Source organism: Streptomyces sp. bgisy027 (assembly GCF_057710365.1).
In genome coordinates this window covers 1-54,877 of the sequence record NZ_JBYIVZ010000065.1, presented here as the reverse complement: position 1 = coordinate 54,877, position 54,877 = coordinate 1, and the positions used below count along the sequence as shown (strand labels likewise).

Sequence of the window (54,877 nt, the reverse complement as noted above, 5' to 3'; positions counted from 1 at the left end):
GCCCCGGGCACGCTCCACATGCGCGCGGCCCACGTCCTCAAGTGCGGTGACTGTGCGACGAGTTGACGGTGGGCTTCGGCCGCGGACTGGAACAGGGCGTCGACCAGTTCCTCGGCGACGGCCGCACGCCGCCAGGCCAGCACGTACCGGCACCACAGCGGCGTCCCGGCGAGCGGCCTGACGACCACGTGCGGCAGGGGCCGCATCGTCGGCTGCACCACGGCCACGCCGAGCCCGTCGGCGATCATCCCCTGCAACTGCTGCTGGTCGCCGAGGAATTCGTGCACGGTCGCGGGTGTGAACCCGGCCGCCGCGCAGGCCGTGTAGAAGACACCCGGCCATCCGGCGCCGTCGTCCGGCGTCAGGAACCAGGCCTCGTCGGCGAGGTCGGCGAGCGCGACCTGGGTGCGCTGGGCGAGCCGATGCCGGGACGGCAGGGCCACGAACGTCGGCTCGGTGACGATGCCGCGATGGGCCACCGCGTCGGAGTGCTCCAGCTCCCGGCCGGGGTAGTCGGCGGCGATGGCCGCGTCCACCACACCGTCCTCCAGCAGCTCGACGATCCGCGACGAGGCGTAGACGCTGCTCACCGCGAGGGAGACGTCGGGCAGCCGGGAGCGCAGGCCCGAGACCATGCCGGCCAGCATCGGCGAATTGGTCGCGGCCACCCGCAGGGGCCGGCGCCCGGAGGCGGTGCCCGCGGCCGGACGGCGCCCGATCGCGTCCGCGCGGGCCAGGACGTCGCGCGCCTGGGCGACGACCTCGAAGCCGTACGGGGTCAACCGCACGCCCGTCGAGCCGCGTTCGAAGATCGACTCACCGAAGTACCGCTCGATGCGCCGGAGTTGGGTGCTCATCGCGGGCTGTGAATAGCCGAGCTCGGCCGCGGCCCGGCCGACGCTCCCCGCGTCGGCGATGGCACACAGCACACGCAGATGCCGTAGCTCCAGCTCCACCCGTTCACTCCTCTTTCAGGTCGATCAGGACACGATCGGAACAAAAGGGGTGAATTCCAGCAATAGCACACACTCCCGTGGCACACAGACCCCCTTTGAAGGCTCACCGGAACCTGCGGTTAGCATATGAGCGCCACCTAGCTCGAAAGATAGGCCCGTGACTGTCAACGACGACTCGTTCACCAACTGGAAGAACCGCGAGGAAATCGCGGAATCGATGATCCCGATCATTGGGAAGCTGCACCGGGAGCGGGACGTGACCGTCCTCCTCCACAGCCGCTCCTTGGTGAACAAGTCGGTGGTCAGCATCCTGAAGACCCACCGGTTCGCCCGGCAGATCGCGGGTGAGGAGCTCTCGGTCACCGAGACGCTGCCCTTCCTCAAGGCCCTCACCGAGCTGGACCTCGGCCCCTCGCAGATCGACATCGGCATGCTGGCCGCCACCTACAAGGCCGACGACCGCGGTCTGACGGTGGAGGCGTTCACCGCCGAGGCCGTCGCGGGGGCCACCGGGGCCAACAAGATCGAGCACGGCGAGGGCCGGGACGTGGTCCTGTACGGCTTCGGCCGCATCGGCCGCCTCGTGGCCCGTCTGCTGATCGAGAAGTCCGGCTCGGGCAACGGTCTGCGGCTGCGGGCCATCGTCGTGCGCGGCGGCGGCGATCAGGACATCGTCAAGCGTGCCTCGCTGCTGCGCCGTGACTCCATCCACGGCCAGTTCCAGGGCACGATCACGGTCGACGAGGCCAACAGCACGATCAACGCCAACGGCAACGCGATCAAGGTGATCTACGCCAACGACCCCAGCGAGGTCGACTACACGGCGTACGGCATCAAGAACGCCATCCTCATCGACAACACGGGCAAGTGGCGCGACCGTGAGGGCCTGTCGGGCCACCTGCGCCCCGGCATCGACAAGGTCGTGCTGACCGCGCCGGGCAAGGGCGACGTCCCCAACATCGTGCACGGCGTCAACCACGACACTCTCAAGCCGGACGAGCAGATCCTGTCCTGCGCCTCCTGCACCACCAACGCCATAGTCCCGCCGCTGAAGGCGATGGAGGACGAGTTCGGTGTGGAGCGCGGTCACGTGGAGACCGTCCACTCCTTCACCAACGACCAGAACCTGCTGGACAACTACCACAAGTCCGAGCGCCGTGGCCGCAGCGCGCCGCTGAACATGGTCATCACCGAGACCGGCGCCGCCTCGGCCGTCGCCAAGGCGCTGCCCGACCTCAAGGCCCGGATCACCGGCAGCTCGATCCGTGTCCCGGTCCCGGACGTCTCGATCGCGATCCTCAACCTCCAGCTGAAGCGCGAGACGGACCGCGAGGAGGTCCTCGACTACCTGCGCGATGTGTCGCTGACCTCGCCGCTGCGCCGCCAGATCGACTTCATCACGGCGCCCGACGCGGTCTCCAGCGACTTCATCGGCTCCCGCCACGCCTCCATCGTGGACGCCGGCGCGCTGAAGGTGGAGGGCGACAACGCGATCCTCTACCTCTGGTACGACAACGAGTTCGGCTACTCCTGCCAGGTGATCCGGGTCGTCCAGCACGTCTCCGGGGTCGAGTACCCGACCTACCCGGCACCGGCTGTCTGACGCCTTGCGTCTGCCCGGTACCGCGCTCGCGGTGCCGGGCAGACGCAACTCCCGAGCCCACGTTCCGGCGACGCCGCAAGGGGGCGCGGGGAACCGCGCGATCAGCCACGACGGCGCCGCGGACGAGAACCAACCCGACTCGGCGCTCCCAGCGAAGCGCTCAGTGGCCCCGGAACGCCTCCTCCAGCCACCACGCACCCTGATCGGCGACCACCTTGGCGTCGATCAGCAGCGGAGCGCTCCGCGGCCCGGCGACCCAGTCCGCCACGGCCTTGAGGTCGGCCCGCGTCCGCACCGTCACCGCCTCGAAGCCGTAGCCCCGCCCCACGGCGGCGATGTCCGTCGGCGCGAAGCGCACGGTGTCGAGCGGGTGCCCGTCGGGCCCGAAGTGGTGCACCTCGGCGCCGTAGGCCTCGTCGTCGTACACCACGACCACCATGGGCAGCCCGAGCCGCCGCACGGTGTCGAGTTCGACGGCGCTCATCAAGGCGCCGCCGTCCCCGAGCGCGGCCACCGGCAGCCGGTCCGGCCGGGCCAGCGCGGCCCCGATGGTGGTCGCCAGGCCCAGCCCGATCGACTGGAAGGCCTGGGTGAAGCAGAAGCCCTTCTCGTCCGGTACCGACAGGTACATCGTCGGATAGCCCATGAAGTTGCCCGAGTCGACGCCGACCACCCGCTCGGCGGGCAGGATCTCGTCGAGCGCGATGCCGAGCGTCCTCGGGTCGATCCGCTCGCGTGTGCCGGTGTCCTCGTACGGGACGTCGTGCCAGCGCAGTCGGGCCGCGAGGGCCGCCGCGGTCTGCGGGGTCCGGTAGCCCTCGCGCGCTTCGCCGCCCGTCCCGGACAGGCGGCGCGCGGTGAGGCGGACGTCGCCGGTGACGCCGAGCCGGACCGGGCGGTGGGCACCGAGCGCCGACGGGTCGTCGTCGACCTGGACGACGGTGGCGTCCGCGCCGATGAGACGGCCGTGCCGCATGGTCCACATGTTCAGCGCGCAGCCCCAGCCGACGATGAGGTCCGCGCCCTGGATCAGTTCGACGGCGAGCGGTGAGGCAAAGCCTCCGGAGACGTCCAGGGACCAGGGGTCGCCGTGGAAGAGCCCGCGGGCCACGGCCGAGGTCGCGAGCAGCGCGCCGTACCGCTCGGCGAGCGCCGCCAGTGCCTCCCGGGCGCCCGGCTCCCGAGCGCCGCGTCCCGCCACGAACACCGGGCGCCGGGACCGCCCCAGCAGCTCGGCGAAGGCCGCCACCTCGGCCGCGTCCGGCTCCACGGCGGGCCTCGGCGCGGGTGGCACCGCCTGCGCCAGGGCGCTCTCGGGGACCTCCAAGGCGTGCACCGGGAGGGGGAGGTTGAGCAGCACGGTACGCCGCTCCCGCACCGCCAGCCGGACCGCCGCGCACGTCTGCCCGACGGCTTCCCCGGCCGACGTCACCCGGACCGCGGCGGCGCCCACCGCATGGGCCAACGCCTCCTGGTCGACGTAGAAGTTGGACCGGGGCTCGGTCACCTCGGCCGCCAGCACGATCAAGGGTGTGCGGCTCTTCGCCGCCTCCGCGATGCCGGTCATCGCGTTCGTCAGGCCGGGTCCCTGATGGACGCTGACCACCGCGGCCTCGCCGCTGGTCCGGGCGTAGGAATCCGCCATCGTGGTCGCGCCGCCCTCATGGCGTGCGGCGACGAACCGCGCGCCCGCGGCGATCATCGCGTTGGTGACATGGAAGTTGCCCGATCCGACGACCCCGAAGACCTGGTGGACGCCGGCCGCGCACAGTGCCCGGCCGACCGCTTCCGAGACCTTCATCCGCGCTCCACCAGGGCCAGAACGCGCGCGGGGGCACCGGAGCCGGTGACGATCGGCAGGGGGCCCGCGACGACGACGGCGCCGGTCGGGGGCAGCGCGGCCAGGTTCTGCAACTGCGTCAGGCCGTACTTGTCGCTGCCCATGAGAGAGGAGTGGCAGGGAAAGGCGGGGTCGAAGGAGTGCGCGGCGCCTGCGTCCGTGCCCACCGTCTCGACGCCCAGGCCGAGCACAGGTGACTCCTCGGCGACCCAGCGGGCGCACCGCGGCGACAGACCCGGGGTGTGCGGGCCGTTCTCGTCGGCGTTGAGGAACGCCTCCTGGGAGTGCGAGCGGGCGTCCCAGCCGGTGCGCAGCAGCAGCCAACCGCCCTCCGGCAAGGGGCCGTTCTCGGCCTCCCAGGCCTTCACGTGGTCGATCTCGACCAGGAAGTCGGGGTTCTCGGCGGCCTCGGCGGTGAAGTCCAGCACGGCCGCGGGCGCGATCAGACTGCGCGCCGGCACGGAGGCGACATCGGCGAGGTCCTTGCCGGTGACCCAGTGGTTCGGGGCGTCGAAGTGGGTGCCGGTGTGCTCGCCGCTGCGGAAGTTGTTCCAGTACCAGGCGGGGCCTCGGTCGTCGTACCGGCTGATCTCCTCCAGCTCGAAAACGGCGGTCTGGCCGAACTGGGGCGGCAGTTGGATCACCGGTGTCGACGACGACAAGGGTGACGTCAGATCGACGACTTCGATCGATCCACCGCGCAGTCCGGACACCAGCGCGGCAAGGACGGACGGCTCGGGCACGGCGCCTCCTCGAACGGACGGTGTTCGCACCGACAGCATCTCAGTACGGACCCGGCGACGGCAGCTTCCTGCTGCACCGCCGGGACCGGCGGCAGCACCCCCCGGATCGTCAAGGACAGGGGCAACGAGTCATACCGGCCCCGAAGGCCACGAACCCGAAACCGGGCTCTGCGAAGGAAGGCAATGGGCGGCTCGGTCCCGTGCGGCTGGGGCCGACCGCGCTCGGTGTGGTGCCGGCGGCCGTGGCGACCGGTGCCGTCGGCCCGGTCGACCTCGTGGCGCCGCTCGCCCCGCGGATCGCGCATCGGCTCACCCGTACCGCGCAGATCCCGCTGCTGTCGTCGGCCCTGACCGGCGCCACGATCGTGATCGTCGCGGACCTGCCGGCCCGCCGACCGCTCGCGCCGGTCGAGCTGCCCGTGGGCGTGCTCACCGCCGCCGTCGGGGCGCCGTATCCGATGTGGCTGATCGCTGGCACTCGCCGGGGTCGGGAGGGAACCTGAAGGGGCAGAATCGCGTTCTTGTCTGGTAACGGGGTGGCAGGTCGGCCTGCCGACGGGAACGAAGGTGACACGATGAGTGACAAGGCCCGGAAGCTGTTCGAGGCGCTCGACCTCGACCACAACGGGACCCTGACGCGCGCTGAGGTGATCATCGCCCTGCGGACGAAGGGGCCGTCGCTGGCCGCGTCGGGAGATCTGCCGATCTGGGGCCTGGGGGACGAGGACGCCTCCTCCGCACTGTTCGACGCCGCCGACCAGAACGGGGACGAGATGCTGACCCTGGAGGAGTTCGCGGCGGTGGTGGACCGCCGCTTCGGCTGGAGCTGAGCCGGAGCTCGGGAAGCACGGTGGTCACCGGCCCGCCGCTTCGTCGACCCGCTCGGCGACCCACGTCAGGAAGGTCCGGACGTCGGTGACGGGCAGTGCGGTCGCGGCGGTGCGGGGGCGCTCGTAGCTGCGCAGCGCGGCGGTGATGAGGGGTCGGAAGCGTTCCTCGGACGCGGCGACGGCCCGGGCCGCCCGGCGCTTTGCCTGCCAGCGGCCGGTGCGGCAGAAGCTCACCGAGCGGCAGCCGTTGAGTACCCGGTTGTCCGCGAGATGTCCCTCGGCGGCAGCGTGCTCGCGGACCGATGCGCGCAGGGCCGTCAGCAGGTCGGCGCGTGCGGGCTCGGCGATCACCTCGCCCGGCGGGCGGCCGTGCAGCGGCAGCCCCGACCGATGGGCGACGGAGCGGTCGATGACGTACCAGAACGCTGGTGACTCGGCAGGGTCGAAGCTGACCCGGCTCGGCAGCAGCGGCCCGGTGTTCAGGTCCATCAGATAGCCGCCCTCGCCGGACGGACGGGCCGCGAACTCCTCGTCGTAGACCACGAGTTCCAGCCCCGCGGCGGGACAGGGCAGCGCGGGGTGCGTGAGCGCGGCGGCGAGGTCGGACAGCGTCGGCCCGGGGAGGGGCGCGTCCACGACGACCGTCACGTCGGTGTCGCTGCGCCCGTGCCGGTAGTCACCGAGCGCGACGGAGCCGACCGCTACGACGCTCACCAGATGAGGGCCGCACACCGCGTGCGCGCGGCGGACGACCTCCTGGAGGTAGGGACGGAGTGCGGCGGGGACGGAGTGCGGTTCCGCGGGAGTCCGGGTCATACGGTCAGTGTCCGTGCCCGACACCCGACCCGGTGGGCCCGGCCACGCCCCGCGCAGACGCGCCCCCTGCGCGGGGCATGGCCGGCTCTCGGCTCAGGCCAGCTCGACCAGCAGGTCGCCGCCCTCGACCTGCTGGATGCGGTTGATGGCGAGCCTGGCCACCGTCCCGGCCTTCGCGGCGGTGATCGAGGCCTCCATCTTCATCGCCTCGATGGTGGCCACGGTCTCACCGGCCGCCACCTCGTCGCCCTCGGCCACCGTCAGGGTCACCACGCCGGCGAACGGCGCCGCCACATGCCCCGTGTTGCTGCGGTCCGCCTTCTCCGTCACCGGGACGTCCGAGGCGGCGGCCCGGTCACGGACCTGGATCGGCCGCAGCTGGCCGTTCAGGGTGGACATCACGGTGCGCATGCCGCGCTCGTCAGCGTCGCCGACGGCCTGCAGCTCGATCAGCAGCCGCACCCCGCGCTCGAGGTCGACGGCGTACTCACTGCCCGGGCGCAGCCCGTAGAAGAAGTCCTTGCTGTCCAGCACGCTGGTGTCGCCGAAGGTGTCCCGGTGCGTCTCGAACTCACGCGTCGGCGCGGGGAACAGCAGCCGGTTCAGGGTGCCACGCCGGTCCTTCGCCAGCCCCTCTCGGTCGTCGGTGCTCAGTTCCTGCACGGGCTTGGCCTCGGCCCGGCCCCGCAGCGCCTTGGTGCGGAACGGCTCGGGCCAGCCGCCGGGCGGGGTGCCCAGCTCGCCGCGCAGAAAGCCGATGACGGAGTCGGGGATGTCGAACCTGTCGGGGTCCTGCTCGAAGTCCTGCGGGGACACGCCGGCGCCCACCAGGTGCAGCGCCAGGTCGCCCACCACCTTCGACGAGGGCGTGACCTTCACCAGCCGGCCCAGCATGCGGTCGGCGGCGGCGTACATCGCCTCGATCTCCTCGAACCGGTCGCCAAGGCCCAGGGCGACCGCCTGGGTGCGCAGGTTGGAGAGCTGCCCGCCGGGGATCTCGTGGTGGTAGACCCGGCCGGTCGGCGACGCCAGGCCCGCCTCGAAGGGGGCGTAGACCTTGCGGACGCTCTCCCAGTACGGCTCCAGGTCGCCGACGGCCTGGAGGTCCAGGCCGGTGGGGCGCTCGGAGTGGTCGGTGGCGGCGACGATCGCCGACAGCGACGGCTGCGAGGTGGTGCCCGCCATGGACGCCACGGCCCCGTCCACCGCGTCCGCGCCGGCCTGGATCGCGGCCAGGTAGGTGGCGAGCTGGCCGCCGGCGGTGTCGTGGGTGTGCACGTGGACCGGCAGGTCGAACTCCCGGCGCAGCGCCGACACCAGCTTCGCCGCGGCCGGTGCCCGCAGCAGGCCCGCCATGTCCTTCACGGCGATGACATGGGCGCCGGCATCGACGATCTGCTCGGCCAGGCGCAGGTAGTAGTCCAGGGTGTACAGGCGTTCCGCCGGGTCGGACAGGTCGGAGGTGTAGCACAGGGCGACCTCCGCGACGCCGGTGCCGGTCTCCCGTACCGCCTCGATCGCGGGCCGCATCTGGTCGACGTCGTTGAGGGCGTCGAAGATGCGGAAGATGTCGATGCCGGTGGCGGCCGCCTCCTGCACGAAGGCGTCGGTCACCTCGGTGGGGTACGGCGTGTAGCCGACGGTGTTGCGGCCGCGCAGCAGCATCTGCAGGCAGATGTTCGGCGCCGCCTCCCGCAGGGCCGCGAGGCGCTCCCACGGGTCCTCGGCGAGGAAGCGCAGGGCGACGTCGTAGGTCGCGCCGCCCCAGCACTCCAGGGACAGCAGCTGGGGCAGGGTGCGCGCCACGACGGGGGCGACGGCGAGCATGTCCTTGGTGCGCACCCGGGTGGCGAGCAGCGACTGGTGGGCGTCGCGGAAGGTGGTGTCGGTGACGCCGATGGTCGGCGAGGCGCGCAGCCAGCTCGCGAAGCCCTCCGGGCCGAGTTCGGCGAGCTTCTGCCGGGTCCCGGCGGGCGGCTCGCCGGCGGGCAGCGCGGGCACCTTGGTCAACGGGTCGAGCAGATCGGGCCGCTCGCCGTGCGGCCTGTTGACGGTGACGTCGGCCAGGTACGTCAGCAGCTTGGTGCCGCGGTCGGCGGAGTGACGGGCGGTCAGCAGGTGCGGGCGCTGCTCGATGAACGACGTGGTGACCCGGCCGGCCTGGAAGTCGGGGTCGTCGAGAACCGCTTGCAGGAAGGGGATGTTGGTGGCCACACCGCGGATGCGGAACTCGGCGACGGCGCGCCGGGCGCGGCCCACCGCGGCGGCGAAGTCCCTTCCCCGGCAGGTGAGTTTGACCAGCATGGAGTCGAAGTGCGCGCTGATCTCGGTGCCGGCGTGGGTGGTTCCGCCGTCGAGGCGGATACCCGAGCCGCCCGGCGAGCGGTAGGCGCTGATCCGGCCGGTGTCCGGGCGGAAGCCGTTGGCCGGGTCCTCGGTGGTGATACGGCACTGGAGGGCCGCGCCGCGCAGCCTGACGGTCTCCTGGGCGAGACCGAGGTCGGCCAGTGTCTCGCCGGCGGCGATGCGCAACTGCGACTGCACCAGGTCGACGTCGGTGACCTCCTCGGTCACCGTGTGCTCGACCTGGATGCGCGGGTTCATCTCGATGAAGACGTGGTTGCCGTCGCGGTCGAGCAGGAACTCCACGGTGCCGGCGTTGCGGTAGCCGATCTGCCGGGCGAAGCGCACGGCGTCGGCGCAGATCCTGTCGCGCAGTTCCGGGTCGAGGTTCGGCGCGGGCGCCAGCTCGATCACCTTCTGGTGGCGGCGCTGCACCGAGCAGTCCCGCTCGAAGAGGTGGATGACGTCGCCCTGCCCGTCGGCGAGGATCTGCACCTCGATGTGGCGGGGCTCGACGACGGCCTTCTCCAGGAACACCGTGGCGTCGCCGAACGCGGACGCCGCCTCGCGGGACGCCGCCTCGATGGACTCGCGCAGCTGCGCGGGTTCCTCGACGCGGCGCATACCGCGGCCGCCGCCGCCCGCGACGGCCTTGACGAACACGGGGAAGCCGATGGCGTCGGCGGCGGCGACGAGCTCGTCCACGTCGTTGGACGGCGCCGACGATCCGAGCACGGGCACGCCGGCCTCGCGCGCGGCGGCCACCGCGCGGGCCTTGTTGCCGGTCAGCTCCAGGATGTCCGCGCTCGGTCCGACGAACGTGATGCCCGCTTCTTCGCAGGCCCGCGCCAGATCGGGGTTCTCGGAGAGGAATCCGTAGCCCGGATAGACGGCGTCCGCTCCCGCCCGGCGAGCCGCACGGACGATCTCCTCCACGGACAGGTAGGCCCGCACCGGATGTCCGGGCCGGCCGATCTCGTACGCCTCGTCGGCCTTCAGCCGGTGCAGGGAGTTGCGGTCCTCGTGCGGGAAGACGGCGACGGTGCGCGCGCCCAGCTCGTAGCCTGCGCGGAAAGCGCGAATCGCGATCTCACCGCGGTTGGCGACCAGCACCTTGCGGAACATTCTTGATCCCTTCAGCCTGCCGGAGACGGACACCCATGGTGTCGGCGGCTCCCCCATTACGCCATGTGAGCCGGGCCACTCACCGGTCGGCGGCCGCCCGGTCATCGTCCCCACGGGTACCCAGGTGACCGGACGGGCCTACGCTGTCTGTGAGCCTTCTGTGCGGTCGAGGGTGGTGTGAGCGAGGTGCCCTCATGGTCGGCGCGATACACCGCGATCCGCGTCCGCGTGACGCGGTCGACGAACTGCCGGCGCGGCTGATGTCCGCGGCGGGGCACGCGGGCGTGTTCGAGGACCTTCTCCCGCTGGCGCTCTGGGTGGTCGACGGGGACGGGCGCCTTGCGCAGTGGTCGCTCGCCGCTCAGGACCTGCTCGGTCACACACCGGAGCAGATGGTGGGCCAGGACGCCAAGCGGGTGCTGGTGCCCGAGGTGAACCACGAGCTGGCCGACCGGCTGGGCCGGGCGGTGCAGACGGGCGCCGCCGTCGTCGCGCGGCTGCCGGTCCGGCACAGCGACGGATCTCTCGTCGACATGGAGCTGTGGCACTGCCCGATCGCGGACGCCCAGGGGCGCACCGGCGTGCTGGCCATCGCCGCGGAGACGTCGGCGGTGGAGCGGATGCGGGACGCGCTGGCGGCCCTGGAAGGACTGTTCACCCAGTCCCCGATCGGCCTGGCCATGCTCGGCCCCGATCTGCGGTTCCTGCGGGTCAACGAGGCACTGGCCCGGATCAACGGCGTCCCGGTGGCCGAGCACGTCGGCAGACGCGTGACCGAGATCGCCGCGGGCACCGAGCCGCTGGAGTCGGTGATGCGGCGGGTCCTCGACCGGGGTGAGGCGGTGGTGGACTACCGGTACACCAGCGCGTCGGCGGACCCGGAACGGCAGCGGACGTGGTCCTGCTCCTACGCCCCCCTGCTCGGGGGTGCCGGGCAGCGGGTGGGCGTGATCGCCTCGCTGATCGACGTCACGCGGGAGCAGCGGGCGCATCTGGAGGCCGAGCGGGCGCGGCGGCGGCTGGCGCTGCTGGCGGAGGCGGGCACGCAGATGGGTTCCACGCTGGATCTGACGCAGACGGCGCAGGAGGTGGTCCGGGTCCTGGTGCCCCGGCTCGCGGACTCCGCCGACGTCCAGCTGCTGGAGGAGGCGGTGGCCCCGGACGAGACCGCCGCGTCGGCACACGGCGTGGTCCGGCGGGCCGCGGCGTCCTTCACGGATCCGGCCGCGCCGGCCGATCACCTCGCGGTCGGCAGGACGCTCCAGGTTCCGCCCGGGTCGGTGTACGAGCGGGTCATCAGCGAGGGCCGGCCGATGAACCTGTACCTGTCCGACATCGGCCCGCTGATCCCCGGCCCCGACGCCGACCCGCTGCGCGAGTACCTGCGTGCCCGGGTGCGGGCGGCCCGGCTGATCCCGATGGTTGCCCGGGGCACGGTGCTCGGCGCCGTGGTGGTGACCCGTACCCGGGGCCACGAGCCCTTCGACGACCAGGACACCCTGCTGATCGACGAGCTGGTGGCACGGGCGGCGCTGAACATCGACAACGCGCGCATGTACAGCCGGGAGCGGGATGCGGCGCTCACCCTCCAGCGCAGCCTGATGAACCCGTCCCTGCCCGCCGTCGGCGGACTGGAGCTCACCGCCCGCTATCTGCCGGCCGGCGACCACGAGGTGGGCGGAGACTGGTTCGACGTGATCGCCCTGCCGGACGGCCGGACGGCGCTGGTGATCGGGGACGTGATGGGGCACGGCATCCACGCGGCGGCGGTCATGGGCCAGCTGCGCACCGCCGTGCGGACCCTGGCGCGCCGCAGCACGCCGCCCGACCAGGTGCTGCGCTCCCTGGACGCCACCGTGGCCGACCTGGGCGACAACGAGATGGCCACCTGCCTGTACGCCGTGCACGACCCGGCCGACGGCAGCTGTGTGATCGCCAGAGCGGGCCATCCCCCGCCCGTGGTCGCCGACGCCCGAGGGGCGGTCGCGTTCCTGGACGGACCGGCGGGTCCGCCGCTGGGCGTGGGCGGGCAGGACGGCGAGGTGCAGGAGGTGGTCCTCGCGCCGCACAGCCTTCTGGTGATCTACACCGACGGTCTGATCGAGGCCCGCGGCACCGACCTCGACCAGGGCATGCTCCGCCTGGCGCGCGAGCTGCGGCATCCGGAGCATCCGCTGGAACGGGTCTGCGACGACCTGCTGGCCCATCTGATGCCCGAGGTGGCGGACGACGACGTGGCGGTCCTCATCGCCCGGGCGCTGCCCCGATGAGCTGGGCCGCAGGCCGGTCGTGGGTGTCCCTGGCGGGGGCGCCCCGGACGCGACGACGAAGCGCGTGATGTCCGTTCGGCCGATACTGGGAGTGAGCCGCTACGAATCCGAGCACGCGCGAGGCCAGGACCGGCCGGGGCGCCGCACCGCGAGCCCCGGGAACGGCGCGAGATGGGTGGGCGATGCACGACACATCCCCGACGTCGCTCAGTGAGAGCCCGGAGGATCCGTTCTCGGTGCACCGATCCGCGTCGGCGGTGCTGGACGACCACGGACGCGTCGTCGCGTGGAGCGACCAGGCCACCGCACTCCTCGGGTACGACGCCGACGAGGTGCTGGGCCGTCCCGTGCGCGAGGTCCTGGTCGCCGACGGGGACGAGGCCGTGATCGCCCGGGCGACCGCCGCGTGCCGGCGCGAGCGCGGCTGGTTCGGGCTGCTGCCGGTGCGCAACCGTGCGGGTCACCGCGTGTTCGTGGGGTTCAGGGCCCGGCGGGTGCGGCGGCTGGACGCCGCCGACGAGTGGCTTCTGGTCGGCTCGCTCGCCGAGGACGTCGCCCAGTGGGAGATCGACCGGTCGGTGCTGGACGGCTTGTTCCGCCGGTCGCCGGTGGGGGTCGTGGTGCTCGGCCCGGACCTGCGCGTACTGCGGGTGAACCGGGCGATCGCGCGGTTCGGCGGGCTGCCGCCGAAGGCGTACCGCGGGCGGCGGGCCGGAGAGTTCCTGTTCGGCCCCGACGCGGACCAGGCCGAGGCCAAGCTGCGGTCGGTCCTGGAGACGGGTCAGCCGGTGATCTTCGCCGAGCAGCACGCGCGGCTGCTGCACGACCCCCACCGGGAGCTGGTGATCTCCATCTCGGCGTTCCGGATGCAGGACCCGTCCGGGCGGGTGCTGGGCGTCACCGAGATCGTGGAGGACGTCACCGAACGCCATCGGGCGCGGCGGCGGCTTGCGTTGCTCAACGAGGCCGGCACCCGGATCGGCAGGACCCTGGACGTCGCCACGACCGCGCGTGAGCTGGCCGAGGCCGCGGTTCCCGAGCTCGCCGACGCCGTCTCGGTGGACCTGCTGGAACCGGTGTCCCGGGGTGAGGAGCCGGCCCCGGACTCGATAGGCCCGCTGCGCAGGATGGCGGCCCGCAGCATCCAGCCCGAGGCGACGGCGGTGATGTATCCGGAGGGCCATCTGTTCTTCTTCCCGGAGCGGACCGCGCCGACGAAGTGCCTGGCCGAGCGGCGTCCGGTGCTGCTGCCCGTCCTTGAGGGCAACTCCGGGTGGTTCGCCGCCGAGCCGGAGCGGGCCGCGCGGGCGCTGGCGATGGGGGTCCACTCCCTGATGGTGGTGCCGCTGGCCGCGCGCGGCGTGATCCTGGGGCTGGTCTGTCTGTGGCGCTCCAAGCAGCCGGAGCCGTTCGAGGAGGACGATCTGACCCTGGCGGTGGAGTTCGCCGCCCGGGCCGCGGTCTGCATCGACAACGCCCGCCGCTACACCCAGCAGCACAACGCCGCCGAGGCCCTCCAGCGCAGCCTGCTGCCGGGCGAGGTGCCCGCGCACCCGGCGCTGGAGACGGCCCACCGCTATCTGCCCGCGCAGGCCTCCACGGGGGTCGGCGGTGACTGGTTCGACGTCATCCCGCTGTCGGGGCTGCGGGTCGCGCTGGTGGTCGGCGACGTGGTGGGCCACGGCATGCACGCCTCGGCGACGATGGGCCGGCTGCGCGCCGCCGTGCGGACCCTCGCGCACCTCGACCTGGCCCCGGACGAGGTCCTGGCCCGGCTGGACGACCTGGTGGACCAGCTGGCCACCGAGCAGCGGCAGGCCGAGGACACCCCGCAGATCATGGGCGCGACCTGCGTGTACGCGATCTACGACCCGGTCTCCCGGCACTGCGCGGTGGCCCGTGCGGGCCATCCGCCGCCGACGGTGCTGGGGCCCGACGGCAGGTTGTGTGCCCTCGACGTCCCCGCCGGACTGCCGCTCGGCCTCGGCGGGCTGCCGTACGAGACGGCCGAGCTCGAACTGGCGGAGGGCAGCCTGATCGCCCTGTACAGCGACGGCCTGCTGCTGGCCGGTGACCGCGACATCGACCAGGGACTGACGCTGCTGCACGACACGCTGACCGGTCCGGCGCGGTCGCTGGAGCACACGTGCAAGGCGGTGGAGGACGCGATGCTGCCGGACCGGCCCGCCGACGACGTCACGCTGCTCCTCGGCCGGACGCGGGTGCTGGCGGCCGAGGACGTGGCCACCTGGGAGCTGCCCGCCGAGCCGACGGCGGCCGGCCGGGCCCGGGCGCTGGTGACGGAGCGGCTGACGGAGTGGGGCCTGGAGGAGCTGGCCTTCACCACCGAGCTGATCGTCAGCGAGCTGGTCACCAACGCCTACCGGTACGCCGGCGGGCCGGTGGTGCTGCGGCTGATCCGCAACGGCCATCTCATCTGCGAGGTCTCCGACTCCAGCAGCACCTCGCCGCATCTGCGCCAGGCCCGCAGCACCGACGAGGGCGGCCGCGGTCTGTTCCTGGTGGCCCAGCTCTCCGAGCGCTGGGGTACCCGCTACGGGCGCAACAGCAAGACCATCTGGACCGAGCAGCTCCTGTCGCCGGAGCCGGCCGGTCCCGGCATCTGAGGCGTCACGCCCCGTTCGGGCGGGCGCGGTGGTGGTGCAGACGGCCCGAGAGCCGGTGGTACGCGGCGCCGAGCACCGCCGCCTGGAACAGGGCTCCGACGACGACACCGGCCCACGGCAGCACGCCCGGCAGCATCAGGAACAGCCAGGACGTCGGCCCGGTGACGACGAAGGCCCATATCCCGGCGAGGCTCGCGTCCTGGTGCTCGACGAACAGGGCGTCCACGCCCGTCCAGACCAGGACGGCGACCACCAGCCCGAGATAGGCCAGCGCCGCCGGATTGAACAGGTGGTGGCGCGTCACCTGGACGAAGGAGCGCTGAGAACCGGCCATGTCGAACTCCCTGAGGTCGTGATCGGTTCCCCACGATGCCCCGAGCCGTCCCCTCGCGGCCTGAGTAGCCGTACTCACCTCGGCCGCGCACACGTACCCAACTCGGCCGGGAGAACCCCGGCCGGGCGTCAGTCCGTCGGTACGGCGGCCGGCAGGCCGAGCGCGCCGGCCACGTGGCGCCAGATGGCGGCGAGCGCCGAGTCGAGGGTGACCGTCGGGTCGCGCAGCATCAGCCGGATGCCGTAGCCGTCGCTCAGGGACAGCACCAGGGTGCTGAGGTCGTCGACGTCGGCCGGGCTGAACTCGCCGGAGTCGATGCCGCGCCGTATCGCGTCGGACACCCAGCCGTGCAGCTGGGCGTACAGGTCGACGGCGAAGACCCGGGTGGTCTCGTCGCGCAGGGCCCGCACCCACAGTTCCTGCCACAGCCGCCAGTCCTGGTGGAGTTCGGGGTCGGTGGGCAGCAGGTTGCGCACGATGCGGGCCAGGATGACCGCCGCCGGCGCAGTCCCCGCGTCACGGTCGACGTCGAGGGCGGTGCTGGCGAAGGAGTGCGTCATCGCCTCGGTGAACAGCTTCTCGCGGGTGTCGAAGTGGTAGTGCAGCAGCGCTGTCGACACACCGGCCCGCTCGGCGACCATGCGCATGCGGATCTTCTCGAAGCCGATGTCGGCGATGACCTCGCACGCCGCGGTCAGGATGCGCTCGCGTGTGTCTGCCGTGCGCACCTTGGTGGCCACCGTGCGGCTCCCCTCGTTCGGTCGTCCTTCGCCATGACCATCTTCCCTCACGGCCGCCCCGCGGGTACCGGCGCCGCACGCCCAGGTTGTCCGTCGTACACGTGGAAGCCGCGCCCGGACTTGCGCCCCAGCAGGCCCGCCTCCACCATCCGCGACAGCAGCGGGGGCGGCGAGTACTGGGGCTCACGGAACTCGGCGTACAGGGACTCGGCGATGGCCCGGGTGGTGTCGAGGCCGATGAGGTCGGTCAGGGCCAGCGGGCCGAGCGGGTGCGCGCAGCCCAGGACCATGCCGCGGTCGACGTCCTCGACGGTCGCGCTGCCCGACTCCACCATGCGGATGGCGGCCAGGAGATAGGGCACGAGCAGCGCGTTGACGACGAACCCGGCCTTGTCGCGGGTGCGGACGACCTCCTTGCCGAGCGTGCCGGTCACGAACTCCTCGGCCCGCTGGGCGGTTGCGGACGAGGTGAGCAGCGACGGAACGAGTTCGACGAGCCGCAGGACGGGCACGGGGTTGAAGAAGTGCACGCCGACGACACGGTCCGGGCGGGACGTGGCGGCGGCGAGCCTGATGACCGGGATGGACGAGGTGTTGGTCGCGAGGATGGTGCGGTCGTCGGTGGCGACGGAGTCGAGGCGGGTGAACACGTCGGCCTTGAGGCGTTCGTCCTCGGCGACCGCCTCGATCACCAGGTCGTGTTCGTGCAGGGCCTCGATCTCGTCGACGACGGTGATCAGGTCCGCGGCCCTGTCGCGTCGCGCGGCGTCGATCCTGCCGTTCGCGGCGGCCCGGTCGAGCGAGCGCAGGACGCGGAGGCGGCCCGTGCGGGCGGCCTCCGCGTCGCGCTCCACGACCGTGACCGGCACGTCGGCCCGTGCGCACACCTCGGCGATGCCCGCGCCCATCAGACCGCAGCCCACCACCCCCACGCGCCGGATGTCGGTCATGTCTCTCCCTTTCTCGTCCGTTGCGGCACGCGTCACGCGACCGGCAGGTCCAGGACCCCCGACCCGCGCTTGATGAGCTCATTGGCGACGATCAGCCGCTGGATCTCGGAGGTGCCCTCCCAGATCCGGTCCACGCGCAGCTCGCGGTAGAGCCGTTCGACGGCGTACGCGCGGTCGTAGCCCCGGCCGCCGTGGATCTGCAGGCACCGGTCGACCACCCGGCCGGACGCCTCGCTCGCCGAGAGCTTGGCGATGGCCGCCTTGGCGTGCAGCGTCTTGCGCTCCCCGGCCGGGGAGTGGTCGATCTCCCAGGCGACCTGGTGGGTGTAGGCACGGTTGACGGCGATGTCCACGGCGCAGTCCGCGAGCATGCCCTGGATCAGCTGGTACGAGGAGATCGGCGCCCCGAACTGCTCCCGCTCCACGGCCCAGTCCCGGGACAGCTCCAGCGCCCGCTCGGCGGCGCCGATGGTGCGGGCGGCGATCATCAGGCGCTCCTCGGTGAACCAGGAGCGGGTGATGTCGTAGCCCTCGCCGATGGCGCCGAGCACGGCGTCCTCGCCCACCTGCACATCGGTGAAGGTGAACTCGGGGTGCTCGTAGACGAAGGTGTGCATGAAGCGCGGGACGCGCGTCATCTCGATGCCGGGGGTGTCCTTGTCGACGAGGAAGAGGGTGGGTGCGCGCTCCGGGCCGGCCGCGGCGAGCACGATCATGAAGTCGGCGTGGTCGCCGACGGTGACGAACCACTTCTCGCCGTTGAGCACCCAGCCCGCGTCGTTCCTGGTGGCGGTGGTGGCGAGGTTCTGCGGGTCGGAACCCGCGGCGCGCTCGGTGACGGCGTAGCAGTCGCGCCGCTCCCCCTTGATCACCGGGACGAGGAAGCGCTCGCGCTGCTCCGGGGTGCAGAACCGCAGCGCGTTCGCGGGACGCCACACCATGTCCCACAGGGCGCCGGTGAGCCGGCCCAACTCCTCCTGCACGGTCACCTGTTCGGCGATGGTGAGGCCGGCGCCGCCCCATTCGGCGGGCATGTTGACGGCCTGGAGTCCGGCATCCAGCACGGCGTCACGGATCTTGGCGTGCGCGTCGGCGGGCAGGCCGTTCTCCTCCTCGCACTGGTTCTCGTAGCCGGCGATGAAGTCGGTGAGGGCACGGGCCCCGGCCTTGAGCCGGGCCTGGCGCGGGGTGAGACGGAAGTCCATGGAAGTCCTCGCTGTGCGGTGTCGGGGAGACGGGTTTCAGTGGGTGGGCAGGGCCAGGGCGCGGGTGCCGCGCTTGATGAGCTCGTTGGCGATGATCAGCCGCTGGATCTCGGAGGTGCCCTCCCAGATCCGGTCGACGCGCAGCTCGCGGTACATGCGCTCGACGGGGTAGGCGCGGTCGTAACCGCGGCCGCCGAAGATCTGCAGGCAGCGGTCGGCGACCCGGCCTGCGGCCTCGCTGGCGGCGAGCTTGGCGGTGGCTGCCTTGGCATGCAGGGTCTTGCGGTCGGTGCCGGGCTGGTCGGCCTCCCAGGCGACCTGGTGGGTGTAGGCACGGTTGACGGCGATGTCCACGGCGCAGTCCGCGAGCATGCCCTGGATCAGCTGGTACGAGGAGATCGGCGCCCCGAACTGCTCCCGCTCCACGGCCCGGTCCCGGGCGAGCTGGAGGGCGCGCTCGGCGGCGCCGACGGTGCGGGCGGCGATCATCAGGCGTTCGTCGGTGAACCATTCCTTGGTCAGCTCGTAGCCGTTGCCGACGCCGCCGAGCACGTCCTCGTCGGCGACGAAGACGTCGGTGAAGGTGAACTCGGGGTGCCCGTTGACGGCGGAGTGCATGAAGCGCGGCACGCGGGTCATCTCGACGCCGGGCGCGGCCTTGTCGACGAAGAACAGCGTGGGCAGCTTCTCGGGACCGGCGTCCGCCTGCACCAGCAGGAAGTCGGCGATGTCGCCGCAGGTGACGAACCACTTCTCGCCGTCGAGCAGCCAGCCGCCCTCGGTGCGGGTGGCCGTGGAGGTGCCGGAGGACGGGTCGGAGCCGGCGCCCGGCTCGGTGACGGCGAAGGCGTCGAACCGCTCGGCGCGGATCACCGGCAGCAGGTACTTCTCGCGCTGCCGCTCGTCGCCGTGGGCGAGGACGTTGGCGGGCCGCCAGGGGATGTCCCACAGGCAGTTGGTGACCTTGCCGAACTCCTCCTCGACGATGACCTGGTCGAGCAGGCTCAGGCCCGCCCCGCCCCACTCGGCGGGCATGTTGATGGCGTAGACCCCGGCGTCCATCGCGGCACGGGTCAGTTCGGTGACGAGTTCCTGCGGCAGGGGTCCGCCGGCCCGCTCGGACTGGTCCTCGTACCGCATCAGCAGCCGGGCGTACTCGGCGGCGCGACGCTTGAGGTCGGCCTGCTCGGGGGTGTAGCGCATGTCCATGGGGACCTCTTCCGGGGTCGGTCGGGCGGGTGCGGCTCGGTCAGGCGAGTACGGCGCGGGAGTCGAGGGCGAGGACTCCGTCGGGCCGTACGAGAAGGGGGTTGACCTCGATCTCGGCGATCTCGGGGTGGGCGGCGGCGAACGCGGTGAGGGTCTCCACGGCCCGGGCGGCCGCCTCGACGTCGACGGCCGGCCGGCCGCGGACCCCGTCGAGCAGGGCGGCGGTGCGCAGCCCGCGCAGCAGGTGCAGGGCGCGGTCGGCGGGGACGGGGGCGAGGGTGAAGGCGATGTCGTGCAGTGCCTCCGCGAGCACTCCGCCGAGGCCCACCATGGCGACCGGGCCGAAGCGCGGATCGCGGTTGACGCCGACGATCAGCTCGATGGCGTCGGTGAGGTCGGCCATGGCCTCCACGGAGTAGGAGGGGGCGCCGAGCCGGGCGTGCATCTCCCGGAAGGCGGCGAGCAGTTCGTCCGGGCCGGCGAGGCCGAGAGCCACTCCCCCGGCGTCGGACTTGTGCAGCAGATGCAGGGCCTTGAGGACGTACGGCCCGCTGAACTCCCCTGCTGTGGCGAGCAGTTCGGACTCGTCGTGGATCTCGCGTGCGGCGGGGAAGGCGAGTCCGGCCGCTTCGAGGGCTCTGCGGGTCTCCAGGTAGCCGGTCTCCCGCAGCGGGGTCGCGGGGCTGGGCAGGGGTGTCACGCCGGTGTGCGGTGCGCGGGGCGCGGCGGCGGCGAGTGCGCGGGCGGCGTCCTCGGTGGCGCCGAAGACCGGCACACCGGCGGCGGCGAGGGTTCGGCAGCTGGGCGAGTCGGGGTACATCGACTGCACGACCAGGGGTTCGGCGATGGCACGGTGCCGGGCGGCGATGAGGCGAGCGGCGGCCTGTTCCCCTTCCGCGAGCGCCCTGCCGCCTCCGCCGAGTCCGCCCTCGGCGGAGGCGTAGCCTCCGAAGTAGCCGGTCATCAGCACGGCGTCGGCCTCCTCGGCGGCCAGCAGCGCTGCAATGGTCTCCGCGTAGGAGCCGGGGTCCTGCTCACCCATTCCTGCGAGGTCCACCGGGTTGGCGACGGCCGACTGCTCCCACAGCGCTTCACGCAGCAGCTCCCGCGTCGGCTCGCGCAGTTCGGGCACGGTCAGCCCGGCCGCCTCGACGGCGTCGGCGGCGATGACGCCGTGCCCTCCGCCGTCGGTGAGTACGGCGACACGGCGGCCCGCGGCCCGGCGTCCGCCGTTCAACGCGGCGAGGACGACGGTGAGTTCGCGCGGGCTGGCGACCAGTTCCACGCCGGCGTCCCGGCAGGCGGCGGCCACCACGTCGGCCGAGGTGGTCAGCGCCCCGGTGTGCGACTGGGCGCTGCGCGCGGAGGCGTCCCCGCGGCCGGCGGTGAGCAGCACCACGGGTTTCCCGGCGCCGGCGGCCGCCTCGGCGAAGGCACGTCCGTCGCCGAAGTCCTCGGCGTACACCGCGATGGCCCGGGTGCCCTCGTGCCGGGCGCAGTCGGCGAGCAGGTCGACGAGGGTGACGTCGGCCTGGTTGCCGAGCGAGACGAAGCGGGAGAAGCCCAGGCCGTGCGGGCGGAAGCGGAGCTGGAGTTCGAGGGCGAGGTTGCCGCTCTGGCTCAGCAGCGCGACGCCGCCGGGTGTGAAGGTGTCGGAGGCCAGGAACAGGTCGGTGGTGTTGTCGGCCAGGCCCAGGCAGTTGGGCCCGACCATCACCGCTCCGGCGGCGCGCACCCGTTCGGCGACGGCTTCCTGTCTGGCGCGTCCGGCGTCGCCGGTCTCGGCGAAGCCCGCGGTGATCGCGACGATCGCCCGGGCCCCGCACCGCAGGGCCTCGTCGACGGCGTCCTCGAACCCGGCGGCGGGCACGGAGACCACCGCCAGGTCGACGGGTTCGCCGACCGCGCTCAGGCTGGGCGCGGCGGTGCGGCCGAGGACGGTGCCGCCGCGCCGGTTGACGAGGTGGACGGGCCGGCGGCCGCCCGCGCGGATGGCCTGGGCGGCGATGGCGTGGCCGTACTTGGCCGGGTCGTCGCTGGCTCCGACGACGGCGACCGATACGGGGTCGAAGAGGGCCGAGAGGTCGCGTCCCATGTCACTTCACCAGCCGCAGCGCGGAGTTGGGGCAGGCGGCGACGGCGGCCTCGGCGGCTTCCCGGTCGCCCGGCGGCACCTCGGTCACCCGCGGCTTCGCGTAGCCCCATTCGTCGAGGTCGATCAGCTCGGGTGCGGGTTCCTGGCACAGGCCGTAGCCCTGGCAGCGGGTGGAGTCCAGCAGCAGTTTCATGGTGCGGTCCTTTCGGCGCGGCTCGGCGCGGTGAGGTCCGGGGGTGGGGAGGAGCCCGGGGGGTGGGGAGGAGCCCGGGGAATGGGGATACGGCTCAGGGCACCGGCACGGTGAAGCGGCGCCCGTCCTCGGGTGCCGTGCTCGCGCAGTCGGGGCAGGCGGAGCGGGCGTGGGCGTCGACCACGTCGGGGAAGTGGGCGAGGAGGGTGGCGACGACGCGGGCGGCGGCGTCCAGCAGTCCGCAGGCCCCGCGGCCGGGCAGCTGCTGTGACCAGCGGTGGAGCTGGGCGATCAGGTCGAGGTCCGCCTCGCCGCAGGCGACGGCCTGGAGGGCCTTGGTCATCGCCCCGGTGCCGGAGAGGCACACCCCGCACTGCCGGGCGCTCTGGGCACCGAGGTAGGCGGCGGCCTCGACGGCCACCGCGACCGGGCAGTCGTTCGGGTGCAGGAAGTGCAGCGCACCGCAGCCGAGGGCTGCGCCGGCCGCTTTCAGGCTGTCGTGGTCGAGCGCCAAGCCGTACCAGCCCCCGCCGTGCAGCCCGCCGAACATTCCGCCCAGCAGGACCGCCCGGGCCCTGCCGTGCCCGCACACGGTGGCGAGGAACCCGACGTTCGTACCGGCCGGCACTTCCGCGAGAGCGGCACCGCCGACACCACCGGAGAGGGTCACCAGATGGCTCGCCGCGACGGCGTCCGCCTCGTCGGGGCGCGAGTGCATCAGGGCGACACGGGCCAGCGTCTCCACGTTGGCGACCAGGGTGGGCGCCCCGCCGACTCCGCTCTCGAACGGGCGCGGGGGTTTGGCCGTGGGCAGCGCCGGGCCACCGTCGATGCACCGTACGACGGCGCTCTCCTCCCCCGCGACGTAGGTGTGCTCCGTCCGCACGACGTCGATGCGCAGTTCGGGGGAGCTTTCGGCGAGCGCCCCGCGCACGGCCCGCTCCGCGGCGGCGTCCGAGAGGTACACGAAGCCGCGCTCGGCGCCGGTGACGGCCGCGGCCAGCCGCAGTCCGTCGAGCACGGCATGCGGACGGTGCCGCAGCAGCCAGCGGTCCTTCACGGATCCCGGCTCGCCCTCCTCGCCGTTGGCGACGACGACGCGCGGGCCCGGTGAGTCGCGGACGGTACGGAGTTTGACGGCGGCGGGGAAACCGGCCCCGCCCCGGCCGCGCAGCCCCGCGGCGGCGATCCGGCCGAGCAGCCGGTCGGGCGCGACCAGCGGTGCGTAGCCCCCGGCGGCGAGGTATCCGTCGATGCCCTCGCCGGCGGTGCGGGGCGGCGCCACGAGGAGGCCGGCCCGTCCTTCGGGAAGGAGGGAGAACACGCCGGTCATTTGGTGCTCCAGGGCTCGCAGGGGCCGACGAGTGCGGGTGCGGGGCGTTCCCTCAGCCGTGCCAGCGCCCGTTCCAGTTCGCGTCGCTGGAGGGCGGTGCGGTCGTAGCCGGCTCCGGGCAGGCCGATCAGCATGCAGTGGTGGTCGAGGACGACCTCGCCGGCGAGCAGGGCCGCTCTCGGGTCGGTGGTCCGGGATCCGGCCGCCCGGACGACCAGGTCGGTGACCTCGCGCAGATAGCGCAGCCAGCCGCGCTGGGTGCCGCGCAGCACCAGTCGCTCGACGCGGTGCCGTTCGGCGGTGACGAGGGCCGACGGCGGGCGGCGGGCGGCCGGGGACCGCAGGGCGGCCACCGCTGCGGGCAGCTCCTGTTCGGGCTCCGGCGTGAGGCCGAGCCAGACGAGACTGCGGCGAACGCTCATGCGTGCCTCCGGGTTCGCTCCGTCTCCGGGTGGTCCGGGGACAGGGGTGGCGCGGCCATGACGTGGGACGGGGATGCTCCGCTGCCTGACGCGCCGGCGGGGGGCTGTGGTGGGTGTCCGGATCCGGACCTCCGACGTGGCGCGGACCTGCGGCCCGCGGGCTTGCGGAGGGCGCCTGGGCAACCGTCCGCGGGTGAGGTCCATCCGTCTGCACCGAGACTAACTAACTAATTAGTCAGCTCACAAGTCTTGACTTGCCATCGCCCGGGTCCCACTCTGACTAACCAATCAGTCAGCCGGATCTCGGCAGGTCCGGAAGTCGTACCTGCCCCCTGCCCCGGCTCATCCCTCACCGCCCATCGCCGCCGCAGCGGCGCGGAGGAGGACCCCATGAACCCCTCGACGACCCGGGCGGCGGAGCCGGTCTCCCCAGCCCCGCCGCAGCCGCCCCCCGAGCATCCCGGGGAGGCCCTGCCGGCCCGCTACTACACGGATCCGGCCATCGCTCGGGCCGAGACCGACCGCATCTTCGCCAAGTCCTGGCAGCTCGTCTGCCACGAATCCGACCTCCCGGGACCGGGCGCGCGGCTGACCGCCACCGCCGCCGGCCGGGAGGTGCTGGTAGTCCGCACCGAGGACGGCGACCTCGCCGCCCACCTCAATGTGTGCCGGCACCGCGGCACCCGGCTGGTCGCCGGCCCCGAGCCGTCGGGCAAGGCGATCCGCTGCCCGTACCACGGCTGGACCTACAAGCTGGACGGACGCCTGGTCGGCGCCCCCGAGGCCCGCCGCATCCCCTGCCTGGACAAGCCGAAGCTCGGGCTGCACCCGGTCAACGTGGAGTCCTTCCTCGGCTTCGTCTTCGTCAACCCGGACATGGAGGCGACCCCGCTCGCCGAGAGCTGCGCCGGACTCGCCGAGGCCGTCGGACGCTACACCGGGCCCGGTCTGGCGCCGGTCGGCAAGCACCGTATCCACCACCTGAAGGGCGTCGAGGAGCAGAACGCCAACTGGAAGGTGATCGTCGACAACTATCTGGAGGGCTACCACGTCCCGGTCGCCCACCCTGCGCTCATGCGGCTGCTCGACTACGCCGCGTACACGGTGGACGTACAGGAGAACTACGTCCTGTTCGAGTCACCCCTGCGCGACAAGCCCTCCGCGAACTGGACCGAGCGGCTCTACCAGCGCCTTGCGACGCCGATGCCGGGGCTGGTCGAGGCGGACCGGCGGGTTTGGCGGTACGCCGTGATCTACCCGAACACTCTCATCGACTTCTACCCTGACCACGTGCTCGCGTGGACCGCCCTGCCCACCGCCCAGGACCGGGCGGCGATCCCCGGCGCCTTCTACACCAAGGTCGGCGAGGGCATCCGCACCCGGCTGGCCCGGCGGCTCAACATCCGCATCGGCTGGGAGACCAACGACGAGGACGCCGAACTGGTGCAGCGCGTGCAGGCCGGGATGAGCACCCCCGGATTCGAGCCGGGGCCGCTGTCGCAGCGCGAGGCCGCGGTCGGCTGGTTCGCCCGCCGCGTCCGGGACGACCTGGAGGGGGACGCACGGTGACGCCCCCGCACACCTCGCCCGCACGCTCCGCCGTACTCCTCCCGTCGGCCAGGGCCTTATCCCGCGCCCTCTGAGCCGCGCACGCACCCTCCCCAGACCGGTTTTTCACTACGGAATCAGGGCCCGAAGTGAGCCGACCAGCCGGTCCCGCCCTGGAGTTGTGCCGTTCCTCGACGGAGAGGACGTCCATGTCCCCCGAAGTACCACCGCCGAACCGACGTGCCTTGCTGCGGGCGGGCGCCGGCGGCCTGCTGGCCGCGGCGGCCGGCGGCTGCGGGTTCATGCCCGCCAAGAAGCCCGACGCCGACCGGCTCGCCCCGGTCGACGCGCGCGTCGACGGCGATCTCGTCTACTTCAACTGGGCCGACTTCGTCGACCCGTCCGTGTTCAAGGGCTTCGAGAAGGAGTACGGCGTCAAGGTCATCCAGTCGAACTTCGACTCGATGGAAGGCATGGTCGCCAAGCTCAACGCGGGCAATCGCTACGACATCGTCTTTCCCACGGCCAAGTGGGCCCAGCGGCTGGCCAGGGGCGGCCGGCTGCGCCGTATCGACCACGCCCGGCTCACCAACTCCCAGGCCGTCTTCGGGACGTACGACTACTTCGCGGATCCCTGGTACGACCCCGGTTCGGCGCACACCGTACCCTTCACCGCGTACAAGACCGGCATCGGCTGGCGGCGCGACAGGATCGGTGAGCTCACCGGCTCCTGGCGGGACCTGTGGAACGACCGGGCCAAGGGCAAGGTCTTCCTGCTGGACGACCGCGACGAGGTGCTCGGCATGGGCGCCCTCGCGCTCGGCCTCGACGTCAGCACCGGCGACACCGGCGACCTGGACCGCATCACCTCCCTGCTGGGCACCCTGCGGCCGCGGCTGCGGGGCTTCTCCAGCGACAGCTACAACAACCTCCTCAACGGCAACGCGCTGATCCAGCAGGCGTGGAGCGGCGACATGGCCGCGATGCTCTACCAGGCCGACGACCCCTCCGTGTTCGGGTTCCAGGCCCCGAAGGAGGGCACGCCGATCAACTCCGACTGCTACGCCATCCCCTGGAACGCCCCGCACCCCGGCACGGCGATGCTCTTCATCGACTACATGCTGCGGCCGGAGAACGCGAAGAAGAACATCGAGTACATCGGCTACCCGATGCCGGTCGCGGGCACCGAGAAGACCTACGCCGACCTGGTCGAGCCCTTCCCCGAGTGCATGGTCACGCAGGACGACCTGAAGGCCGGCGTGTTCTTCCGCAACGGCGACCGCGCGGCGGAGGACGCCCGCGACACCGCCTGGACCCATGTGAAGGCGGGCTGAGACATGGCACTGCTCCGCCCCTCCCGCCCCCGCCGCCGGGACGACTCCGGCAACCGGATGTGGGTCTGGTTCATGCTGCCGGGCACCCTGTGGATGACCGGCTTCCTGATCGCCTCGCTGGCCCTCGTCGCCGTCCTCGCGGTCGGCACCACCGACGAGCTCGGCAACCCGCGCTTCGGCTTCGACCTGGCCGGCGTGCGCGCCCTCGCCGACCCCGCCTACACCGAGGTCCTGGCACGCTCCCTCGGCTACGCCCTGCTGACCTGCCTGATCTGTCTGCTGATCGCCTATCCGGTGGCGTACACGATCGCCCTGTACGGCGGCCGGTACAAGCACGCGCTGATCGCCGCGATCGTGGTGCCGTTCTTCGCCAACTACCTGGTGCGGATGTACGGCTGGTCGGTGGTCCTCTCCGACGACGGGCCGGTGCTGCGGGCCCTGCGCGCGGTCGGTCTGGCCGACGCGGGCACCAAGATCCTCAACAGTGGCTTCGGCGTCATCGCGGGACTGGTCTACGGCTTCGTCGTCTTCATGATCATCCCGCTGTACGCGGCGCTGGAACGCCTCGACGTCTCCCTCATCGAGGCCGGCCGCGATCTGTACGGCGGCCCGGTCCGCACCTTCTTCTTCGTCACCCTGCCCGCCACCCGGCAGGGCGCGGCGGCCGGACTCGTCCTGGTCTTCTTGCCCGCGATGGGTGACTTCGTCAGCGCACAGCTCATGGGAGGCCCGGACCAGATCATGATCGGCAACCTCATCCAGGACAAGTTCTTCCAGGGCCAGAACTGGCCGCTCGGCTCGGCGCTCACCATGCTGCTGATGCTGGTCCTGCTGATCGGGATGCTCGGCTACCTCCGGCGCACCCGCAAGGACGAGGCGGAGGCACTGCGATGACCCTGGTCAGCACCCCCTCCGCCACCACTCCGGCCCGTGAGCCCGCCCCGACGCGCAAGCGCCGGCGCATCCACCGCAGGCCCCGCCTCCTCGTCGCGGTCACCGGACTGTTCTTCGCGCTGCTCTACCTGCCCATCGCGGTCGTGGCGCTCTTCTCCTTCAACTCCCAGAAGTCCCTGACCGTGTTCGACGGGTTCAGCCTGCGCTGGTACCGCGCCTTCGTGCACGACGACGTGCTCCTCGCCTCGCTCGGCACCAGCCTGCGCATCTCCCTGGTGGCGATGGCCGGTTCGGTGCTCCTCGGGGTGGCGCTCGCCGTCGGCCTGGTCCGCTGCCGCACCCGGCTGGGCTCGCTGGCCGGACTGATCATGCTGGTGCCGCTGATCACGCCGGAGATCGTCACGGGCGTGGCGTCGATGCTGCTGTTCAAGGGCCTGGGCGTGCCCCTGTCCACCGGCACGGTGATGCTCGCCGAGATCACCTTCTCCATCTCCTACGTCACCGTCATCCTGCGCTCCCGGGTCGCCGCACTGAACCCGGAGGTGGAGGAGGCCGCGATGGATCTCGGCGCCACCCGCTGGCAGGCCGTGCGGCTGGTGACCCTGCCCGCGCTGCTGCCCGCCGTGCTGGCCAGTGCCGTACTGATCTTCGCGCTGGTCTTCGACGACTTCGTACTGGCCTACTTCACCACCGGCGTCGACCCGCAGCCCCTGTCGGTGCGGATCTACTCGGCGATCCGCTTCGGGGTGCAGCCCACCATCAACGCGGTCGGCACGCTCATGCTCGCGGCATCCGTCGCCCTGATCGCCCTGGCCCTGTTCATCCCGCGCCTCTTCGGCCGCCGCGGCGGCCTCGACATCCTCTCCGGAGAGTGATCCCCATGGACGCGACCCCCGCCGTCCGGCTCGACGGTGTCTCCAAGCGGTACGCCGACTCCTACGCCGTGCACCGCCTGGACCTCGACATCGAGGCCGGCCACTTCTTCTCCCTGCTGGGCCCCTCCGGCTGCGGCAAGACCACGACCCTGCGCATGATCGGCGGTTTCAGCGACCCCAGCGAGGGCGCGGTGCTGCTGGCCGGCGAGGACGTGACCGGCCTGCCGCCGAACAAGCGCAACGTCAACACCGTCTTCCAGAGCTACGCCCTGTTCGACCATCTCAGCGTCGCCGACAACGTCGGCTTCGGCCTCAAGCGCAGCGGCGTCGCCAAGGCCGGGATACGGCAGCGGGTCGGCGAGATGCTGGAGCTGGTCCAGCTCGCCGGACTCGCCGGCCGCAAGCCCCGCACCCTGTCCGGGGGCCAGCGTCAGCGCGTAGCTCTCGCTCGCGCGCTGGTCAACCGGCCCGCCGTACTGCTCCTGGACGAGCCGCTCGCCGCCCTCGACCTGAAGCTGCGCCGGCAGATGCAGGTGGAGCTGAAGCAGATCCAGCGCGAGGTCGGCATCACCTTCGTCTTCGTCACGCACGACCAGGACGAGGCGCTGACGATGTCCGACCGGATCGCCGTGATGAACGAGGGGCGCATCGAGCAGTGCGGCACCCCCGAGGACATCTACGAGCACCCCGCCACCGGCTTCGTGGCCTCCTTCATGGGCACCTCCAACCTGATGACCGGCACCTACCGCGGCGGTGAGGTGACCCTGGAGAAGGGGCCCGCGCTGGCCGTGGGCGCCCGTGCCGGCATCGCGGACGGCACCGCCGTGAGTGTGTCGGTGCGCCCCGAGAAGATCTGGCTGTCGGACTTCGAACCGGGCATGTCGAAGCTGAGCGGCGTGCTCCGCGAGACGGTCTACAGCGGCCCGACCACGACCTACCTCATCGAACTCGCCCCGGGCGTCACGCTGTCGGTGCTGGAGCAGAACACGGCCCGGGCCCGCATGGAGGACCGCTGGAGCGGCGGCGAGACCGTGGAGTTCGGATGGCGGCCCGAGCACTGCCTGGTCATGGCCTGAGCGCCCCTGACACAAGAAAGCGACACCCATGCATCACGACGTGATCGTGCTCGGCGCCGGTCTCGCGGGGCTCGCCGCCGCCCGGGACCTGGCCGCCGCCGGCACCGACGTGCTCGTCCTGGAGGCCCGGGACCGCGTCGGCGGCCGGGTCGAGCAGACCCGCACACCCGACGGCCGCACCGTCCAGCTGGGCGGTGAGGTCGTCGGCCACGGGCACACCGCCTATCTCCGGCTCGCCGAGGAACTGGGGCTGGCGTTGGTTCCCAGCTATGTCCAGGAGCCGGGCCGTATGACCCGCGCGACCCCGGAGGGACTCTCGGCCGGTGCACCTCCGCACTGGTTCGGCCCCGGTGACGCGGCCCTGCACACGCGCCTGAGCAAGGAGTTCTCCGCCCTCGCCGCCGGCGTCGACCCGGACGACCCCTGGTCGCACCCGGACGCGGCCGCCCTGGACCGGCTCTCCGTGGCCGACTGGCTGCGCTCGAGGGAGGCCGGACCGGCCGTGGTCCGGCTGTGGGACATCGGCCAACTCGCCCTGGCGGGCGGCTCGTACGAACGGATCTCCCTGCTCGCCGCGCTGCGCAAGAGCGCGGCGGTCCCCGGCTCGGGCACGGGCGACTACGACTACGACGACTGGGAGGGACTGCGGCTCGCGGAGGGCTCGGCGACGCTCGCCGAGGTCCTGGGCCGTGTGCTGGGCCCGCGCGTCCGGCTCGGTTCACCCGTCGCCGCGCTGGACGTCCGCCCCGGGCGCTGCACCGTGCGCCTGGTCTCCGGCGAGGCCCTCACCGCCGGTGCCGTGGTGAGCGCGCTGCCCGTCGGCCCGCTGCGGGACGTCGCCGTCAGCGGTGTGAGCGAGGAGCGGCTCGCGTCCCTGCACCGGCAACGCCACGCCACGGCCGCGAAGTTCGCCGCCGTCTACGACCGTCCCTTCTGGCGGGACGCCGGTCTGAACGGCCTGTCCGAGGCGGAGGGAGTGCTGGGCAGCACCTGGCCGCAGAACGAGGGCGTCCTGTCGGCGCTGATCCCGCCCGAGCGGTACGGCGTCCTGCTCGGCACCCCGCCTCGGCTGCGCGCCCGCGAGCTGCTCGCGGAGATGGCCGGCATGTTCGGCGACGAGGCGCTGCGGCCGACCGCCTGCCATCTGCGGCTGTGGGGCACCGACAGATGGACGCAGGGCTATGTCACCCAGTGGCCGCCGGGCGAGGTCATGGCCGTCGGCCCGTTGCACGGCACCCATGAACCGCCGTTCTACGTCTGCGGCTCCGACCAGTGGGTCGCCGGATACCTGGAGGGCGCCGTCCGCACCGGCCGCGGCGCCGCCGAGGAGGCGCTGCGGCGTGGCTGACACCGACCGCCTCAACCACATCGGCGGCAAGGAAGTGCCGGCCGTGTCCGGCGCCACCCTGGCGTTGACCGACCCGGCCACCGGCCTCTCCCACGGGACGGCTGCGCTGTCCGGTACGCAGGACGTGGACGCGGCCTGCCGGGCGGCCGAACAGGCCTTCCCCGCCTGGTCCCTGACGACTCCGGGGCAGCGGCAGACGGCGCTTCTGCGCATCGCCGACGCCCTGGAGCGGGAGGCCGCCGCGGTCGCGGACTCCGAGGTGGCCGACACCGGCAAGCCGCGTGCCCTGTTCCTGGGCGACGAACTCCCCGCGATCGTGGACGTGCTGCGCTACTTCGCGGGAGCGGCCCGGAACCTGCCGGGCGCGGCGGCCGCCGAGTACACGCCGGGGCGTACCTCCGTGCTGCGGCGCGAGCCGGTCGGTGTCTGCGCCCAGATCACGCCGTGGAACTACCCGCTGATGATGGCCGTATGGAAGATCGCGCCCGCGCTCGCCGCCGGCAACACGGTCGTCCTGAAGCCGTCCGACACCACGCCGTCGTCGGCCGTGCTGCTGGCCCGGCTGGCCGCCGAGCATCTGCCGCCCGGCGTGCTGAACGTGGTGTGCGGTGACCGCGACACCGGGCGTGCCCTGGTCGGCCACCCGTACGTCCGGCTGGTGGCCGTGACCGGAAGCATCCGCGCGGGGCGGGAGATCGCCGCCGCGGCAGCCGCCGATCTCAAGCGGCTGCACCTCGAACTCGGCGGCAACGCACCGGTGTTGATCCATGCGGATGCCGATCTCGACGACACGGTCGAGCAGTTGTCGTCGCTGTCCTTCTACAACGCGGGCCAGGACTGTACGGCCGCGACCAGGATCCTGGTCGACCGCCGCGTCCACGACACCTTCCTGGACCGCTTCGCCGACCGTGCCGCCCGGCTGCTGCCCGGCGCCCCCGACGACGAGCGGACCGACTTCGGTCCGCTCGCGAACGCCGCCCAACTCGACTCCGTACGCGGCCTGTTGGAGCGTCTGCCGGATCACGCCGAGGTCGTGACCGGCGGCTCGGTGCCGGCCCGGCCCGGCTACTTCCACCGTGCCACGGTGGTCGCAGGGGTGCGGCAGGGGGACGAGATCGTGCAGGGCGAGGTGTTCGGGCCGGTCGTCACCGTCCAGCCGTTCGCCGACGAGGCCGAGGCCGTCCGCCTGGCCAACGGCGTGCCCCAGGGGCTGGCCGCGAGTGTCTGGACCCGCGACCACGACCGTGCCATGCGCGCGACCCGTGCGCTGCGGACCGGCATCGTCTGGGTCAACACCCACGGCACGACGGTCTCGGAGATGCCGCACGGCGGCGTACGCCACTCCGGCCACGGCAGCGACCTGTCCCTGACCGGGCTGCTCGACTACACCCAGGTCAAGCACGTCATGCTGTGACGCGTGCCCGGCGTGCTCCTACAGCTTGGCGCCGAAGTTCTGCGTCCACCAGGGGCCGCCGGGCCCGTTGTGGATGCCGACTCCGATGTCCTTGAACGAGCAGTTGAGGATGTTGGCCCGGTGGCCGGGGCTGTTCATCCACGACTCCATCACGGCCGCCGGGGTCTGCTGGCCCATCGCGATGTTCTCGCCGTAGGTGGACCAGCGGTAGCCGGCCGCGGTGATGCGCTGACCGGGGTCGGCGCCGTCCGGGTTGGTGTGGTCGAAGAAGTCGCGGGCGGCCATGTCCTCGGAGTGGCCCTGCGACGACTTGTTCAGCAGCGAGTCCTCCTGGAGCGGACCGCAGCCGGCGTTCGCCCGCTCCTTGTTCACCAGCGCGACGACCTGTCCGACGGTGTCCGTCGGGGCCGACTGCGCCTGGGGCGTGCTGGACGCGGTCCGTGTCGGCGTCGGGGTCGGGCGGGGAGCCGGCGTCGACTTCTTGGCCGGTTCGGGCGTTTTGGAGGGGGTCGCCTTCTTCGAGGGCGAGGCGGACTGCGAGGGGGACCTGGACGGCGGCTCCGAGGTCTTCACGGGACCGGACTCCGAGAGTTCCGCGACCGGGGCGCCGGCGCTGGCCGCCGCCGTCGCCTCCTCCCTCCCGGTGCCGGGATCCGAGTCGAAGTACCAGAATCCGCCGCCCGCGACGCAGGCCGCGACGACGGCACCCCCGGCGGCCCGGCGCCGGTTCCGCCGACGGCGGCGGGCCTCGCCGCGGGAGACCGTCCGGCCGCGCGCGGCACGGTGCCCCGCTCCGGAGTGCCCCCCGGACGCGTTCACCGCGGAGGCCGAGCCGACCGGGGCCATGCCGCCAGAGGCGGACAGCACCCGGTCCAGCAGCGCGGGCGCCGCGGCGACCAACGCCAGCCCGGCCAGGAGCCCCTCGGCCGGCATCAACCCGCTCCACAGACCGGAACAACGCACACATCCCCGGGCATGCCGGGCTATTCGCTTGCGCCACAGCGCCGAGGGCCGGCCGTCCCAGGACGCGAGCAGACCAGGCAGCTCCTCGCAGCGCGGACGCGCGTCCAGCGCCCGCACGACCACCCGGGCCGCCTCCAGCTGCGCCTTCATCCGCTGCACCCGGACCGCCGTGTGCTGCGGCGACAGCTCCAGCGCATCGGCCACCTCGGCCCGGGTCAGCTGACCGGCGCACTCCAGCCACCACAGCGACAGCAGCCCGCGGTCGTCGGGCTCCAGCCAGCGGGTGGCGCGTGCCGTCTCCTGGCGCTGGCCGGACAACTGGAGCCGGACCATGGTCAGATCCACGAAGTCGGCGCCCGGATCCGCCAGCTCCTCGGCCTCCTCCACACCGCCCGGTGCCGTCTGCCGGTCGTGCCAGTGCGCCCGGACCTGGTTCATCGCGATCGCCACCAGCCAGGAGCGGAAGCTCTCCGCGGTGCGCAGCCCGCCGAGCGCGTCGAGGGCGCGCAGCATGGTCTCCTGCACCACGTCGTCGACGTCGACCGAGCCGTTCAGAGCCCTCCCCACGACGTTGTAGACCAGCGGGAGGTATGCGCTGACCAGGGCGTCCTGAGCCTCCGGGTCGCCACTGCGGGCGGCCGTCACCAGTGCCGCGAGATCCCTCGTGGGCTCTGTACTCATCAAAAAGCTTCCCTGTCCTCGACGCCGAACGATGCTGTCCGATACCTGGGAGATCGCTCGGTGAACCGCGGATAACAGTTCTTCGCACGGTTCTTCGGACGCTTGTTCTCCGAGAGCCTCACGAGGCCGGCGCGGCGGCGCAATGGAGAACGTCACATCCACAGGGACTTGGCACAGCGGAACGTAGGGATATGAGCTGAATGCCCTTTCCGCTCCCCCGAATTACTCGGGCCAGTCGGAGTTCTTGATGACCTCCACGAAGTCTCCGGGCACGAAGTCGGGTACGAAATGGGCCAGTACGTCCGCCTTGACGTTGCCGAAGGTGGTTTCGGGGCGGTCCTGGATGCCCTCGGTGAACGCGGCGAGGATCCGGTTCTTGAAGTCGGGGCGAGGGTGGGCCGCGACGACGGCGGCGCGCTGCTCGGCGGAGACGGCGTGGTAGCCGATGCCGAGGACGTCCAGTTCCACGCCTCGGGTCACCAGCGCGACCTCGGGTGCCATGTGAAGGGGGATCTCCGGGGTGGTGTGCAGGGCGACGGCCGTCCAGACCCGGTCGGCCGGCTCGCCGGTGACGCCGTGGGAGTGCAGGAGGCGGCGGGCCTCGTCGGCGCCGTCGATCTCGAACCGCCGATCGGTGCGCCGGTAGCGCCCGGTCAGGCCGAGGTCGTGGAACATCGCGCCCACGTAGAGCAGTTCGGGGTCGAACTTCAGGCCCGCTTCCAGCCCGCGCAGCGATCCGAACAGGAAGACCCGCCGGGAGTGGTCGTACAGCAGCGGCGCGGCGACGTCCCGTACGAGCTCGGTGGCCTCCCTCGCCAGTGCGCTGTCCGGGATCCGTACGCCCGCGATCGTCTCGCCCATGATGACGGCCTTCCTTTCTCGTCCGACCGGCCCGCCCGGTCGGTGACCTCCTCAATGTCGTCCGCCGGACTATCCTGGCGCCATGTCCTTCCTGACGCACGACCCACAGATCCGGACATGACGCATCGCGTGGCCCTGCTGGTGTTCGACGGGGTGACCCTGCTCGACGCGAGTGGCCCCCTGGAGGTGCTGCACCAGGCGGGGCGGCTCGGCCATCCCTACGCGCCAGTGCCGGCATCCCCGTACGGCGGCGACGTCACGACTTCCTCGGGCGTGGCCCTGGCCCGGACGGTGGCCGCGGCCGACGCGGGGCCGGTCGACACGCTCGTGGTCGCCGGGGCCGACGCGCTCGCCGAGCGGCCTCCCGGCGAGGACCTGCTGACGGCGGCCGCCCTGCTGGCCGCGCGGGCGGAGCGGGTCGCGTCCGTGTGCAGCGGCGCCTTCGTGCTGGCCGAACTGGGTCTGCTCGACGGCCGCAGGGCGACCACGCACTGGCGGCACGCCAAGACGCTCGCCCGCCGGCATCCCCGGGTGCGGGTCGAGCCGGACGCGCTGCACGTGCGGGACGGCCGGTATCTCACCTCGGCCGGCATCAGCGCGGGCATCGATCTGACCCTCGCGCTGGTCGAGGACGACCACGGGGCGGACGTGGCCCGCGAGGTCGCCCGCGAACTGGTCGTCTTCATGCAACGTCCGGGCGGGCAGTCGCAGTTCTCCACGGCCCTGGCGACCCCGCCGGCCCGCAGCGACCTGCTGGCCTCGCTCACCGCGTCGGTGCTCGCGGATCCTGCCGCCGACCACGGCCTGGCCACGATGGCCGCGTCTGCGGCCGTCAGCACCCGGCACCTCGCCCGGCTGTTCCGCAGCGAGCTGAACACGACGCCCGCCCGCTGGGTGGAGCGTGTCCGGCTCGACCGCGCGCAGCAGCTCCTGCTCGACGGGCACAGCGTCACCTCGGCGGCCCGGTACAGCGGACTCGGCAGCGACGAGACCCTGCGCCGCGCGTTCGCCCGCCACCTGGGCACCACCCCGACCGAGTACCGCAGGCGCTTCGCCACCACGCGCCCGCCGGATCCGGCCCCCTGAGCCCTACGGGGCAGGCTTGATCGTCTTCATCGTGAAGTGCGAGGTGACGTTCTTGATCCGGGGGATCGTCATGACCCGTCCGCTCAGGAACGCCTCGTACGCGGGCAGGTCCGCGACGGCCACCCGCACGAAGTAGTCGGGGCTGCCGAACATCCGCCGCAGCTCCAGCACCTCCTCGGCCTCCGCCAAGGTCCGCTCGAAGTGCTCGACCGTCTCCGCGTCCTGCGATTCGAGGCCGAGGTCGATCAGGACCTCGAAGGAGCGGCCCACCGAGACCGGGTCGATCACGGCGCGGTACCCGCGGATGACACCGTCGGCCTCCAGCCGCTGGACCCGGCGCAGACAGGGCCCGGTGGTCAGCCCGACCCGCTGGGCCAGCTCCACGTTGGTCAGCCGCCCGTCCCGCTCCAGCTCGGCAATGATTGCTTCGTCGATCGCATCCACGCGAATATTATTGCTCTACGAGCACGGTTCCGGGCAATCTTCGCAACCACATGTCGCCGCTCCTGCGGGACGATGGAGCGGTGGAACGAACGGAACACATATCCCGGGGCATACGCGACTCCTTCTCGGCCGGCCTCGGCATCTTCCCCCTCGGCATAGCCCTCGGCCTGCTGATCGTCCAGGCCGGACTGCCCTGGTGGCTGGCGCCCGCCCTCTCCCTCGCCGCGTTCGCCGGCTCCCTGGAGCTGCTGCTCGTGGGCATGGTGGCCACCGTCACCCCGCTCGCGGCGGTCGCGCTGACGGTGCTGGTGGTCAACTTCCGGCATGTGTTCTACGCGTTCTCCTTCCCGCTGCACCTGGTCCGGCACCCGGTGGCGAAGGCGTACGCCGTCTACGCGATGATCGACGAGGTGTACGCCGTCAACGCGGCCCTGCCCGAGCACGAGCGCTCGGCACCCCGGCTGCTGGCCATGCAGATCGCGTGCGAGGCGTACTGGGTGGGCGGCGGTCTGGTCGGCGTCGTGCTCGGCTCGGTCCTGCCCGCACCCGTCAAGGGGCTGGAGTTCGCGCTGTGCGCCCTGTTCACGGTGCTCACCCTGGACGCGTTCCGCTCCCGCAAGGAGCTGCCGTCCCTGCTGCTCGCGGGCGCCTGCGCCGCCGTCGCCCTCGTCCTCACGCCGGGCATGGCCATGTTCACGGCGCTGCTGCTGTTCGTGGGCCTGCTTCTGGCCCGCCACCTCCTCACCGCCCGCGACACCGCCCAGGAGACCGCGCATGCCTAGTACCTCGTATCTCGTCGCGGTCCTGGCGATCGTCTTCGGTATCACGCTCGCCCTGCGCGCCGTGCCCTTCGCCGTGCTCGGACGCCTGCGCGAGTCGGCCGTCGTGCGGCGGCTGGCGACGTGGATGCCGGTCGGCATCCTCGCCGTCCTCGCGGTGACCGCGCTGCACGGCACGGTCACGACCGACCCGCACGCGGCGGGGTACGCGCTGCTCGCCGTCGCGGTCACCATCGGCGCCCATCTGGCCTTCGGCCGCCGCACCATCCTGAGCGTCGGGGCGGGCACAGCCGTCTATGTCGTCCTGCTCAACGCCCTCTGACCCAACCCGCACACCGTCCGCCGAACACTCCTGGGAGAGCCGTCCGTTGACCCCCGAAAGCTACTTCGAAGCCATGGGCGAGCACCGCTTCAAGCCGACATCGCACGCGAGCGGCGCCTGGCACCGCGACGAGCAGCACTTCAGCCCGCTGGGCGGGCTGGTCGTGCACGCCCTCGACCGCCACCGCGCCGCCGCCCCGGACGACGGGCTCGTCCTCGCCCGGATCAGCTACGACATCCTCGGCCGGCTCGCGCTCGACGAGATGGAGATCGAGGTGGAGACCGTCCGCCCCGGGCGGACCATCCAGCTCCTCGAAGCGGTCGTGCGGATCGCGGACCGTCCGGTGGTGCGGGCCCGCGCCTGGTATCTGGCCCGGCTCGACACCGCCGAGGTCGCGGGCGGCCCCGCCGAACGACTCACCCCGCCCGAGGCGCTCACCCCGTGGCCGATGTCCGAGGTCTGGTCCGGCGGCTACATCGCCTCCCTCGACGTGCGCCCGGTGGCACCGCCCCGCCCCGGTCGCACCACCGCCTGGATCTCCACGCCCCTGGAGCTGGTGGCCGGCGTCCCCGTCAGCCCGCTCGCGTCGTACCTCGCCCTCGTCGACACCGCCAACGGCATCGCCGTACGGCAGCCGCCCGGCGCGTGGATGTTCCCCAACGTCGACCTGACCGTCCACCTGCACCGCCGACCGCACGGCACCTGGACCGGTCTGGACACCACCGTCACCTTCGGCCCCACCGGCCAGGGCCTGACCAGCACGGTCCTGCACGACGTCGACGGCCCGGTCGGCCGGGCACAGCAGATCCTCACGGTCCGCCCGCAGCCCGGGACATGACACAGCCGGCCGGCGAAGGGGCCGGGCGCGCGTCGGGACGCCTGTCCCGCAGCTATCGATGTTGTGCACTTTATTGACGCCAGTCATCAGAGCGCCTACTTTCGCGGTGTCCTTCCCCCGGTCAAGGGAGACCGCGATGCCTTCGTCCCCCGTCGCATCACCGTCGCCGTCCACGCACCCCGAGCGAACCCGGCAGCTGCGCAGAGTCGCACTGTCCGGGTTGCTGGGCACGGCCGTGGAGTTCTACGACTTCCTCGTCTACGGCACCGTCGCCGCGCTGGTCTTCGGCGAGCTCTTCTTCCCGGGTGCCGATCCCGCCGTCGGCACCATCGCCGCATTCGGCACCTTCGCCGCCGGCTATGTCGCCCGCCCGCTCGGCGGCATCGTCTTCGGGCACTTCGGCGACCGGCTCGGCCGCAAGTCGATGCTGCTGCTCACCATGGGCCTGATGGGCGGCGCCAGCTTCCTCATCGGCCTGCTGCCGACATACGACACGGTCGGCGTCTGGGCGCCGGTCCTGCTGATCGCCCTGCGGGTCCTCCAGGGCATCGCCATCGGCGGCGAGTGGGGCGGCGCCACGCTGATGGTCGTGGAGCACGCCGGGGAGCGGCGCCGCGGACTGTGGTCCAGCTTCACGCAGATGGGAGCACCGCTCGGCTCCCTGCTGTCCTCGCTCGTCGTCACCCTCGTGGTCGCCATGCCCAGGGACCAGTTCACGGCCTGGGGCTGGCGTGTGCCGTTCCTGCTGAGCGTGGTGCTGCTGGGCGTGGGCCTGTTCGTCCGGCTGAAGGTGGTCGAGAGCCCGCTGTTCGCCGCAGTGAAGAAGGACCGCGCCGAGGCACGGCTGCCGATCCTCGACGTCCTGCGGCGTCCCCGGCCGCTGCTGCTCGCCTGCTGCGTCGGCATCGGCGCCTTCACCGCCCAGTCCCTGCTGACCAGTTACCTCATCGCGTACGCCACCGGCATCGGCTACGCCCGCCCGCAGGTGCTCACCGCGCTCACGGTCTCCGCCGCCGTCGCCCTGGTGGTGCTGCCGTGCGCCTCCGCGCTCTCCGACCGGGTGGGCCGCCGCCCCGTCGTCCTCACCGGAGCCGTCCTGTCGGCGGCCACCGCCTTCCCCGTCCTCGCGCTGATCGACTCGAAGTCGCCGGGCGCGCTGATCCTCGCCGTCGTCATCGGCCACGGCATCGCCCAGTCCACGATGTACGGCCCGCTGGGCGCCCTGCTCACCGAGATGTTCGGCACGCGGGTGCGCTACACCGGCGCCTCCCTCGGCTACCAGGGCGCGACCCTCATCGGCGCCGGCTTCTCCCCCATGATCGCCGGCACCCTGGTCGCCGGCAGCGGCAACGGCACCCCGGTGGCGCTGCTGCTGTGCGGCGGCTCCCTCATCACCGCACTGACCGTGCGGTTCGTGCGCGAGACGAGCCGTACGTCCCTGTCCGGCGCCGCCCCCGAACTCCTCTCCACCGCGCGCCCGGAGGAGATCACCGCATGACGACCGCCACCCGCACGGCCTTCGCGGCGGCCCTGCTGCTCGCCGCCACCCCACCGTCGGCGACGCCGTCGTCCCCGTCCAGACGGAGAGCGCCCTGAAGCGGGCCGTGACCGCCGCCGGGTCGGCCTCCCTGCTGCGGCAGGTGTACACCGACAACGCCGGCCACTGCACCTTCAGCCCCGCCGAGCAGCTCGCCGCCCTGCACACCCTGGAGGACCGTCTGACCAAGGGCAGCTGGGAGGGGACCGACGCTGCCTTGCTGAACACCCGTGCCGCGAAGGCCGGTCCGACCACGCCCGCCCGCTACGTGCCGTACCGGCCCACCCCCTGCCTGCGCCCCTACGACCTCGCCCACCCGGCGGACGGCCGATGAAGCCGTACGGCCGCCCGTCGCGCCCTCGGCGGGCGGCCGTACCCTTGCCAGCGTGGAGGACGACGACATCCTGGATGCTCAGGACACCTCGCAGGGCCCGCAGCCGCGCCCGCAGTCGCTCATGCTCGCCTTCTTCGGCAACCACGTCCTGGAGGAGGGCGACGTGGGTGTCTACTCCGGCAGCATCATCGACGTGCTCGGCCGTGTCGGCGTCGGCGAGCAGGCCGTGCGCTCCACCCTGACCCGGATGGTCAACCGGGGTCTGCTGCGGCGCCGGCGCGAGGGCCGCAGGATGTTCTTCGGACTGACCCCGCAGGCGACACGCGTTCTGGAGGACGGCCGCGCCCGCATCTGGCAGCAGGGCGCGGTCAACGACGACTGGGACGGCTCCTGGACCCTGCTCGGTTTCTCCCTGCCGGACTCCTGGAAGCGCCAGCGCCACGACCTGCGCTCCCGGCTCACCTGGTCCGGGTTCGGCGCGCTGTACAGCGGGCTGTGGATCGCGCCCGGGAACACCGACGTCTCCGGCGTCGTCGAGGAGCTCGGCCTCGCCGCCCACGTCAAGGTCTTCCACGCGCAGGCGGACGTGGCGACCGACATCGAGCTGATGATCCGCGACACCTGGGACCTGGAGAGCATCGCCTCCCGCTATGTGCTCTTCGACAAGCGCTGGACCGCGCACCTCGACGCCGGGGCCGGCGACGACCCGATCGGCACCCGGCTGCGGCTGGTCAGCGAGTGGCTCTGGACGATCCGCGCGGACCCCCGGCTGCCGGCCCGGCACCTGCCCCCGGAGTGGCCGGCCCGCGCCGCGCAGGAGACGTTCCGGCGCGTCGCCGACCACACCGCCGGGCCCGCGCGGGAGACGGCGCACGAGTTGCTGGAGATCACCCGGCTGCGGTGAGCGGTCGGCGACGCGCCGGTCTTCAGTCCCGGCCGTCGTGCCCCTCCAGCGATACGTGGCGAGGGACTTGGCCGGCACGGCGGCGCGCAGTTCCCGCTTGATGGGCAGCACGCCGACGTGCCCGGCCGGACGGATCCGGCCGGGCACTTCCACGGAGCGCAGCGCTTCAGTCTCCCGACGCCGCCCGGAACCGGCCCACCCAGTACGCGGTGCGGTCCAGGTACGCCGTCTGCGCCTCCTCCCCCGACTTGCCGTAAGCGCCGTCGTAGGTCCGGTAGCCGTGACCGGCGGGCGGTGTGGAGTCGGCGGGTTCGATGGAGCTTCCTTCGTGCCACTCGTTGAACGACGTGATCGACACCCAGGTCGGTGAACCGCCGATCGCCGGGTCCAGGGCGTTGGACCACTGCCGGTCGTAGGCCGCGCCGTTCGCCCGCTCCACGGTGGGCGTGGAGTTGCCCGGCACGGCCCGGTCGTCGATGTAGCCCGGCGCCACGGACGGCGCCCAGATCAGGTCGTGGGCGCGGGCGTGGTCGCCGGCCTGCTTCCAGCCCGGCGCCGTGGCGCCGGCGATGCCGTCGTAGGTGTACATGCCGGAGAAGTGCGCGATCTTCGTGGTGTCGGTGGTCTGCGCGAGCACGATGCTCGTGCCGGTGACCTGGTCGAGCGCCGTCCAGTCGGCGATGTCCAGGCTCTGGAACACGTAGAACGCGCTCCTGCCGCCGTGCCCCGCCGAGCGGTGGAAAGCGGGGTGGCCGCCGTAGGTGCTGTTGATGTACTCGATGTCGGCGGCCGTCGAGGCGCCGGTGCGGCCCGCGTACGGCTCCAGGTGCCAGGCCACCTCGATGCCCCGCTCCTGCGCCGCGTCGAGCACCCGCCTCACCAGGCGGTCCTCGTAACTGCCCCGGCCCCACCAGCTGTAGACGATCACGCCGGCGCCGGACCGGGCGACCCATTCCATGTGCCGGCCGAGGGCACTCCCGTCGCCTGAGTCGTACGGGCCGAGGGCCGGGTAGAGGTCGGCGCCGATGTCGTCGGGCGGGGTGCGGCCGCCCTGCTGCCAGTGCCGCCAGCCGCCGTTGACCGCCGGGCTGCCGTACCAGGGGTAGTAGAAGAGATGCACGTCGTCGGAGAGTCCCTCGGCCGTGGGGGCGGCGCCGAGGCTGAAGGTGTCGACGTCGAACAGGGCTCCACCGCCGCCGGTGAATCTCAGGAACAGCGGCCCGGAGGCGGAGCCGGTGAGGGTCGTGGTGACGGTCGTGAAGGTCTCCCAGCCGCCGGTCACCGGCACCGCCACGCTGCCGAGCAGGGTGCCGGTGGCCGAGCCCGAGCGGATCTCGATGGTGCCGCCCGCTCCCGCCGAGGACACCTTCGCCGTGAACGTCCTTGCTCCCGCCGTGGAGACGGAGGCGTAGCCCGCCCAGTCGCCGTTGTCGATGTAGCCCAGCGTCTGTCCGCCGCTGGCCGGGGCGTGCCCGGCGACCTGCACGCCGGATCCGGAGGTGTACGCCTCCGCCTCGACCTGGCCGTCGCCGGCCGGGGCGGAGCAGTCGGCCGCCGCCTGCCCGGCCGCGTAGCGCAAACCGCCGAGCAGCAGGGAGCGGAATGCCGGGTCCGCGTAGGACTCGACGGTGTGGCCGAGCCCGGTGTAGAAGGAGCGGCCCTGCCCCTGGCCGTGGCACCAGGTGATGGGGTGGTCGGCGCCCATCGAGCCGCCGCTGTAGGTGCTTTCGTCCAGGGTCTGCAGGACGTGGACGCGGGGGCGGGGGTTGGCGCGGTAGTTGTACCACTCGTCGGTGCGGGTCCAGGTCGCGCCGAGGTGCGAGGTGGCCGGGTGGGTGCGGTCCTCGGTGCGGATCGTGGCCTGCTGGATCGCAGGATGGCTCTGGAACCACGCTCCGACCAGCTGTCCGTAGTACGGCCAGTCGTACTCGGTGTCGGCGGCCGCGTGCACGCCCAGGTAGCCGCCGCCGGAGTCGACGTAGGACTGAAGTGCGGTCTGCTGGCCGGCGTTGAGGACGTCGCCCGTGGTGTTGAGGAACACCACCGCCTCGTATCCGGCGAGGTTCGCGGACGTGAAGGCGCCGGCGTCCTCGGTGGCGGTGACGGAGAAGTCGTTCTGCCCGCCGAGGGTGCGCAGGGTCTCGATGCCGGCCGGGATCGCGTCGTGCCGGAACCCTGCCGTCCTGGAGAAGACGAGGACTTCGAAGGAGGCAGCGTGCGCCGCCTGGGCCGGGGTGAGCAGGGCGCCCAGCACGGCCAGGGCCAGAGCCGTCGTGCCGCGGCGCAGTCGCCGCATCAGGGTGTTCATGGTCATCGCCCCTTTCGTGTCGAGGAGGCGAGCGTGAAGGTGTCGACGTCGAAGAGGCTGCCGGTGCCTCCGGTGAAGGTGAGGAAGAGCGGGCCCGTTGCGGTGCCGTTGAGCGTGGTCGTGACGGTGGTGAAGGCGTCCCAGCCGCCGGTCACCGGTACCGCCACCGAGCCGAGCAGTGGCCCGGTCTGCGAGCCGGAGCGGAACTGGAGCGTGCCGCCGGCGCCCGCGGAGGAGACCCGGGCGGAGGCTGAGGTCGCGCCCGCGGTGGAGACGGAGGCGTATCCCGCCCAGTCGCCGTTGTCGATGTAGCCCAGCGTCAGCCCGCCGCTCGCGGAGGCGTGTGCCGCGGACTGGACGCCCGAGGCGGAGCTGTACGACTCCGCCTCCCACGGCGATGTCGTGGTGGAGCCGGAGCCGAGGGTGAAGGCGTCGACGTCGAAGAGGTTGCCCTGCCCGGTCGGGCCGCGGAACACCAGGAACAGCTCGGTGGTGCCGGCGGGCGCGCCGGAGAGGTTGGCGGTGACGTCGGTGAAGGTGTCCCAGCCGCCGGTCACCGGCACGGTCGCGGTGCCGAGCAGCGTGCCCGTCGCGGACCCGGCCCGCACCTGGAGAGTGCCGCCCGCTCCGCCGGATGCCACTCGCGCGGTGAACTTCGTGGCGCCCGCGAGTACATACGGCTTGAACGAGATCCAGTCGCCGTCGTCCGTGAAGCCGACCGTCCTGCCGCCCTCGGCGGTGGCGTGGTTCGCGATCTGGATGCCGGACTGGGCGCCGAAGTGCTCGCCCTGCCGGTGTCGGGGTTGCAGGGTGCGTACGGAGTGCGTGGTCAGGCCGCCGGCGTCGGTGTACTCGGCGTCGAGGACTCCGTAGAGGTTGGCGGCGCTGTCGTGTTCGCCGTCGGCGGGCACGGTGAGGTTGCCCGCGCAGCCGTTGGCCGAGGTGATGGCGTGGGTGTGGCTGTCATGGCCGAGGAGATAGGTGACCTCGACCTTGGAGCAGTCGACGGTGCCGTCCTCGGGATCGCTGACCTGCGCCTTGAACGGCACGGTGTCGCCGAAGGCGAACGGCTGCCCGTCCGGGGGCTGTTGCAGGGTCACCGTCGGCGCGGTGTTGCCCGCGGTGACCACCAGGCTCGCGGTGCCGGTCAGTCCCTGCGGGTCGCGGACCGTGAGGGTGGGGCGATAGGTGCCGGCGGTGGTGTACGTGTGGCTGGGGTTGGCCTGGGTGGAGGTGGTGCCGTCGCCGAAGTTCCAGGAGTACGTCAGTGCTCCGCCCTCGGGGTCGGCGCTGCCCTGGGAGGAGAACCGCACGGCGAGCGGCAGGGCGCCGGAGGTGCGGTCGGCGGACGCCTGGGCGACGGGGTTGCGGTTGCTGCCCGCGATGTACTCGATGCGGTACAGGGCCTGATTGTTGCCGCCGGTGCCGTAGTCCAGGACGTACAGCGCGCCGTCGGGGCCGAAGTCGGTGTCCATCACCTGGGTGCCGCTCCAGGGGACGTCCTCGATCGTGCCGTAGGAGCCGTCGCTCCTGACCTCGACGGCCTTGATCCAGCGGCGTCCGTACTCGGCGGCGAAGTAGCGGCCGTCGAGGGACTGCGGGAACTTCACCGTGGACGTCGAGTTGGCGTCGTACCGGTAGACCTCGCCGCCCATCGGCGACTCGGAGCCGCCGCCGAACTCGGGCGGTGAACCGTCCAGGCCGTACTTGATCCAGCTCGGCTTCGCGGGTGGCAGCTCGGCCTGCCCGGTGTTGCGGAAGGAGTTGTTCGCGGGGCCGCCGGCGCAGTCGTACTTCGCTGCGGAGGGGCCGCTGGGGAAGGTGTACTCGTTGTACGTCTCGCCGGTGGTGTTGGTGCCGGTGCAGTACGGCCAGCCGTAGTTGCCGGGCGCGGTGATGCGGTCGAACTCGACCTGGCCGCCCGGTCCGCGGTTCGCGTCGGTGCCGCCCGCGTCGGGGCCGTAGTCACCGAGGTAGACGATGCCGGTGGGACGGTCCACGGACATCCGGAACGGGTTGCGGAAGCCCATCGCGTAGATCTCGGGCCGGGTGCCCGCGGTGCCCGGTGCGAAGAGGTTGCCCGCGGGGACGGTGTAGCCGCCGGCCGCGGTCGGCTTGATCCGCAGCACCTTGCCGCGCAGGTCGTTGGTGTTGCCGGAGCTGCGCTGCGCGTCGAACTGCGGGTTGCGGTCGGTGCGCTCGTCGATCGGCGCGTAGCCGGCGGAGTCGAACGGGTTGGTGTCGTCGCCGGTGGTCAGGTACAGGTTCCCGGCCGCGTCGAAGTCCATGTCGCCGCCGACGTGGCAGCACTGGCCGCGGTCGTTGGGCACCTCCAGGACGACCTTCTCGCTCGCCGGGTCCAGGGTGCCGTCGCTGCGCAGCGTGAACCGGGACAGGTTGAGGTGGCCCTTCCAGCGCTCGAAGTCGGCGGCGCTGCCGGTGACGGGTGCGTCGCCGGCCGGGGTGTCCAGCTTCGGGGAGTAGTAGACGTAGACGTACCGGTTGGCCGTGAAGGAGGGGTCGACCGCGATGCCCTGGAGGCCCTCCTCGTCGTGCGTGTAGACGTCGAGCTTGCCGGCCTGTTCGGTGTTGCCGGCGGCGTCGGTGAGGCGGATCGTGCCGTCGCGGGCGGTGTGCAGGACCGAGCGGTCGGGCAGTACGGCCAGGGACATCGGTTCGCCCAGCTCGGCCGCTCCGATGGCGAGCTGGACCTGCTGGTAGTCGGCGGGCGGAAGGGCGGCCGGGGCGGCGGAGGCCGGTCCGGCCGAGGGGACCGCCGTGACGGCGGCGGACAGCAGGAGCGCGAGCGCGGTGAGCGTTCTCAGCCCCGCGCGAGGGCGCCGAAGCATGGGGGGTTGTCCTTCCTGACGATGCGGGTGTCAGGCAAGGCGCGCGCCGGCCGCGCTTGCCGGGGTGTGTCCGTGCGGGGCGCGGCGAAGGAACCGCCGAGCCCTGTGAGATGCGATGCGCCGTGCGGATAAATTAAGCCTTGAACAAAGGGAATTGCAGGCATCCGCAGATCTCTTGCATGCTGCGGGCCGCCGTCACATTTGTCAAGAGCCTGTCAAAATCGCCCGGCAGGGCCCCTGAATGATCCACCGGCACGGCCCGGATAAATCCAGTGGACGCCACCCCGCACGGGCGTGCAGGCTTGAACGAGCCCAGAACACTCGCTTTGCACCAACACGCCATGGAAAAGGTGTTTATGACCCGGCCCGCGCCGAGCGCGCCTCGCCGCACCGCGTAAGCCGTCCTGACCGATTCAGGGCGCGTCCCGAGGCCGCTCGGCCTGCTCTTGCTGTCCTCGCACATCTCTCAGCAAGGAGCACCCGGGTGTCCAGCGACAACCTCGCTCACCAGCACAACCCCCTCAACCACGTCCTCAGCACCGGCACCTTCACCTGCGTGTGGTGCGGACTGACCGTGTCGGCCCTGGCCCCTGACGGCAGCCGGCGCAACCACTGTCCGTCCTGCCTGCACTCGCGGCACGTCGTCGACCAGGTCGACGGCGGCCGGTCCGAGTGCGACGCGCGGATGAACCCCATCGCCATCGCGGTGCTGCGCACCGGTGACTGGATGCTCGTCCACCGCTGCGTCCGCTGCGGCGAGCTCACCTCCAACCCGGTGTGCGCAGACGACAACCAGCTCGTCCTGATGCGCATGGCCGTGCGCCCGCTGGCTCAACCTCCCTTCCCCCTCGAAGCGTTCGGCTCCCTCTGAACGCCCGGCACGGAAAGGAGAACCAGCCATGCCACGCCGCACCCGGACGGGCGGCCGCAGACCGCGGCACCGTCCCCAGCGCACCAAGGACGTCCTGCACGGCAACGGCGGCCACCGGAGCAATGACTTCCGGTGCGTGGGCTGCCGGCTCGACGTGTCCCTCGTCGCGCCCGGCACCGCACACCGCAACCATTGCCCGAACTGCCTGGTCAGCCTGCACGTCGACCGACGCGTCCCCGGCGACCGCGCCGCGGACTGCCATGGCCGTATGGAGGCACTGAGCCTCACCGTACGGCCGGACGGGGAATGGATGCTCATCCATCAGTGCCGGACCTGCGCCGGACTCAGCGCCAACCGCATCGCCGGCGACGACAACGCGCTCGCCCTGATGCGTCTGGCGCTCAGACCGCTGCGGGACGGCAGGGCCGCCGGCCGGGCACTGCTCACGGTGCTGTGACGCCGCGCCGTCGAAGTCCGTCACGAGGGGCCGGGTCGGCGTGGTGCGCCGGCCCGGCCTCTCCCGGCGAGCGACGGGACAGGCTCGGGGTGTGACCAGGACGCTCGTTCCCTCGCAGCGCAGGAGTGGCTCATGCCCGACATGGCTCACGGACCGCGGATCACCGTCGTCGGGGGCGGCATCGGCGGGCTGAGGGCCGCCGCCTTCCTGCGCCGCGCGGGTCTGTCGGCGACCGTGTACGAACAGGCTCCCGCCCTCGCCCAGGGCGCGGCACGGTCGATCGAGGACGCCGCCGTACCGGCCCACTGCCTGACCACCTCGGGCGACGACCCTGAACAGGCCCTTCGGCGCTGCGAAGCCGCGCGCGTCGAGCGCACCACCCGGCTCCAGCGGGTCAGTCACGCCCGCTGCGACATCGACCACCTGCCCGACGGGCCCGAGCAGCGCAGCCGTGACGCGGCGCTCGCCGGCTCGGACCCGCTGGTGCGCAACGGCTGGATCTACGGTCACGACGCCGAGGACGCGATCGGCGACGGCTCCACCGCCCGCTGAGTACCGGCCCCGTGATCTCCCGTACATTCGCATGCACCGTCGTACAAGGAGGTACGTCCATGACGATCCAGCACACGCCGCCCGCGGACCTGCGTCTGACCGCCGAGGTCTACGCGGCCGTCCAGGCCAGGGACCCCGCACAGTCCGAGTTCCACCAGGCCGCGCGCGAGGTGCTGGAGTCGCTGGAGCCGGTGCTCGCCCGCCACCCCGGGTACGCCGGGCACCACATCCTGGAGCGGCTGTGCGAGCCGGAGCGGCAGTTGCTCTTCCGTGTGCCGTGGGTCGACGACGCCGGCAAGGTCAGGGTCAACCGGGGTTTTCGCGTGGAGTTCAACTCCGCGCTCGGGCCGTACAAGGGCGGGCTGCGCTTCCACCCGTCGGTGAACCTCGGCATCGTGAAGTTCCTCGGCTTCGAGCAGATCTTCAAGAACGCGCTGACGGGTCTGCCCATCGGTGGCGGCAAGGGCGGCGCCGACTTCGACCCCAAGGGCCGCTCGGACGGCGAGATCATGCGGTTCTGCCAGTCCTTCATGACCGAGTTGTACCGCCACCTCGGCGAGCACACGGACGTCCCGGCCGGTGACATCGGCGTCGGCACGCGCGAGATCGGCTATCTCTTCGGCCAGTACAAGCGCATCACCAACCGCTACGAGTCCGGCGTCCTCACCGGCAAGGGCCTGGGCTGGGGCGGCTCCCACGTACGGACCGAGGCCACCGGATACGGCACCGTCTACTTCGTCTCCGAGATGCTCGCCGAACGCGGCCAGGACCTCGACGGCCGGCGGATCGTCATATCCGGCTCCGGCAACGTCGCCGTGTACGCCGCCCAGAAGGCACACCAGCTGGGCGCGAAGGTCGTCGCGATGTCGGACTCCGGCGGCTATGTGGTCGACGAGGCGGGCATCGACGTCGAACTGGTCAAGGAGATCAAGGCGGTCCGGCGCGGCCGGATCAAGGAGTACGCGCAGACGGTGAGCCGGGCCCGCTATGTCGAGGGCGGTTCCGTCTGGGACGTGCCGTGCTCGGTCGCGCTGCCCTGCGCCACCCAGAACGAACTCGACGAGAGCGCGGCGCGGTCCCTGCTGGCCGCGGGCGTGGTGGCGGTGGCCGAGGGCGCCAACATGCCCACCACACCGCAGGCCGTACGACTGTTCCAGGACGCGGGCGTCGCCTTCGGCCCCGGCAAGGCGGCCAACGCCGGCGGTGTCGCCACCTCGGCACTGGAGATGCGGCAGAACGCCGGCCGCGACTCGTGGACCTTCGAGGACACCGACCGTCGGCTCGCGGCCATCATGGCCGGCATCCACACCACCTGCCGCGCGACGGCCGAGGAGTACGGCGCGCCGGGCAACTACGTCGTCGGCGCCAATGTCGCGGGCTTCGTCAGGGTGGCCGACACCATGCTCGATCTGGGGGTCATCTGAGGTGACGGGCGGGCGTGCCGCGGATCGCCGGTCGGCGACACGCCCGGATCGACGGCGTCGTCAGGCGGTCCCGCCGCGCCGCTTCCGCAGCCACCAGGCGCCGCCGCCGAGCAGCACCACGGCCGCCGCGATGCCCACGGGCACGGCGGCGGACATGCCGTCGTCGTCCTTCGTGCCGTCCGCCGCGGGCTTCGCCGAGGAGCCCTGGGCGGCGGGCGCGTCCGAGGCGTCCGGCGAAGGCGCGGCAGTCGTCGGTTCCTCCGTGGGAGTCGGGCTCACCGACTCGGCGCCGGGCGCGGCGGCCTTCAGCGCGAGCCGGGGCGCGGGGTGACCGTGGCCGTGGCCGTCCCCCTCGGACTCCTCCTCCAGCTCGATCCAGCGGTCCACCTTGCCGTCGCTGTAGGTCTGGAGGGTCTTGAAGGCCACCTCCTTCGCGTCCGGCAACTGCCGTACGGTCAGGACGTACTCGACGTCCTCACCGACGGCCAGCTTCGGCCCGGACACCGTGTAGCCCCGGGCGGTCGGGGTGAACTTCCAGCCCTTGGGGCCCTCTTCGAAGGTGAGGTCCTGCGGGACGATCCCCTCGGGCAGGATCACCTCCAGCTTGCTGATCCCGGCCGTGCCCGACTCCGACTCGGCGGCGAAGGTCAGCTCGACGTTCTGGTCGAGGGCCCGCGCACCCTCGGCCTCCACCTCCGCATGGGCCGCGGCCGGCCCCACGGTGGCGACGGCCAGCGCGAGGGCGACCGAGGTGAGCACGCCGGTGCGGCGCAGACTGCGGATCAGAGTGGAGCGGGACACGTACGACTCCCTTGTGCCGACGACGTGGTGACTGCGGACGAGCGCGGGCAGAGCCGCCTCTCCACAGAAGTCGGCCGCGGACCCCGGTGAGTTCCCGCGTGAGCCAGGGAAATTCTCGTACGGGTCCGGCACTTGTAGCGAGATTTTACGATGGTTATTTTAACCATCGTACGAAGCCGGGTCCGGCGGACCGGACATCAGCGGCACAAGCGCGGGAGTGAAGAGAACCGTACGGAGACCATCGAAGCCGTCCGCGTCGACGGCCGGGGCGTGTGGATCGACGGCCGCCCGCGCACCTTGCTGTGCGCCTCGCTGTTCTACTTCCGGCTGCCCCGGGAGCAGTGGCGCGAGCGGCTGGAACAGGTGCGGGCGTCGGGGTACACCTGCGTCGACGTCTATCTGCCCTGGAACTTCCACGAGTCGGCGCCCGGCCGCTGGTCCTTCGAGGGCCGGCGGGACGTGGCGGCGTTCCTGGACCTCGCGCACGAGACGGGTCTGTACGTCATCGCACGGCCGGGCCCGTACATCTGCTCCGAGTGGGACGGCGGCGCCCTGCCCGCCTGGCTGGGCCTCGATACGGAGTTGAGGGTCCGCCAGAACGAACCCCGGTATCTGGAGCGGGTCACCGCGTGGTTCGACCGGGTGCTGCCGCTGCTGGCCGAGCGGCAGTACCCGGCGAACGGCCCGGTCGTCATGGTGCAGTTGGAGAACGAGCTGGACTTCTTCGACTGCGCGGACCGGGCGGGCTATGTGGGCGCGCTCAGGGACGCCGCACTCGGGCACGGCATCACGGTCCCGTTGATCGCCTGCTCCGGCCAGGGCGACCTCGCGGGCGCCACCGGGGACGTGGACGGTGTCGTACCGGCCTGCAACTTCTACCCGGACGACGACTCCCCCGACATCGAGGCCGAGGTGCGGCGGTACGCCGGCCTGGTCGCGGAGCGCGGGGCGCCCTTGCTGATCACGGAGACCAACCGGCGTCACCGTACGCTGCGGCGGCTCCTTGCGAGCGGCGCCAAGCTGATCGCGCCCTATCTCCAGTCGTCCGGCTGGAACTTCGGGTACACGCCGTCGACCGGGAACTGGGGGCGGCCCGGCAACTTCATGAGCCACGGCTACGACTTCGGCGGTTACATCACGTCGACCGGCGCGCGGCGACCGGAGTACGCCGAGGCGCAGGTGCTGGCCCGGGTGCTCGACATGTGGGGCACCCAACTTGCCCTGTCCGAACCGGTGTTGTCGGTCGATCCACCGGCGTGCGACTTCCCGACCAGCTCGGTTGCCGCCGCGCTCGCCCTCCCCGGGGGCGGCCGACTGGTGGCCGTACCGCATCTCGGGACCGACCCGGGCACGGCGGTCGTCGGGGGCGTACCCGTCGCGGTGGCGCCGGGATCGTGCCCCTTGATGGCAGTGGCCGTACCGCTAGGGGCTTGGGGCATCGACGCCACCTTGGCACTCGCGTCGGCGGATCTCGTCGCGTCGGCGGACGGGGTGCTGGTGTTCTCCTCGGACGTCCCGGTCACCGTCGTACTGGACGGGGCGCGGGCCGAGATCCCGGTGTCCGGGCGGGTGACCGTGGCGGGAGTCGCGGTCGTCGTGCTGCCGTCCGCGCAGGCCGCTCGGCTCCGGTCGGTCGGTGCCGACGGCAGGGTGCGGGTGGCCGACGCCCCGCGCCCGCCCGCCGAGTCCGCGCCGACCGCGGTGCGCGAGGTCCGGCGGCGACACGACAAGGCCCCGGAGAAGCCGGCCGGCCGGCACACACTGCCGCCGGCCCTGGAGTCGCTCGGGGTGTACCGGGGCCGGGGCGCCTACCGCACCACCACGGATCTGACCGGCGTGGACGAGCTGCTGCTCACCGGCGCGGCGGACATCGTCGATCTGTCGGTGGCGGGCCGGACGTACCCGCCGATCGCCGGGTTCGGCGCGGCCCGGCGCGTCGGCGTCGGTGATGTGACGGGCAGTGCCGCGATCGAGGCCGTGGTGGAGATCTGGGGCCACGCCAACTTCGACGACGCCCGGCTGCCCGCGCTGCGGATGGGCGCCCCGCGCGGCCTCGGCACGCTCTGGAAGGTGCGGGGGACGACGGACGTCTGCGCGCTGTGGACCGTGCACGGGCACTGGGCCGGGAATCCCGCGCCCACCCGGGTGCTCGGCGGCTGGAGCAGCACGCGCGTCGCGGAGCCGGTCACCTACAGCCGTACGGTCCGCTCCCCCACGCCGTCGGCGCTGCACCTGTGCGGTGTCGTCGAACCGCTGCGGGTGAGCGTGGACGGCGGCGAGCCGGCGACCGTCCACGCCGAGAACCCCTGGGTACTGCTGCCCGCCGGCACCCACCAGGTCGCGCTCACCCTCCCCCACCACCCGAGCGGCCCCGGCCTGCGCGCCGAACTGCTCGCGCTGGAGGCCGTGAGGGACTGGACGTGCGCGGCGCAGAACGACGAACTGCTGACGGAGTTCGCCGCGCGGTCCGGGCGCGCGGAGGCGGTACGGCTCCCGCTGGCGCTGCAGCCGGGCGAGGAGGCGTGGCTCGACATCGACCTGCCGCCCTCCGCTCAGGGTTACCTGGTCCGGCCGGACGCCACCCAGGTACGGGTCACCGGGTGGGCCGGCGGGGAGTGCGTGGGCCGCGTCTGGGCCTGCCGCGACCGGCCCGCCTTTTCCGGCGGGGATCCCGATGCGCTCTGGGTTCCCCCGGGCCGGCCGGGCCTGACGCTGCTCGTGCAGGGTGTCGAGGGGCGGGACGCTCCCGGGATCCGCACGCTGTGGCTGGGGGTGCCGACCTGAGAAAGCCCCTTCTCGATCTTGCGTGGGCTGGACGGATGAAAGCGGTCTGCTCCATATGAGGTGCCGCGAGCGGCTGGCGGGTGGGCATCGGATCCGCTCCTCGATCATCTTCGCGTCGGCGCTCGGCCGGCTACGAGACGAGGAGTGGCCCGATGTCGCATCGGATGGATTCCCGGAGCCGGTCGAACCGGCGGCGCGCCCGATGGGCCGCGGTCTGCGCGGGCCTCGCCCTGTCGCTGACCGTCGGCGCCCACGGCGAGGCGGCGGCATCCGACAGCCCGACGCCGCCCCGTCCGCTGGGCCAGGTCCTCGACGTCACCGCGGCGTTGGCCGGGGGCCTCCTCCATCCGCAGGCGCCTCCGGCCGGGTCCAACGACTGGAGTTGCCGTCCCTCGCGCAAGCATCCGCGCCCGGTCGTGCTGCTGCACGGGTCCGCGGCGAACGCGTTCAACAACTGGAGCATGCTGTCGCCCTGGCTGAAGCGGCAGGGCTACTGCGTCTTCGCCCCCAACTACGGCGGGCCTCCCGGCAGTCCTTTCCAGGCCACCGGCCCCATTCCGGCCGCGGCCCGGCAGGTCGCGCGCCATGTCGACCGTGTGCTGAAGGCCACCGGCGCCCGCCAGGTCGACATCGTCGGGCATTCCCAGGGCGGTGGTCCGACGCCCCGCTGGTATCTGCGGTTCGAGGGCGGCACGAACCCCGCACACCCGAAGCGGAACAAGGTGCGCCGCCTTGTCGCCCTGGCGCCTCCCAACCACGGCGGGAACGTCTCCGGCATCGGCACGCTGACGACGCGGCTCGGTCTCGACCCGACCGTGTCCGCCGTCGTCGGTCAGGCCTTCTCGGACCAGATGGTCGGCTCCGAGATGAACCGGAAGCTCGACAAGGACGGCGACACCCGGCCCGGCGTCCACTACACCGTCATCGCCACCCGGTACGACGAGTTCGCCACCCCGTACCGCAACAGCTTCCTGACCGCGGGTCCCGGCGCGAAGGTGCGCAACATCCTGATCCAGCGGGTCTGCAAGGAGGACTTCTCCGACCATCTGTCCCTCGCCTACGACACCAACGCGGCCCAACTCGTGAGCAACGCCCTCGATCCCGAACACGCGAAGCCGGTCCGCTGCGGGCTCGTCCTGCCCGTGCTCGGGGGCTGACTCGCGGGATCGGCGCCGTTCGGGACTCTCCCGTCGCCCGGCCGGCCCGAGTGTGCGGAGTTGGCGGCGAGACGGTGGGGTGACGGGGCCGGGCTCGGGCTCGGGGTCCCCGGTGGCATGTGGGTTGGCGTCCGTGCCCTCGGAGCTGAGCAGGACGACCACATCGACGTCGCCGGTGGCGACCCGCTCCGGACGGCACGCAGGCGGCCCTCTCCGGCACGGGACACGAAGAGCGCCGTACGGCACTGGGACTCGACGTCAACTCCGTTCGCGGCGGTCAACGTCTCAACGGCATGCGTTGTAAGGGCTCTGCGTCGCGCCGTCGCGGATCCGCAGTACGCGCCGTCGCTCGGTGACCCGTCCCATGTCCTCGCTCCCGGTCCTGTGGGTGAACCGTCCTGTACGTGAACCGTTCTGTGCGTGGACGGTCCCGTTCGTCGACGTCCTTCCGCTCGGCGCGCCCGCGCCTCAGCACTCGATGACGTTGACCGCCAGCCCGCCCCGCGCGGTCTCCTTGTACTTGACCTTCATGTCGGCGCCGGTCTCCTTCATGGTCTTGATGACCTTGTCGAGGGAGACGTGGTGCCGGCCGTCGCCGCGCATCGCCATGCGGGCGGCGGTGACCGCCTTCACCGCGGCCATGCCGTTGCGTTCGATGCAGGGGATCTGGACGAGCCCGCCGACGGGGTCGCAGGTGAGGCCGAGGTTGTGCTCCATGCCGATCTCGGCGGCGTTCTCGACCTGTTCGGGGCTGCCGCCGAGCACTTCGGCGAGGGCGCCGGCCGCCATGGAGCAGGCGGAG

44 protein-coding genes and 2 pseudogenes are annotated in these 54,877 nt (G+C 72.3%); 25 read left to right on the top strand and 21 right to left on the bottom strand.

Features of this window, described 5'->3' with window-relative positions:
• Nucleotides 1-956: LysR family transcriptional regulator (locus AC3ETA_RS41660; RefSeq protein ID WP_432198112.1), on the bottom strand; the 956-nt coding region annotated here is incomplete at its 3' end.
• A 157-nt stretch (nucleotides 957-1,113) separates the two neighbouring features.
• Here AC3ETA_RS41660 and AC3ETA_RS41655 point away from each other — a divergent pair.
• Nucleotides 1,114-2,559 carry a glyceraldehyde-3-phosphate dehydrogenase gene (locus AC3ETA_RS41655; RefSeq protein WP_432198111.1) on the top strand — a complete coding sequence of 482 codons (1,446 nt, stop codon included), beginning with the start codon at nucleotides 1,114-1,116 and terminating at the stop codon, nucleotides 2,557-2,559.
• A gap of 160 nt (nucleotides 2,560-2,719) precedes the next feature.
• On the opposite strand, the gene AC3ETA_RS41650 is transcribed toward AC3ETA_RS41655, so the two are convergent.
• Nucleotides 2,720-4,360: a thiamine pyrophosphate-binding protein gene (locus AC3ETA_RS41650; protein WP_432198110.1), complete on the bottom strand. Its 1,641-nt coding sequence runs from the start codon at nucleotides 4,358-4,360 to the stop codon at nucleotides 2,720-2,722.
• A complete protein-coding gene (locus tag AC3ETA_RS41645) occupies nucleotides 4,357-5,142 on the bottom strand; it encodes a cyclase family protein (protein ID WP_432198109.1) in 786 nt (261 codons plus the stop codon). The genes AC3ETA_RS41650 and AC3ETA_RS41645 overlap by 4 nt, the downstream gene beginning before the upstream one ends.
• 188 nt (nucleotides 5,143-5,330) lie before the next feature.
• On the opposite strand from AC3ETA_RS41645, the pseudogene AC3ETA_RS41640 reads away from it, so the two are divergent.
• A pseudogene (locus AC3ETA_RS41640) lies at nucleotides 5,331-5,645 on the top strand (iron chelate uptake ABC transporter family permease subunit); the annotation flags it as partial.
• Nucleotides 5,646-5,717: 72 nt separating this feature from the next.
• Nucleotides 5,718-5,972: an EF-hand domain-containing protein gene (locus AC3ETA_RS41635; protein WP_030950681.1), complete on the top strand. Its 255-nt coding sequence runs from the start codon at nucleotides 5,718-5,720 to the stop codon at nucleotides 5,970-5,972.
• Nucleotides 5,973-5,996: 24 nt separating this feature from the next.
• Here AC3ETA_RS41635 and AC3ETA_RS41630 read toward each other — a convergent pair whose 3' ends face one another.
• Both AC3ETA_RS41630 and AC3ETA_RS41625 read right to left on the bottom strand, forming a co-directional pair.
• Nucleotides 5,997-6,788: an aminoglycoside adenylyltransferase domain-containing protein gene (locus AC3ETA_RS41630; RefSeq protein ID WP_432198108.1), complete on the bottom strand. Its 792-nt coding sequence runs from the start codon at nucleotides 6,786-6,788 to the stop codon at nucleotides 5,997-5,999.
• 93 nt (nucleotides 6,789-6,881) lie between these two features.
• A complete protein-coding gene (locus AC3ETA_RS41625) occupies nucleotides 6,882-10,256 on the bottom strand; it encodes a pyruvate carboxylase (RefSeq protein WP_432198107.1) in 3,375 nt (1,124 codons plus the stop codon).
• Between the two features lie 194 nt (nucleotides 10,257-10,450).
• Here AC3ETA_RS41625 and AC3ETA_RS41620 point away from each other — a divergent pair, with 194 nt between their 5' ends.
• Nucleotides 10,451-12,526, top strand: coding sequence for a SpoIIE family protein phosphatase (locus tag AC3ETA_RS41620; protein ID WP_432198106.1), 2,076 nt, complete (start codon nucleotides 10,451-10,453; stop codon nucleotides 12,524-12,526).
• A gap of 182 nt (nucleotides 12,527-12,708) precedes the next feature.
• Nucleotides 12,709-15,153, top strand: a complete 2,445-nt coding sequence (locus tag AC3ETA_RS41615) for a SpoIIE family protein phosphatase (protein WP_432198105.1) — start codon at nucleotides 12,709-12,711, stop codon at nucleotides 15,151-15,153.
• A 4-nt stretch (nucleotides 15,154-15,157) separates the two neighbouring features.
• On the opposite strand, the gene AC3ETA_RS41610 is transcribed toward AC3ETA_RS41615, so the two are convergent.
• From AC3ETA_RS41610 to AC3ETA_RS41570, 9 genes are all read right to left on the bottom strand, one after another.
• Nucleotides 15,158-15,487, bottom strand: coding sequence for an SCO4225 family membrane protein (locus AC3ETA_RS41610; RefSeq protein ID WP_432198104.1), 330 nt, complete (start codon nucleotides 15,485-15,487; stop codon nucleotides 15,158-15,160).
• A gap of 128 nt (nucleotides 15,488-15,615) precedes the next feature.
• Nucleotides 15,616-16,227 carry a TetR/AcrR family transcriptional regulator gene (locus tag AC3ETA_RS41605; RefSeq protein WP_432198103.1) on the bottom strand — a complete coding sequence of 204 codons (612 nt, stop codon included), beginning with the start codon at nucleotides 16,225-16,227 and terminating at the stop codon, nucleotides 15,616-15,618.
• A 47-nt stretch (nucleotides 16,228-16,274) separates the two neighbouring features.
• A complete protein-coding gene (locus AC3ETA_RS41600; protein ID WP_432198102.1) occupies nucleotides 16,275-17,177 on the bottom strand; it encodes a 3-hydroxybutyryl-CoA dehydrogenase in 903 nt (300 codons plus the stop codon).
• Nucleotides 17,178-17,209: 32 nt separating this feature from the next.
• Complete coding sequence (locus AC3ETA_RS41595) at nucleotides 17,210-18,382, bottom strand: acyl-CoA dehydrogenase family protein (protein ID WP_432198101.1); 1,173 nt, start codon at nucleotides 18,380-18,382, stop codon at nucleotides 17,210-17,212.
• 36 nt (nucleotides 18,383-18,418) lie between these two features.
• Nucleotides 18,419-19,591: an acyl-CoA dehydrogenase family protein gene (locus AC3ETA_RS41590; protein WP_432198100.1), complete on the bottom strand. Its 1,173-nt coding sequence runs from the start codon at nucleotides 19,589-19,591 to the stop codon at nucleotides 18,419-18,421.
• Nucleotides 19,592-19,631: 40 nt separating this feature from the next.
• Complete coding sequence (locus AC3ETA_RS41585; protein ID WP_432198099.1) at nucleotides 19,632-21,686, bottom strand: acetate--CoA ligase family protein; 2,055 nt, start codon at nucleotides 21,684-21,686, stop codon at nucleotides 19,632-19,634.
• 1 nt (nucleotide 21,687) lies between these two features.
• Nucleotides 21,688-21,879, bottom strand: a complete 192-nt coding sequence (locus tag AC3ETA_RS41580) for a ferredoxin (protein WP_432198098.1) — start codon at nucleotides 21,877-21,879, stop codon at nucleotides 21,688-21,690.
• Between the two features lie 94 nt (nucleotides 21,880-21,973).
• Entirely contained in the window at nucleotides 21,974-23,212 is a 1,239-nt protein-coding gene (locus AC3ETA_RS41575; protein ID WP_432198097.1) for an NADH-ubiquinone oxidoreductase-F iron-sulfur binding region domain-containing protein, read from the bottom strand.
• Nucleotides 23,209-23,634, bottom strand: coding sequence for a hypothetical protein (locus tag AC3ETA_RS41570; protein WP_432198096.1), 426 nt, complete (start codon nucleotides 23,632-23,634; stop codon nucleotides 23,209-23,211). Before AC3ETA_RS41570 ends, AC3ETA_RS41575 begins: the two co-directional genes overlap by 4 nt.
• Before the next feature lie 390 nt (nucleotides 23,635-24,024).
• Between AC3ETA_RS41570 and AC3ETA_RS41565 the strand changes: the two genes are divergently transcribed.
• The 7 genes from AC3ETA_RS41565 to AC3ETA_RS41535 all read left to right on the top strand — a co-directional run bounded on the left by AC3ETA_RS41565 (nucleotide 24,025) and on the right by AC3ETA_RS41535 (nucleotide 32,123).
• Entirely contained in the window at nucleotides 24,025-25,203 is a 1,179-nt protein-coding gene (locus tag AC3ETA_RS41565; RefSeq protein ID WP_432198095.1) for an aromatic ring-hydroxylating oxygenase subunit alpha, read from the top strand.
• 188 nt (nucleotides 25,204-25,391) lie between these two features.
• Complete coding sequence (locus tag AC3ETA_RS41560; RefSeq protein ID WP_432198094.1) at nucleotides 25,392-26,516, top strand: polyamine ABC transporter substrate-binding protein; 1,125 nt, start codon at nucleotides 25,392-25,394, stop codon at nucleotides 26,514-26,516.
• A gap of 3 nt (nucleotides 26,517-26,519) precedes the next feature.
• Nucleotides 26,520-27,410, top strand: a complete 891-nt coding sequence (locus tag AC3ETA_RS41555) for an ABC transporter permease (protein WP_432198093.1) — start codon at nucleotides 26,520-26,522, stop codon at nucleotides 27,408-27,410.
• Complete coding sequence (locus AC3ETA_RS41550) at nucleotides 27,407-28,285, top strand: ABC transporter permease (RefSeq protein WP_432198092.1); 879 nt, start codon at nucleotides 27,407-27,409, stop codon at nucleotides 28,283-28,285. Before AC3ETA_RS41555 ends, AC3ETA_RS41550 begins: the two co-directional genes overlap by 4 nt.
• 5 nt (nucleotides 28,286-28,290) lie before the next feature.
• Nucleotides 28,291-29,361, top strand: a complete 1,071-nt coding sequence (locus tag AC3ETA_RS41545) for an ABC transporter ATP-binding protein (protein ID WP_432198091.1) — start codon at nucleotides 28,291-28,293, stop codon at nucleotides 29,359-29,361.
• Nucleotides 29,362-29,389: 28 nt separating this feature from the next.
• On the top strand, nucleotides 29,390-30,709 hold the full coding sequence (locus tag AC3ETA_RS41540) for a flavin monoamine oxidase family protein (RefSeq protein ID WP_432198090.1): 1,320 nt from the start codon (nucleotides 29,390-29,392) through the stop codon (nucleotides 30,707-30,709).
• Nucleotides 30,702-32,123 carry an aminobutyraldehyde dehydrogenase gene (locus tag AC3ETA_RS41535; protein ID WP_432198089.1) on the top strand — a complete coding sequence of 474 codons (1,422 nt, stop codon included), beginning with the start codon at nucleotides 30,702-30,704 and terminating at the stop codon, nucleotides 32,121-32,123. Before AC3ETA_RS41540 ends, AC3ETA_RS41535 begins: the two co-directional genes overlap by 8 nt.
• 18 nt (nucleotides 32,124-32,141) lie before the next feature.
• Here the strand turns inward: AC3ETA_RS41535 and AC3ETA_RS41530 are convergent, their stop codons facing one another.
• Together AC3ETA_RS41530 and AC3ETA_RS41525 are read right to left on the bottom strand one after the other, a co-directional pair.
• Nucleotides 32,142-33,767, bottom strand: coding sequence for a sigma-70 family RNA polymerase sigma factor (locus AC3ETA_RS41530; RefSeq protein WP_432198088.1), 1,626 nt, complete (start codon nucleotides 33,765-33,767; stop codon nucleotides 32,142-32,144).
• Nucleotides 33,768-33,989: 222 nt separating this feature from the next.
• Nucleotides 33,990-34,628: an HD domain-containing protein gene (locus AC3ETA_RS41525; protein ID WP_432198087.1), complete on the bottom strand. Its 639-nt coding sequence runs from the start codon at nucleotides 34,626-34,628 to the stop codon at nucleotides 33,990-33,992.
• Nucleotides 34,629-34,745: 117 nt separating this feature from the next.
• Between AC3ETA_RS41525 and AC3ETA_RS41520 the strand changes: the two genes are divergently transcribed.
• Nucleotides 34,746-35,714 (top strand): GlxA family transcriptional regulator, encoded by a 969-nt coding sequence (locus tag AC3ETA_RS41520; protein ID WP_432198086.1) that lies wholly within the window; start codon nucleotides 34,746-34,748, stop codon nucleotides 35,712-35,714.
• A gap of 3 nt (nucleotides 35,715-35,717) precedes the next feature.
• On the opposite strand, the gene AC3ETA_RS41515 is transcribed toward AC3ETA_RS41520, so the two are convergent.
• Nucleotides 35,718-36,158 carry an Lrp/AsnC family transcriptional regulator gene (locus AC3ETA_RS41515; RefSeq protein WP_432198085.1) on the bottom strand — a complete coding sequence of 147 codons (441 nt, stop codon included), beginning with the start codon at nucleotides 36,156-36,158 and terminating at the stop codon, nucleotides 35,718-35,720.
• A gap of 80 nt (nucleotides 36,159-36,238) precedes the next feature.
• Here AC3ETA_RS41515 and AC3ETA_RS41510 point away from each other — a divergent pair, with 80 nt between their 5' ends.
• The 6 genes and pseudogenes from AC3ETA_RS41510 (at nucleotide 36,239) to AC3ETA_RS41485 (ending at nucleotide 40,872) form a co-directional block, all read left to right on the top strand.
• Complete coding sequence (locus tag AC3ETA_RS41510; protein WP_432198084.1) at nucleotides 36,239-36,940, top strand: AzlC family ABC transporter permease; 702 nt, start codon at nucleotides 36,239-36,241, stop codon at nucleotides 36,938-36,940.
• The gene (locus tag AC3ETA_RS41505) at nucleotides 36,933-37,259 is read left to right on the top strand and encodes a branched-chain amino acid transporter permease (protein ID WP_432198083.1); all 327 of its coding nucleotides are present in this window, start codon (nucleotides 36,933-36,935) and stop codon (nucleotides 37,257-37,259) included. The genes AC3ETA_RS41510 and AC3ETA_RS41505 overlap by 8 nt, the downstream gene beginning before the upstream one ends.
• Before the next feature lie 73 nt (nucleotides 37,260-37,332).
• A complete protein-coding gene (locus AC3ETA_RS41500) occupies nucleotides 37,333-38,097 on the top strand; it encodes a thioesterase family protein (protein WP_432198113.1) in 765 nt (254 codons plus the stop codon).
• A 136-nt stretch (nucleotides 38,098-38,233) separates the two neighbouring features.
• Nucleotides 38,234-39,595 carry an MFS transporter gene (locus tag AC3ETA_RS41495; protein WP_432198082.1) on the top strand — a complete coding sequence of 454 codons (1,362 nt, stop codon included), beginning with the start codon at nucleotides 38,234-38,236 and terminating at the stop codon, nucleotides 39,593-39,595.
• A 52-nt stretch (nucleotides 39,596-39,647) separates the two neighbouring features.
• Nucleotides 39,648-39,968 (top strand): annotated as a pseudogene (locus AC3ETA_RS41490) (hypothetical protein); the annotation flags it as partial.
• Between the two features lie 52 nt (nucleotides 39,969-40,020).
• Nucleotides 40,021-40,872, top strand: a complete 852-nt coding sequence (locus tag AC3ETA_RS41485) for a PaaX family transcriptional regulator (protein WP_432198081.1) — start codon at nucleotides 40,021-40,023, stop codon at nucleotides 40,870-40,872.
• A gap of 166 nt (nucleotides 40,873-41,038) precedes the next feature.
• Here the strand turns inward: AC3ETA_RS41485 and AC3ETA_RS41480 are convergent, their stop codons facing one another.
• On the bottom strand, nucleotides 41,039-43,186 hold the full coding sequence (locus tag AC3ETA_RS41480; protein ID WP_432198080.1) for a glycoside hydrolase family 99 protein: 2,148 nt from the start codon (nucleotides 43,184-43,186) through the stop codon (nucleotides 41,039-41,041).
• Nucleotides 43,183-46,029 (bottom strand): carbohydrate-binding protein, encoded by a 2,847-nt coding sequence (locus AC3ETA_RS41475; protein WP_432198079.1) that lies wholly within the window; start codon nucleotides 46,027-46,029, stop codon nucleotides 43,183-43,185. Before AC3ETA_RS41475 ends, AC3ETA_RS41480 begins: the two co-directional genes overlap by 4 nt.
• Before the next feature lie 484 nt (nucleotides 46,030-46,513).
• Between AC3ETA_RS41475 and AC3ETA_RS41470 the strand changes: the two genes are divergently transcribed.
• From AC3ETA_RS41470 to gdhA, 4 genes are all read left to right on the top strand, one after another.
• Complete coding sequence (locus tag AC3ETA_RS41470; protein WP_432198078.1) at nucleotides 46,514-46,900, top strand: RNHCP domain-containing protein; 387 nt, start codon at nucleotides 46,514-46,516, stop codon at nucleotides 46,898-46,900.
• 28 nt (nucleotides 46,901-46,928) lie between these two features.
• Nucleotides 46,929-47,357: an RNHCP domain-containing protein gene (locus AC3ETA_RS41465; RefSeq protein WP_432198077.1), complete on the top strand. Its 429-nt coding sequence runs from the start codon at nucleotides 46,929-46,931 to the stop codon at nucleotides 47,355-47,357.
• A gap of 132 nt (nucleotides 47,358-47,489) precedes the next feature.
• Nucleotides 47,490-47,909 (top strand): NAD(P)-binding protein, encoded by a 420-nt coding sequence (locus AC3ETA_RS41460; RefSeq protein ID WP_432198076.1) that lies wholly within the window; start codon nucleotides 47,490-47,492, stop codon nucleotides 47,907-47,909.
• Nucleotides 47,910-47,968: 59 nt separating this feature from the next.
• Entirely contained in the window at nucleotides 47,969-49,333 is a 1,365-nt protein-coding gene (gdhA, locus tag AC3ETA_RS41455; protein ID WP_432198075.1) for an NADP-specific glutamate dehydrogenase, read from the top strand.
• Nucleotides 49,334-49,393: 60 nt separating this feature from the next.
• Here gdhA and AC3ETA_RS41450 read toward each other — a convergent pair whose 3' ends face one another.
• A complete protein-coding gene (locus AC3ETA_RS41450; protein ID WP_432198074.1) occupies nucleotides 49,394-50,134 on the bottom strand; it encodes a DUF1775 domain-containing protein in 741 nt (246 codons plus the stop codon).
• A gap of 150 nt (nucleotides 50,135-50,284) precedes the next feature.
• On the opposite strand from AC3ETA_RS41450, the gene AC3ETA_RS41445 reads away from it, so the two are divergent.
• Complete coding sequence (locus AC3ETA_RS41445) at nucleotides 50,285-52,918, top strand: beta-galactosidase (RefSeq protein ID WP_432198073.1); 2,634 nt, start codon at nucleotides 50,285-50,287, stop codon at nucleotides 52,916-52,918.
• 152 nt (nucleotides 52,919-53,070) lie between these two features.
• Nucleotides 53,071-54,075, top strand: a complete 1,005-nt coding sequence (locus tag AC3ETA_RS41440) for an esterase/lipase family protein (protein ID WP_432198072.1) — start codon at nucleotides 53,071-53,073, stop codon at nucleotides 54,073-54,075.
• 468 nt (nucleotides 54,076-54,543) lie between these two features.
• On the opposite strand, the gene AC3ETA_RS41435 is transcribed toward AC3ETA_RS41440, so the two are convergent.
• Nucleotides 54,544-54,877: L-serine ammonia-lyase, iron-sulfur-dependent, subunit alpha (locus AC3ETA_RS41435; RefSeq protein WP_432198071.1), on the bottom strand; the 334-nt coding region annotated here is incomplete at its 5' end.

Coding starts and splice junctions, on each gene's coding strand:
- AC3ETA_RS41650 (WP_432198110.1), bottom strand. CDS start 4,360: ATGAAGGTCTCGGAAGCGGTCGGCCGGGCACTGTGCGCGGCCGGCGTC.
- AC3ETA_RS41635 (WP_030950681.1), top strand. CDS start 5,718: ATGAGTGACAAGGCCCGGAAGCTGTTCGAGGCGCTCGACCTCGACCAC.
- AC3ETA_RS41630 (WP_432198108.1), bottom strand. CDS start 6,788: ATGACCCGGACTCCCGCGGAACCGCACTCCGTCCCCGCCGCACTCCGT.
- AC3ETA_RS41625 (WP_432198107.1), bottom strand. CDS start 10,256: ATGTTCCGCAAGGTGCTGGTCGCCAACCGCGGTGAGATCGCGATTCGC.
- AC3ETA_RS41620 (WP_432198106.1), top strand. CDS start 10,451: ATGGTCGGCGCGATACACCGCGATCCGCGTCCGCGTGACGCGGTCGAC.
- AC3ETA_RS41615 (WP_432198105.1), top strand. CDS start 12,709: ATGCACGACACATCCCCGACGTCGCTCAGTGAGAGCCCGGAGGATCCG.
- AC3ETA_RS41610 (WP_432198104.1), bottom strand. CDS start 15,487: ATGGCCGGTTCTCAGCGCTCCTTCGTCCAGGTGACGCGCCACCACCTG.
- AC3ETA_RS41600 (WP_432198102.1), bottom strand. CDS start 17,177: ATGACCGACATCCGGCGCGTGGGGGTGGTGGGCTGCGGTCTGATGGGC.
- AC3ETA_RS41595 (WP_432198101.1), bottom strand. CDS start 18,382: ATGGACTTCCGTCTCACCCCGCGCCAGGCCCGGCTCAAGGCCGGGGCC.
- AC3ETA_RS41590 (WP_432198100.1), bottom strand. CDS start 19,591: ATGGACATGCGCTACACCCCCGAGCAGGCCGACCTCAAGCGTCGCGCC.
- AC3ETA_RS41585 (WP_432198099.1), bottom strand. CDS start 21,686: ATGGGACGCGACCTCTCGGCCCTCTTCGACCCCGTATCGGTCGCCGTC.
- AC3ETA_RS41580 (WP_432198098.1), bottom strand. CDS start 21,879: ATGAAACTGCTGCTGGACTCCACCCGCTGCCAGGGCTACGGCCTGTGC.
- AC3ETA_RS41575 (WP_432198097.1), bottom strand. CDS start 23,212: ATGACCGGCGTGTTCTCCCTCCTTCCCGAAGGACGGGCCGGCCTCCTC.
- AC3ETA_RS41570 (WP_432198096.1), bottom strand. CDS start 23,634: ATGAGCGTTCGCCGCAGTCTCGTCTGGCTCGGCCTCACGCCGGAGCCC.
- AC3ETA_RS41565 (WP_432198095.1), top strand. CDS start 24,025: ATGAACCCCTCGACGACCCGGGCGGCGGAGCCGGTCTCCCCAGCCCCG.
- AC3ETA_RS41560 (WP_432198094.1), top strand. CDS start 25,392: ATGTCCCCCGAAGTACCACCGCCGAACCGACGTGCCTTGCTGCGGGCG.
- AC3ETA_RS41555 (WP_432198093.1), top strand. CDS start 26,520: ATGGCACTGCTCCGCCCCTCCCGCCCCCGCCGCCGGGACGACTCCGGC.
- AC3ETA_RS41550 (WP_432198092.1), top strand. CDS start 27,407: ATGACCCTGGTCAGCACCCCCTCCGCCACCACTCCGGCCCGTGAGCCC.
- AC3ETA_RS41545 (WP_432198091.1), top strand. CDS start 28,291: ATGGACGCGACCCCCGCCGTCCGGCTCGACGGTGTCTCCAAGCGGTAC.
- AC3ETA_RS41540 (WP_432198090.1), top strand. CDS start 29,390: ATGCATCACGACGTGATCGTGCTCGGCGCCGGTCTCGCGGGGCTCGCC.
- AC3ETA_RS41530 (WP_432198088.1), bottom strand. CDS start 33,767: ATGAGTACAGAGCCCACGAGGGATCTCGCGGCACTGGTGACGGCCGCC.
- AC3ETA_RS41525 (WP_432198087.1), bottom strand. CDS start 34,628: ATGGGCGAGACGATCGCGGGCGTACGGATCCCGGACAGCGCACTGGCG.
- AC3ETA_RS41520 (WP_432198086.1), top strand. CDS start 34,746: ATGACGCATCGCGTGGCCCTGCTGGTGTTCGACGGGGTGACCCTGCTC.
- AC3ETA_RS41505 (WP_432198083.1), top strand. CDS start 36,933: ATGCCTAGTACCTCGTATCTCGTCGCGGTCCTGGCGATCGTCTTCGGT.
- AC3ETA_RS41500 (WP_432198113.1), top strand. CDS start 37,333: ATGGGCGAGCACCGCTTCAAGCCGACATCGCACGCGAGCGGCGCCTGG.
- AC3ETA_RS41495 (WP_432198082.1), top strand. CDS start 38,234: ATGCCTTCGTCCCCCGTCGCATCACCGTCGCCGTCCACGCACCCCGAG.
- AC3ETA_RS41480 (WP_432198080.1), bottom strand. CDS start 43,186: ATGACCATGAACACCCTGATGCGGCGACTGCGCCGCGGCACGACGGCT.
- AC3ETA_RS41475 (WP_432198079.1), bottom strand. CDS start 46,029: ATGCTTCGGCGCCCTCGCGCGGGGCTGAGAACGCTCACCGCGCTCGCG.
- AC3ETA_RS41465 (WP_432198077.1), top strand. CDS start 46,929: ATGCCACGCCGCACCCGGACGGGCGGCCGCAGACCGCGGCACCGTCCC.
- AC3ETA_RS41460 (WP_432198076.1), top strand. CDS start 47,490: ATGCCCGACATGGCTCACGGACCGCGGATCACCGTCGTCGGGGGCGGC.
- gdhA (WP_432198075.1), top strand. CDS start 47,969: ATGACGATCCAGCACACGCCGCCCGCGGACCTGCGTCTGACCGCCGAG.
- AC3ETA_RS41445 (WP_432198073.1), top strand. CDS start 50,285: ATGGTTATTTTAACCATCGTACGAAGCCGGGTCCGGCGGACCGGACAT.
- AC3ETA_RS41440 (WP_432198072.1), top strand. CDS start 53,071: ATGTCGCATCGGATGGATTCCCGGAGCCGGTCGAACCGGCGGCGCGCC.